Origin of the sequence: uncultured Merdimonas sp., assembly GCF_963929015.1 — a bacterium.
Taxonomy (GTDB): Bacteria; Bacillota; Clostridia; order Lachnospirales; family Lachnospiraceae; genus Merdimonas.
The window spans coordinates 57,672-112,954 of sequence record NZ_CAWVHE010000001.1 but is presented as its reverse complement, the minus strand read 5'-3'; the positions used below and the strand labels follow the sequence as shown (position 1 = coordinate 112,954).

The following is a 55,283-nucleotide window of genomic DNA, read 5'->3' as shown; positions in this document are numbered from 1 at the left end:
TCTCGACACAAGACGTCCAGACCTGCAGCGGCAATTTTTTTCTCTGTAAGTGCATCCGCCAGATCCTGTTCATTTACGATTGGTCCCCTGCCAAGATTCAAAAAGATGCAGGAAGGCTTCATCTGTTCCAGCGCTTTCTGGTCGATGAGCCCTTCTGTATACTGGTTCAGGGGCGCGTGGACAGAGATAATATCCGAATCGGCAAGCAGGGTCTCAAAGGATACCTGGCGGTATCCGGGCTGCGGCGCACTTCCCGAAGGGGAGGTATAGATTACCTGCGCGCCGAAAGCTTCCGCAACAGCGGCTACCCGGCGGCCGATATTCCCAAGGCCGATGATCCCCCAGGTTTTTCCCTTCAGTTCATAGAAATGTTCTGCAAAATGGGTAAAGACGGTGTCGTTGATATAACGGCCTTCTTTTACATAATCATCGTAATAGCGCAGCTTTTCCAGCAGATAAAACAGCATGGCAAAGGTGTGCTGGGCCACAGATTCGGTAGAATAATCCGCAACATTGCGCCAGGCAATGCCGCGGCGGTCCAGATATTCTTTGTCCAGGTTGTTGGTGCCGGTAGCGGTGACACACACAAGTTTCAGACGGGAAGCGCCGCCTACAGCCGCCTCGTCTACCCGGATCTTATTGACGATGATCACATCTGCGTCTTTGATCCGCTCCGGTACTTCTTCCGGCTGTGAAAACGAATACTTAACTACATTTCCCAGACGGTCAAAAGCAGAGAGGTCAATATCATCTCCGATTGTCTTTGCATCAAGAAATACAAGGTTCATAGTGGAAGTTCCTCCTGATGATGGATTTATGAATTCAGAATATAGAAAAAAGCGGGTGATGGGAATCGAACCCACGTATCCAGCTTGGAAGGCTGGTGTTCTACCATTGAACTACACCCGCATAAAGAAAAACTATGAAATTTCCCGTGAACGTGTTATATCATATCATCTTTGGTTTTAAAATGCAAGAGGTAATTTAGGAAAACTTCAGCAAAACTTAAGTTGTGTTTCCGGAACCAGGTATTATATAATGGCAATGCAAGAAACGAAGAGAAAAGCAAGCAAAGTACGAGGTGAATGGCAGATGAATTTTGGACAGGAGATACACCCGGGAAATAGATGGCAGAAGAGATATTCTTATTATTGGATCGCTGTCGCCGCCGTATTTGTCGTGGCGGCAGGCGGGATGATCGGATACGGTGTTTACCGGGCGGTCGGTCAGGACGCGGAAGAGAGCGGGCCGGCAACAAGAGCCCTGGAAGAATTGTGGGAGATGGCGGGGCCTCATATTGAGACACCAGAGCAGCGGCTGGAACGAGTGCGGATGGAGGCGTCTGTGGCCGGCTATCCCAAAAGCGTGATCGAGATGCTGGATAAAAATCCGGCTACTGTGACATATGTGGAACATTACGGGGAAAAGAAAGGACAGATCTATGCGGAAGATATTGGGGAGGATTATGTAGACGGACAGATTCCTCTTCTGATCCAGTGGGACGAGCGCTGGGGCTATGCCCCTTACGGGACCAGCGTGGTGGGAGCCAGCGGCTGTGGTCCTACCTGCATTGCCATGGTGGCGGCAGGTCTGAATCACGATCCGTCTATTACGCCGGCAAAGGTGGCTGCCTATGGAACACAGAATCAGTCGGTGGACAGCGAAAATAATACTTACTGGACTTTTATGCAGGAAGCGGCTTCGGCCTATGGCCTTTCCTGTTACAATGGACTGCTTACAGAAGAGGAACTTTCGGCAGAACTTTCGGCCGGGCATCCGGTCATCTGCAGTATGGGACCCGGGTACTTTACGCAGAACGGCCATTTTATTGTTATGACCGGATATGAAAATGGACAGATCACGATCAACGATCCGTTTAGCACAGAAAACAGCGGGAGAACCTGGACATATGGAGAGATTCACGACCAGATCAAGGCCATGTGGGTTTATCAGACCAGTCAGGGATAGAAGAAAAGCAGGAGGAGAAAATGGAAGAAGAAAAAGGATTTCGTTATGCAAAAGGGAAAGACGCCGGCCTTGTCCTGGAGTTCTTAAAACGTCTTTCTGAATATGAAAAGGCAGAGGAACATCTGGTTTCCACACCGGAGCTGTTACAAGAAGAACTGGAGCGGGAGAACGGGGCGAAGGCTTTGTTTGTCCTGGCAGATAGAAAAGAAGTGGGTATGGCGCTCTTTTTTAGAAACTTTTCCGGGTATCTCGGCCGGGCGGGGATTTTCATCGACGCCCTCCTGGTGCTGGAAGAATACCGGGGAAAAGGCTACGGCAGAGCATTGTTTGAGGAACTGAAAAAGGAAGCGGCCCGGATGGGCGGAGCAAGGATGGAGTGGCTGTGTCTTACCTGGAATACTCCTTCCATGGAATTTTATCGGAAAAATGGCGGACAGTTTATGGATACCTTTGCTACTTACCGGCTGCCGCTGGAGTAAGAGAGCAAGGATTGATACACTAGCGGTTGACGTTTCCGGCATATTTGCTATAATATACTTAACAAGACAGCCGATACGATAGAGCAAACCTATCCGTTTCCGGCAAAGTTATCAGTAACTAGAAATAGCACCTCAAAAGCTTGGCCAGAGCTGAGGTGCTTTTTTCTATGGGTATAATTCAGAATATAGAAGAAACAGATAAAAAGAAAGAGAAACATAAAAATATATAAAATTAGCACTCGAGGGTTGACTCTGCTAACAACAAGTGTTATATTACCACTAGAACAATGAAAACAACCGATCTCAAAAAGGAGGCGTATGGTTATGAATATTAATAAATTTACACAGAGTTCTATGGCGGCGGTCCAGGGCTGCGAGAAGGCGGCAATGGATTACGGCAATCAGGAGATTGAGCAGGAGCACCTGTTCTATGCGCTGCTGACGATTGATGACAGTCTGATCTTAAAATTATTTGAAAAAATGGGGATTACAAAGGAGACGGCTGTCAACCGGGCGGAGGAGGCCCTGCGGAAGCGCCCGAAGGTGCAGGGGGGGCAGATGTTTATCGGCAAGGATCTGAATAACGTGCTGGTCTACGCAGAAGATGAAGCTAAGCAGATGGGTGACGAGTACGTTTCCGTGGAGCATCTGTTCCTGTCTATGATCAAGCATGCGAACCGGGAAATGAAGCAGCTGTTCCGGGAGTTTGGCATTACAAGAGACAGTTTCCTTCAGGTTTTGTCAACCGTGAGAGGCAATCAGCGCGTGACCAGCGATAATCCGGAAGCCACTTACGATACGTTGAATAAATACGGTCAGGATCTGGTGGAGCGGGCAAGAGAGCAGAAGCTGGATCCTGTAATCGGAAGGGACGCGGAGATCCGCAATGTGATCCGGATCTTATCCCGTAAGACCAAGAATAATCCGGTGCTCATCGGCGAACCCGGAGTAGGAAAGACTGCGGCTGTGGAAGGACTGGCGCAGCGGATCGTCCGGGGCGACGTGCCGGAAGCATTGAAAGATAAAAAATTATTTGCCCTGGATATGGGCGCTCTGGTGGCCGGAGCCAAGTACCGGGGAGAATTCGAGGAACGTCTGAAAGCGGTCCTTGAGGAAGTAAAAAACAGCGACGGCAATATCATCCTCTTTATCGATGAGCTGCATACTATCGTAGGAGCGGGAAAGAGTGACGGCGCCATGGACGCCGGAAATATGCTCAAACCCATGCTGGCCAGAGGAGAGCTTCACTGTATCGGCGCCACAACGCTGGACGAATACCGGCAGTATATTGAAAAGGATGCGGCTCTGGAGCGGCGGTTCCAGCCGGTGATGGTAGATGAGCCGTCGGTGGAGGACGCCATTTCGATCCTCCGGGGATTGAAAGAACGCTACGAAGTGTTCCACGGCGTCAAGATTACCGACAGCGCCCTGGTGGCGGCAGTTACTTTAAGCAACCGGTACATTTCCGATCGGTTCCTGCCGGATAAGGCCATTGACCTGGTGGATGAAGCCTGCGCGCTGATCAAGACGGAACTGGACTCCATGCCCACCGAGCTGGACGCTTTGAACCGGAAGATCATGCAGCTGGAGATTGAAGAGGCGGCGCTGAAAAAGGAGGATGACCGCCTAAGCCAGGAGCGGCTGGCAAAACTGCAGCAGGAACTGGCGGAAGAGCGGGAAACATTTGCAAAACAGAAGGCGCAGTGGGATAATGAAAAGAGATCCGTAGAACATGTGCAGAAACTCCGTGAGCAGATCGAACAGCTGAACCGGGAGATCGAGACCGCCCAGCAGAACTACGACCTGAATAAGGCGGCGGAACTGCAGTACGGACGGCTTCCACAGCTGCAGAAACAGCTGGAGGAGGAAGAAGAAAAGGTAAAGGATGAAGATCTGTCGCTGGTACACGAAAGCGTCACAGAGGACGAGATCGCCAAGATCATTTCCCGCTGGACCGGCATTCCGGTAGCGAAGCTGAATGAAAGCGAGCGGAGCAAGACGCTGCATCTGGCGGACGAACTCCACAGGCGTGTTATCGGACAGGACGAAGGCGTGACCAAAGTAACAGAAGCTATCATCCGTTCCAAGGCAGGGATCAAGGATCCCAGCAAACCGATCGGATCCTTCCTGTTCCTTGGACCGACCGGCGTGGGCAAGACGGAGCTTGCCAAGGCACTGGCAGAGAGTCTGTTTGACGATGAAAATAATATGGTGCGGATCGATATGAGCGAGTATATGGAGAAGTATTCTGTGTCCCGGCTCATCGGAGCGCCTCCGGGATATGTGGGTTATGACGAGGGTGGCCAGCTGACAGAGGCGGTCCGGAGAAAACCCTATTCCGTGGTACTGTTTGATGAGATCGAAAAGGCACATCCGGACGTATTCAACGTGCTGCTGCAGGTGCTGGACGATGGCCGGATCACGGACTCCCAGGGACGTACCGTGGACTTTAAGAACACCATCCTGATCATGACCTCCAATATCGGTTCCGCCTATCTGCTGGACGGCATTGATGAAAATGGAAATATCAGGCCGGAGGCAGAGGAGCTGGTTATGAATGATCTTAGGAATCATTTCCGGCCCGAGTTTTTGAACCGTCTGGATGAGACGATTATGTTCCGTCCGCTGACCAGGGATAATATCCATGCGATCATCAAACTGCTGGTGGATGATGTGAACAAGCGGCTGGCAGATAAGGAAATCCGCATCGAACTGACGGAAAATGCCAAACAGATCGTGGTGGAGGGCGGCTATGATCCGACCTACGGCGCACGGCCTCTGAAACGGTATCTGCAGAAAAATGTGGAAACCCTGGCTGCGAAGCTGATCCTGGAAGGGAACGTAGGCACCGGAGATACCATTTTGATCGATGGCGTGGACGGACATCTGGACGCAAGGATCAAGCAGCATCTGCAGGAAGTCTGATCTGACTGCCAGGGAAAGGCAAATGGCCGGCCAGACACATGCAGACCAAAAGGCACAGGAGAAGAATGATGAACCGTGTCATATTTCATATTGATGTGAATTCCGCCTATCTTAGCTGGACGGCGGTGGAACAGTTAAAAAGCGGCAGCAGCCTGGATATCCGGAGCATCCCCGCCATCATCGGCGGGGACCGGGCGTCCAGGCATGGCGTCGTTCTGGCAAAATCTGTGCCTGCAAAGAAATATGGCATTGTTACCGGCGAGCCGGTGGCAAATGCGCTGAAAAAGTGTCCGTATCTTCATATGGAGCCGCCGGATCACAAGATGTACCACCGGTACAGCCAGGCGCTGATGGAGTTTTTGACAACGTATTCCAGGGAGATCGAGCAGGTCAGTGTGGATGAGTGTTACATGGACTTTACGGAGGCGGCAAAGCGGTACTCTTCCCCGGTGGAGGGGGCCCTGGAACTGAAAAATGAAGTGAAGCGCAGGTTTGGATTTACGGTAAACGTAGGAATCTCCAGCAACAAGCTGTTGGCAAAGATGGCCTCGGATTTTGAGAAGCCGGACAAGGTACATACCTTATTTCCGCAGGAGATCCAGGTGAAAATGTGGCCCCTGCCGGTGCGGGATCTCTATATGGCCGGGAAATCCAGTACTGAAACTTTAAAAAAACTGGAAATCTATACCATTGGAGAGCTGGCAAATACCGACCCGGCGATCCTGGAGCTGCATTTAAAAAGTCACGGCCGCAGGCTATGGGAATTTGCCAACGGCATTGGGGATGATCAGGTTGTCTCGGAACCGCCGGAGGCTAAGGGGATCGGGAATTCCGTGACACTTCCCAAAGACGCGGAGACAGAAGAAGAGGCAGAGGCGGTGCTGGAGCAGCTGGCGCAGAGCGTGTCCCGCAGGCTTAAGAAAGCGGGACAGAAGGCGGGGATGCTGAGTGTGGAGATTAAATATTATACCTTTGAGAGCGTATCTCATCAGCGGCAACTGGCAAAGCCCACCTATGACGCCCGGGACATTTACCAGGAGGCTGTGAGCCTGTTCCTGGAATTGTGGAACCATCAGCCGATCCGTCTTCTTGGCATCCGGAGTTCCAAGTTGTCAGAAGAAGGAGAGCCGGAGCAGTTAAGTATCTTTGACATTCAGGTGGAGCCAGAGGAGAAGCGCAGGAAAAAACAGCAGCTAAGAGAAGCCATGGAGCAGCTCAAAGGGAAATATGGAAAAGAAGTGGTCCGCAAAGGAACCGGTTCTCTGCCCAAACAGGGTGTTGACAAAGCTTGACGGAATCATTATACTTAACTGCATAAGAGCATCGGCGAATTATATTTTTATAGTTTGCGGGTGTTCTTTTTTTGCGGATATGAGGAGAAAAAATACAGACAATAAGAAAAGAAAGAGAGGAAGGATCCGATGAAAAATGTGGATTGGAAAGAATTTGGCCTGGATGTGCTGGTAGACATTGTGGCAGGTATGCTGATCGCGGTGGGTGTTTATAATTTTGCCCTGAATGCGAATTTCCCGGTGGCGGGATTTTCTGGTATTGCGATTATTTTGTATCACCTTCTGGGACTTCCGGTAGGTATCGGGACCATCGTGCTGAATATTCCCGTGGCAATTTTCTGTTATAAATTCCTGGGAAGGACATTTTTCTTAAAATCAGTGAAATCTATGGTGATTTCTTCTGTACTGATGGACTACGTTGCGCCCTTACTTCCTGTCTATGACGGCAGCCGGTTCCTGGCGGCTCTTTGCATGGGTGTGCTGTGCGGGATCGGTTATGCCATGATCTTTATGAGAGGATCTTCTACCGGCGGCCAGGACTTTATCAGCGTATCGATCAAGAAGGTGAAACCGCATATTACCCTGGGCATCATTACATTTGTGCTGGATATGGTGACCATCGTTCTTGGTACGGTGCTGGTATTCGGCGATGTGGACGGCCTGATCTATGGTATTATCGTTACTTACCTGATGGCGATCGTAATGGACCGGATCATGTACGGTATTGATGAAGGAAAGCTGACCCTGATCGTGACGGAGCGGGGCGAAGAAGTGGCGGAACGGATCGACGAGTATTCCGGCAGAGGCTCTACCATTCTGAAAGGAATGGGAAGCTACAGCAAGGCAAAAAAGGACGTGGTTATGTGCGCCTGCAACAATAAGCAGATGTATACCATCAAAAAAATGGTGCACAAGATCGACCCCAAAGCATTTACCATAATTATGGAATCCAATGAAGTGGTGGGAGAAGGATTTAAAGAAGAAATTTCAGAACTGTAAATATGGGAAAAGTGTGGTATAATTTTGTAATCACATGAATGCAGAAGAAAAGGAGCAGACCATGCCAGTTTTTGATTTTAATAATGCGCCGGCAAAGGATCAGGAGCCGGAGTGCACTTATGAAGTATTCTATTCTAACGAAAGGACCGCTTCCGCGGATCATCCGATGCTGGTCCTTGGCGACAAAGAGGCGGGACTTTCCCATCACGCCTGCGGAGTATTTACCAATCCGGTCCGGAAGACCGCTTTTGAATGGAAAGAGGACGGGGAGACCTGCAGTGTGGATATCGTAAAGATTGACGCCCGGTTTGTCAGCTTATTGAAGTGGCTGGGGGAAAATCATATCAATGTGCGTCTGTCCGGAGAAAAGAGGGAGGAAGGCTATTGTGTCTACCGGATCCGGGAGATGGCTTTTGGCGGAGGGTCCAAGCTGTCTGCAGAAGATGGATTTCTCCAGTTTATGATTGAACGGCTTCTTTCCAGTGATGCGCCTTCCATGGAGATCCCGGAGGAGGAAGAAGAGGAGGCCGGCGACAGTATGAAGTTGACCAGCATTCAGAGTATTACAGACTTTATGAACTGCGCGGGTCGGACCCTGCCGGACAATATCCGTCTCTGGGCCAGACGGAATCTTGCGGTGGCACGTTCCAGCGAGGTGTCAGCAGAAGAACGCCGTCATGCCCAGCGGGCGTTGTCGATCATGATGAATATTCAGTGGAAGGGAAATTATTTTCCGGCGGTGGATCCGAAAGAGGCCAGAAGGATCCTGGATGAAGAGCTGTACGGTATGGAACAGGTCAAACAGCGGATCATTGAGACCATTATCCAGATCAACCGGACCCATACCCTTCCGGCTTATGGCATCCTGCTGATCGGACCTGCGGGAACCGGGAAGTCGCAGATCGCCTATGCGGTAGCCAGGATCTTAAAGCTCCCGTGGACCACGCTGGACATGAGTTCCATCCATGATCCGGAGCAGCTGACCGGAAGCTCCAGGATCTATGCTAACGCCAAGCCCGGAATTATCATGGAAGCATTTTCCATGGCGGGCGAGTCCAACCTGGTCTTCATTATCAATGAGCTGGATAAGGCGGCGGCCGGGAAGGGAAATGGCAATCCGGCGGATGTGCTTCTGACTCTTTTGGATAATCTTGGATTTACAGATAATTATATGGAATGTATGATTCCCACCGGAGGCGTTTACCCGATTGCCACGGCCAATGACAAGGATCAGATCAGCGCGCCTCTGATGTCCCGGTTTGCAGTGATCGAGATCCCGGATTATACAGAAGAGGAAAAGAAGGTGATTTTTTCTGATTATGCGCTGCCGAAAGTCCTGAAGCGGATTGGTATGGAAAAAGAAGAGTGCGTTCTTACTCCGGAAGGGCTGGATGCAGTCATTGCATTACACAGAAACACCAGCGGGATCCGCGACCTGGAGCAGGCGGCCGAGCACCTGGCGGTAAACGCCCTGTATCAGATTGAAGTAGATCACTTAAGAACTGTCACCTTTGACGGGGAGATGGTACGGAACCTGTTGCGATAGTTCGGTATTGCAATTTTGGCATCCTGGCCTTAGGCTCTGCAGCTGGAGAAAAGAAGAACTAAAAAGACATAAAAAATCCACTGTAACGAAGTTGACATTTCGTACAGTGGATTTTAATTAATTATTTCATCCAATGGACTATACCTCTCTTTTCATTAGATTATGAATGTTAAGCTTTCGTTTTTGGTGGTCCGTCCTCCTTGTTATTTGATGGTTTTATAATAACTCACAAAATATAAAATGTCAACACAAAAACTGAAAAAAAATATAATAAAACCAAAATATACAGAATATTTAAGTTCGGATTATTCTGTTAGAGTTGAAGTGGGAAAAGACTTCATGATAAGATAAACATAATGAAAACTAAAAATGTATCTGAGGATGTGTAAAAAGATGATCTATTATTTATTCGTGATCAACGTGATAACCTTTGCAGCCTTCGGGCTGGATAAAAGAAAAGCAAAAAAAAGAAGGTTCCGGATCCGGGAGAGCACGCTGTTTGGCCTGGCGCTGATCGGAGGCTCTCTGGGGGCGATGGCAGGAATGTTCCTGTTTCATCATAAAACAAGAAAGCCGGCCTTTCGGATCGGGATTCCTGTCCTCTTCTTGCTGCAGGGAGTGATATGGATCCTGATCGCCGGAATCTGAGCAAATGGAAATGGGGACGTAGACCTTTGCAAAAGGTCTACGTCCCCATTTCCATTTGCTTACCATTTTATTTCCATTATTGAGCATTTATGGTATAGTCGTTTTCTTCTGTTGTTACAGGCACGTCTGCCTGAACAGAGCTGTTGTCGATTTCGATGGCGTAGGTTTTGTGGATCATGCAGTTTACTGGATCCTCGGTGGCGATGACGATGGCCAGGCTGTGACCGGGCTCTACCGTATACCGGGTTGCGTTCAGGTATACATGGTAGTCATGGTATTCGCCTTTCTTTAATTCGATGCTGTTTGCCGCGGTTTCGGGCTCATATCCGGCTTCCGGATTGCAGAGATCTGCGAATGCGCGGGTGATGACGCGGTATTTTTTATGTACGGTAGTGAATTCTGCCTCGTCAAATGCCGGAAGGTCTCCGCCGTTGATGATACCGCCTTCTTTTACGGTGGTTACCGGAATGATGTTTCTCTCCGGGTCTGTGGTCTGGATGCTGTCAAATTCGGTGTCGCAGACGTCGCAGAGAAGTACGGCGATTTCCACATCGTCCATTCTGCCGGAAATCCTGGAGGCGCCCAGCTTCATGGTCAGGGTGTCCACGTCGTTGCGGTTTTCGGGATGGAAATCTGCCTCTGCATCGCCGTCTTTTAATGCGGCCTTCAGATGCAGGCATACCGTACCCTGGATGGTGACGGCCTTCTCAAATGGACGGGTGACATAGCGTTGTCCCATATTGGTGGAAGTGGTGCCCATCACATCGTCGAAGTTTTTGGCGCTGATCCCGGCGGCTTCCCAGTCGGTGTCGATCACGGCAGTTCCGGTGGATCCGCTGGTCAGCTTCATGCAGTGTCCGGTGTCCCAGGAGGCGGAAGTTTCCCATTTTCTCTGGTCGTGGTTTGTCTGTACCAGGACGGCGGGCATGTCTTCTGCCTGATTCTCTACACCGTACAGATAATGGGAGATCCATTCATTTACGATGTCGTCATAAAACTTTCCGTCGATGAGGATGCCATAGCCTTTGTTTGGCATGGTTGGTGTAATATGGGGTCCCTGGTGCAGGATGGCCTTTACAGTCTGTCCTGCTTTCTGGAAGGACTTCAGCATCATTTCAAATTGTTTGGTAGAAACATTTTCGTCGTTGAGTCCCTGAACGATCAGCGCGGGGCATTTTATCCTGTCTGCATTTAAACGGTAGTTCCCGCTTCCCCAGAATTTTTCGTTGTAATCGAAACCGCATGCTAATTGCTGAAGGCTGAGTTCATGATGAAATGCGGCGATATCGTCCAGTTCTTTTTCGGATAAGGTTTCATCGTTGTAGCGGCTGGAGCAGTAGTAAGCCAGAAAACTATTTAACATTTCCTTTGGCCAGTAACGCTGTGCGCCCTGCATGTTCTGCTGGCTGTACCAGTCGGCGATTCCTGCTACAGGAACGATGGTTTTCAGGCCTTCCACACCGGTAGTTGCAACTGCGAAAGGCATGGTGCCTGCGTAAGAACGCCCGGTCATGGCTACATTTCCATTGGCCCAGTCGGCTTTCGTGGTGATGGTGCCTTCCCGGTCTGCATAGGCCACCCGGTCGCCGTGGATCCATTCTACTACGGATTTGAAGGCGTCTCTTTCATAGTCAGAACCTACATAGTTGAATCCGTCGGAACCAAGAGCGCCAAATCCGGCGCTGACCACAACTGCAAATCCGCGAACCAGATAATAATTGAAGTTGTCAATATTTTCATAGACCATGCTGTTGGTGCTGCCCTTATCTTTGTAGTACCAGTCCGACGGATCAGCTTTTAATGCAAGATCCATGGAACCGATAGATCCGGAAGGAACCCGGGGCGCAGCCTTATGATCCAGATCGGCGAGATCAAATTTGCGGTATTCTTTTTCCGCTACTTCTTTCATGTGGTCATAGCCGTCTTCCTGGACGCCGGCGCAGTAGGGGCGTGCCTCAAATAAAGTGGCGGCCTTGTAATTGCCTTCCACAGCGCTTCTTGGTACCTGGATGAATGTTTTGATCAGATCTCGCTTTCCGTCTCCATCCATGTCGTAGTCAGATTCCACATATACACAGTATCTGACAATATCTGATGTGGCGGGATCATATTTTTCTCCGGTCTTTCCGTCTGTAAAGGGGAATACCGGCTGTGCCAGGCCATTTTCAAAAACCGGCACTTTGCTGTAATGATTGTCTTTCATGATAGACCTCCCAAAAGTATGATATGTGTTCTGTTTGAACTCCTGATAAATAGTATAGTTTTTCTTTCTGTTCTAGTCAATCATTCTGAACATTTAAAAAGATGTCGAAAGGAAAGAAACCATTGTATTCAAAAAACTCTCCCTATGTGGTAGAATAAGCAGGAAATGATTTGGGAGGTTTTAGAGATGAAGGTAGCAGTAACTTATGATAACGGAAACATATTTCAGCATTTTGGAAGAACCGAGTCTTTTAAGGTATATGAAGTGGAAAACAATCAGATTATTTCCAGTGAAGTAATCGGTTCTAATGGCGTTGGACATGGCGCGCTGGCCGGACTTCTGGTGGAGCAGAAGGTAGATGTACTGATCTGCGGCGGTATCGGAGGAGGAGCTCAGGCGGCTCTTGCAGAGGCAGGTGTGGAACTGTGTTCCGGAGCCGAAGGAGATGCCGATCAGGCGGTAGAAGCTTATCTGAAGGGAGAACTAGTGTCCACAGGAGTCAACTGTGATCATCACCACGGAGAACGCCACAGCTGCGAGGATCATGAGGAAGGCCATAGCTGCGGAGACCATGGAGAGGGACACGCCTGTGGAGGCGGCTGCGGGAGCAGTTGCGGCGGGGGATGCGGCGCACAGCCGACACTGACCGGACGAAATGTGGGAAAGACCTGCCGTACTCACTATAAGGGCACGTTTAACGATGGAACCCAGTTTGACTCTTCTTATGACCGGGGAGAACCGCTGGAGTTTGTCTGCGGCGCCGGACAGATGATCCCTGGATTTGACGCTGCTGTTGCAGATATGGAAGTGGGACAGGTTGTGGATGTGCATCTGATGCCGGAGGAAGCCTATGGCATGCCGGATCCCAATGCAGTATTTACCGTGGAGATCGCGCAGCTTCCGGGATCCGAGGAAGCACAGGTGGGAGAGCAGGTTTATCTGACCAATCAGTATGGACAGCCATTCCCTGTGAAAGTGGCGGCAAAAGGAGAAACGACGATCACTTTTGATGCGAACCATGAGATGGCTGGAAAAGAATTGAACTTCCGGATCGAGCTGGTTGAAGTACTGGAAGGGTAATGAGGATTTTGTTTCCCGTAATTGATAAGAAGAAAACCGGGATCCATTTATAGGCCCCTCCCTTAAAATGATTCCTATAAAGATCAGGAGTTGTTTTAAGGGAGGAATTTTTATGAGCGAAAAGATGCTTGTCTTACGGAACTTTTACAGTGGCAGGCACCATTTCTTTGAGAGGCAGATACGCTGAATCTTGTTTTAGCCGGGAAACCGGCGGATCACCCTGCACGGATTCCCAACTGCAACACTATTTTCCGGGATAGAGCGCGTGACAACACTCCCGGCCCCGATGACACTGTTCCTGCCAATCGTCACGCCGGGAAGAAGGATCGGGCGATTATCAACAAATGTACAGTTTATGTTGATGATCACATCGTTTCCGATAAAAATGTTTTTCCCGTGATCGCAGTAAAACGGCGTGTCAATTTCCACATTTGTTCCAACAGCACCGAATAACTCATGCAGTAGCGCTGCCCGGGTCCTGGCATCACTGTGCTCAAGCTGGTTGTATTTTCGTGTCAACGCACGCGTTTTGGCAATCTGCTTCAATGTCTGCGGGCCTGCTGTTTCTAAAAAATCCTGCTCGTTATATTCCATTGCATCCATTCTCCTTAAAGACTGTTCTCTATCACGCCGGGAAGCAGATCGTAAATGGAGCCTTTCATTTTCTTCTCAAAGTCTGCCTTGATCTCCAGCACTTTTTTCCAGCGGTCAACGGTATGAGGATGGACGCCGTATCGGATCGTCACGTCGACAAAACGCTTTTCCAGGATACAGAAGCCGGTGGGCAGCGCCAGTGCGTCGCACAACTGTACAAGACGGTCATAATCATCATACACAGCCTCTTTTATGAAATGTTTCATGAACTGAAAGTCTTCTTCTGTAACGTCAAAAGTACCAATAGAAGTATGAATATCCTGGATCATAAATGCATGAGAAATACAGATCTGCGCTGCCTTTTCCCATCCCCGTTCCATGCAGAACCGGTAGCCGTCGATCAAGTGGCGTTCAGAGCTTACTCCGGCATATCTTCCGATATCGTGCAGCAATCCAAAGCAATATGCCTGATCTGCAGACATATCGTTACATTGTGCTGCTATGTTTTTGCAGGCAAGAGCTACAAAGCGGGAATGCTCGGTCCAATTTCCCGGATTCTGCTGTCCGGCCCATGTCAATGCGGATTCCGCTGTAGTGCAATTTAATCTTATCATTACCGATACCTCTTGATAGTACGCTTCCTTTATTGCCATTATTATGATCATTTTCAACCCCCAACTGATGAAGAAGGTGAAGTTATAGTAGTCGAGGGATATTAATATTGTGGTTTTAAGCATGGAAATTGTACTAGATGATATGCTATCTTTTCGATAGGCGATGAAGTATAATGAAGATGACAACAAAATTGGAATTCATCAGAAAAATGAGGAATAGTTGAAATGGAGGCGCTATAATAACATGAAGATTGAAGGGAACCAGAAAGAACTGGATGCAATGGTAGAATTTCATAAGGGAAATCGTGTCGAGGGGCTGAGACTGCAAGAAGAATTTGCAGCGGAATTTCGTAAGGAGTATAAAGACAAAGATCACTGTCCTTGCCTGAAAGCCTGTCGTTATCACGGAAACTGTAAGGAATGTGTAGCAATCCACAGAGCGCATCAGGAACATGTTCCTAATTGTATGCGACCATTGATTAATAAAAAATTGAAATTGATGTCAGAATTAACAGAGCATACCTTGGCAAATGAAATAGAAGCTCCACATGAGATTTTAAGAAAATAGGCAAGTCAAATTCAAGTTTGTTAAATTGGAAAACTAGAATTTTTGAGGAGATAGATATAAAATGACCTTCCAATTAGTTTGTATAGAACCAAAAGAATTAACGCAATACAAGGCGGATATGCAGGAAGCATTTCAGAAAGGTTTTGAAGATGCTTTTGGGAAAACAGATGCTGTTATTCTGCCTGAAAAGGACATTGACCAGTCGCTGAATGCGGAGGGTTCTGCTGTCTATAAAGCCGTTGTCGATGGAGAAATGGTGGGCGGTGCTGTTGTTATTATCAATGAGAGTACACAGCATAACCATCTTGACCTGCTTTTTGTAAAGAACGGAGTTCAGAGCAATGGTATCGGTAAGAAGATATGGTTTGAATTGGAACGAATATATCCGAACACGAAAGTATGGGAAACCTGTACGCCGTACTTTGATAAGCGCAACATTCATTTTTATGTGAATGTCTGCGGCTTTCATATTACAGAATTTTTTAATGAAAAACATCCTATGCCGGATACACCGGACGATTTTGTCGGTGATGGCAATGAGGGAATGTTTGCGTTTAAGAAGCAAATTCGTTTATGAAATTCCAGCTTGTCGAACTGAAAAACACTGTAATAACATGTGTAAAACAAAATGTAAAACACCCCACTGAGTAGGTAGGACTAAATACTCCTATGATTTCGATTTTGAAGTCATAGGGGTATTTTTTTGTGCAGAAAAATAAAAAATTTCCTTTTCCACCCTGTATTTTCCCCTCTGAGCCTTTCGTTATATGAGAGCAAAAAAATAAAATTCCTTTTTTATTTGTAAAAAGCCCTCTCTACGTTCTGATATATGAGGAACAAATTACATTTGCCTTAAAAGAATCGGGCCTGATTCAAGAACAAAGAAAAAACGAAAAGAGAAAGGAGAAACTACATGAACAAAACAATCTTAATGGGAAGACTGACAAAAGATCCGGAGGTGAAATATCTCCAGGATGAAAACAGTACTGCAATGGCAAGATACACGCTGGCAGTAGACAGGCGATATCGAAAGGATGGAAAGGCAGAAACAGATTTTATTTCTTGTGTTACCTTTGGGAAGAATGCTGAGTTTGTAGAAAAATATCTGCAAAAAGGGTTGAAGATTTTAGTAAGCGGACGGATCCAGACAGGAAGCTATTTGAATCAGGAGGGGAATAAAGTTTATACCATCAATGTGATCGTAGAAGAACATTATTTCGCAGAAGGGAAGAAACTGTCAGGATCAGAAAAGAAAGAAGATACCGATTCGGATGGATTTATGCATCTTCCAGACGGAGAAGAACTTCCGTTTGAGTAAGAATAACTCGGATGCTGAAAGCAGAAGAGCGCACTTATATACCTTAAAAGGTATGTGCGTCCTACGGAAGTAGCATCTTTCTGAAAGGATAAAATACCCAATCCCCATATGCACATCATGGTTCCCATCCGCCCTTTACAGGAAGATGGTACCTGGGGACAAAAACAAAAAAAGGTTCCAGTATTAACACCGGATGGACAGACGGTTTTGAATCAGAAAGGACAACCGGTATTTCGGGCGTACATACAACGGATTGGAGCAGGAAAGAAACCTTGGAAGAATTGAGAAGTGCCTGGGCGAAGATGTGTAACGAACTGTATGAAGAAAAAGGACTTATAGAAAGAGTCGATGCCAGGTCTTATGAGGAACGGGGGATTGATAAGATCCCGATGGTGCATGAAGGACCGAATGTACAGGCAATGGAAGCAAGAGGGATTTCAACCGCACTGGGAAGTTTAAACCGACTCATCCGAGCCTTAAATGATATGAAAGAACGGGCAAAGAATCTTCTTCAATGGTCCTTGTTTCGAGAAAGCCAACTGATGGAACGGATGGTGTTCTTACATCAGCCAACCTTAGCGGATTATTTGAGAAACTATTGTGATAAGAGAAATGCAGTTGCAGAATCCTACGCTTATGGAACACAAAAGGCGAAGAATACAAATCTGAAACAATTTGCAGAGACGATCCGCTTTCTGGAAGAGCAGGATGTGAGAACCCCAGAACAGCTGACAGAGAAAATCCAGGAATTAGATACTCAGCTAAAAGAGGTAAGTCAGCGGTTGAATCAACAACTGTCTGCTTTGCGAAGTGTCAACAGCAATCTTTATGCAATGAAAGAGTATTTTGAAACAAGACCTGTTTATCTGGAATTAAAGAACAAATATTTTGGCAGGGAAAAATTCAAAGAGGAACATAAGAAGGAACTTAGCGGATATTATCGTTCGGAAAGAATCTTAAAAGAAAATCTAGACCCAAGTGGGAAGATTCCGGAAGGACAATGGAAACGAGAAGCCGCTCGTTTATCAGAAGAGATAGCTGCTTTACGAAAAGAAGATAAACGGATCCATGCCATGTTACGAAAGTATGAGGGAATCAAAAATCATGTGGAAGCTTTGATGGCAGAGGAAGGAGAAGATGTCTCTCTTCCAGAAACAAACAAACGGGAGCAATCCACAGAAACAAAAGAAGCAGTGAGAACCATGAAACGAAAGAAGAAACATCATGGAATGGAGTTATAGGAGGAATTTTAGAAGATGGAAGAATATACAAGAGAACAGATTCAAAGAGCAGATGATACTGATTTATATGTTTTTCTTTCTGGGAGAGGAGAACAGTTCAAACGATGTGGGAAGGAATACCGATGGTTGCGACATGACAGTGTGATGATCAACAAGAACGAATGGTATCGTTTTAGTCAGAATAAAGGTGGTCATGCCATCGATTTTATGAAAGAATTTTACGGTCTTTCTTTTGCAGAGGCAGTCAAAGAATTATTAGGAGAAGAGGGAGTTGGAGAAACCAACAGAAGAACGGCCAAGGAAGATGCAGGCAGACAGAAGGTCTGCCCCATCCCCTTGCCTGGATTGGAATTGCCAGAAAGAAATGAAAGCTGTGAGATTGCAAGGAAGTATCTCATTGAGCAGAGGAAACTATCGGAATGGCTGATAGATCAGATGATTGCAAAGGGGGATATTTATGAAAGTAAAAACTATCACAATGTGGTATTCGTCGGAAGAGACAAAGAAGTGAATCCTAGATATGCAGCTATGCGGGGAACCGATGAGAACCGATATCGTGGGGAGGCAAAAGGTTCGGAAAAAGCCTATGGATTTGGCCATATAGGAACGGATGAAAAACTGTTTGTGTTTGAATCCCCCATTGATCTTTTGTCTTATATCACTGCAGTTCCGGAAGAATGGGAAAAGCATAGTTATATTTCCCTAGGAGGATTGAGTGAAAAAGCAATGAAACGGATGTATACAGAATATCCTCATATCCATTCCATCTACTTGTGTCTGGATAATGATGAGCCTGGAAATGAGAGATGCAGGCAGTTTGTTTCTCTTATTCCGGAGGAACTGAGTGTGTACCGATTAGAACCGGTGAAGAAAGACTGGAATGAATGTCTGGTAGCAGAAGTTCCGGTAGAAAATATGGCAAAGCAGATGTGTTGGAGAGATGCCAGGGAAAAACCAGTTCCGGTCATGAAGATGTCGGAGGTTGAGGAAACGGTGGTCCAGTGGTTATGGTATCCATTCATTCCCTTTGGAAAGGTTACTTTGATCCAGGGGAATCCGGGAAAAGGAAAAACGTGGCTTGCAATGGCAATCGCCGCATACTGTACGAATGGAAAAGAACTTCCCAATGCACTTCCCATAGAACCCTTTAATGTATTGTATCAAACAGCAGAGGATGGGATAGCAGATACCATTAAGCCTAGATTAGCAAAATGTGGTGCAGATATGACAAGGGTGCGATTCATCAATGAAGAAGAAAAACAGCTTTCTATGACGGACGATCGGATTGAAAAAGCCATCCGCCAGAACAATGTACGCCTCATGATCATGGATCCCATACAGGCCTATCTGGGAGCCAATGTGGATATGAACCGGGCCAATGAGATACGGCCATTATTCCGGCATCTCAGTACGATTGCAGAGAGAACTGGATGTGCCATTGTTCTCATTGGACATTTGAATAAGTCGTCGGGAAGTCAGAGCGATTACCGTTCCCTGGGATCCATTGATATCGCAGCGGCAGTACGAAGCATCTTATTTGTAGAAAAGGTGGAAAAAGAGAAGGAACAGGATATCCGAGTGGTATATCAGCAAAAGGATTCTCTTGCTAAGAAGGAAAATCCGGTAGCGTTTTCTTTAGGAGAAGAAGGCTTAAAATGGTTAGGAGAATACGATATATCCATTGAAGATCTGCTGATGGGGAAAGCAGGAACGAAAAAGGAAACGAAACTGGAAAAGGCACAGAAATTGATCCTGGAGTTATTAACCAAACGGAAAGTAATGTGTTTAGAAGAATTAGAGGCAGAACTACTAGCCTATGGGATTTCTTCCAGAACAGGAAGAGATGTAAGAAAGCAATTGGAAAGTAGATTAAGCTATGACTGGTGTCAGGGAAGAAAAACAGTTGCGTTAATCACAGAATAAAAGATGACATTGGCAAAAAAATACTTTGGCATTGGCAGTCTTTATAGATACCTTTGCCAGCCGCCAATGTCAAAAACAAAGATAATAGAAGGAGGCATACAAATGACAAGTTATGATATACCTTATTGGAAGAAGTATACATTATCCATTGAAGAGGCAGCATCCTATTTTCGTATTGGAGAAGGAAAGCTTCGTAAGTTAGTCAGTGACAATCCAAATGCAGAGTATTTGCTTTGGAATGGGAATCGTGTACAGATAAAACGAACAAGATTTGAAAAATTTATTGATACACTCAGTGCGATATAAAATGAAATTTAAAAGAAGGAGGTGTTCGAATTAGGGGTTACATGATATACTAACAATATCATGTTGCGTCCCCTTGGAGGTAGGATATGATTTCAAAGAGACGTGATGATAAAGGCAGAGTTCTCCAGCAAGGAGAATGGCAGGAACCAAGTGGACGTTACCGCTATAAATATACAGATTCACTTGGTAAGTGTAAAATATTATATAGTTGGAGATTGACAGAAGCAGATAAGATGCCGGAAGGTAAACGGGCAGATCTTTCTCTCAGGGAAAAAGAAAGAAAAGTTCAGTCCTTACAGATGCAAGGGATTACAGGAAGTAACATTACAGTGCTTGAACTTGTGGAACGATATCTTTCCCTGAAAACAGGAGTAAAGCATAATACTTTAGCGAATTACAAATTTGTGGTGAATGTATTGAAAAAGGAAGAATTCGCTTATAAGAAAGTGGATGATGTGAAACTTTCTGACGCAAAGATTTTTCTGATAAAACTACAAAGAGATGGTAGAGGATATAGTTCCATTCATTCCATCAGAGGTGTTTTAAGACCTGCTTTTCAAATGGCTGTGGATGATGACTTGATTCTAAAAAATCCATTTGGATTTGAATTAGGTACAGTACTTGTTAATGACAGTCAGAAAAGACAAGCTGTTTCTCCGGAAGATGAAACTAAATTTCTTGATTTTGTAAAGAATGATCCGCATTATAATCAGTATTATGATGCATTTTATATCTTATTCAAGACAGGTCTTAGAATATCTGAAATTTGTGGACTTACTGTAAAAGACTTGGACTTTAAAGAAGATATTATCAATGTGAATCATCAGTTGCAAAGAACTCGAGAAATGAAGTATATCATCGTATCTACAAAGACAACAAGTGGTACGCGGTTACTTCCAATGGAAGCGGATGTAAAAGAAGCATTTCTTCGAATCTTGAAGAATAGAAGGAAACCAAAACGTGAGCCGATGGTGGATGGATATGGAGGATTTCTGTTTCTGGACAAGAATGGAAGGCCAATGGTTGCACTTCATTGGGAAAAGTACATGCAGCATGCAAGAGAAAAATATAATCGTGAGAATTTGTTGCAATTGCCGCCAGTTACTCCACATATATGCAGGCATACTTATTGTACAAATATGGCCAATTCAGGGATGAACCCAAAGACACTGCAATATCTGATGGGGCATTCAGATGTATCTGTAACACTTAATATTTATACGCATACCGGCTATGATGATGCAAAGAAAGAACTTGCCAGATTAAAAGAAGCAAGGGATGAACTGGAAAAGAAAAAGTTTATAACCCAAAAACATGCACAAACAACTCATGTAAGCCTTATCTCATAAGGAATTTGGGACTTTAAAAATAACCCATTTGTACCACAAATGCCCGAAAAAACATGAGAAAATACAAGAATTTATAAGAAAAAGAACCTTTCAAGTAAAAAATGCACAAAGGCTGAAAAGCCAGTATTTATAAGGCTTTGAGAGGATATGAGGAGATAAAATGGAGAAAATAAAGGTACTATTTATTTGCCACGGCAATATTTGCCGCAGTACCATGGCACAATTTGTTTTTCAGGATATGGTAAATAAAGCCGGCCTTTCGGACCGGTTTCACATCGACTCCGCGGCCACCAGCCGGGAAGAGATCGGCAATCCGCCCCATCACGGGACAGTCCGCAAGATGCAGGAGGTTGGAGTGCCCGTCCTGCCCCACCGGGCGCGGCAGATGACAAAAAAAGATTATCAGACTTACGATTATCTGATCGGTATGGATGAATGGAACATCCGCAACATGCAGCGTATTGCCGGCGGAGATCCGGACGGCAGAATCTGCATGCTGCTGGATTTTACAGCCCGCGCGGGCGAAGAGATCGCAGACCCCTGGTACACCGGTAATTTTGATGTTACCTATCGGGATGTAAAAGAGGGCTGCGAAGGTCTTCTGGATAAGCTTACTGCACAGATTTATTGATGGTATCCTGGATCAGGCAGTAAGCGATAATGCTAAGGCTGAAGATGCCGAGGACCAGGAATAAAATACCGGAATTGCCATAGGGATTTCCTTTGATCCGGTCACAGCGCTCTCCCATTTTATACAGCCAGTACAGACCATAGATGCCGCAGGTGATCAGGCTGAAAAGAAAGACCATGCCGCCGGACGTAGCTTCCGGTTCACCGGCAAGCACATTTACTTCATCATTGATCATGATCATCCAGTAGATGCCATAGATGCCGCAGGTGATAATGGAAAAAAGGACGCACAGAGCAATGTTGCGGGATGTGATGCCGGTCTGTCCGCCGGCGGGCTGCCCGCTGTACTGTGGCTGCCCGTTGTATCCCTGATAGTTTTGCTGCTGGTAATTCTGCTGATAATGATACTCCTGTCTGTATTCCTGCTGCTGATTCTGGTTTGTCTGACTGCTGTCAGGAAGCGTTTTTTTGCATTCCCGGCAGACAGAAGCGGTATCTTCGTTTTGCGTTCCACAATATGGACAATATTTCATGGGGTACCTCCTTTGTAGTCATAAAAGAATTTTTCCTCATCATATCATAAAAGAGGGGAGAGTACAATATCCTCCCATAAACAGCAAAAACCCCGGTGGCTGGCCGGGGTTTTTACCGTTGTCGTTATAGTTATCTAAAGGAATGAGAGAGAAAGTGCAGCACCGGGGAATTTCCCCCGGTGCAGTTACTTTATGAGGGGGAGATAGTTGACGTCTTGTTCAACTATCTGACTCATATTATAAAAGACAATTATGTCTAAAGTATGTTAAATCCCTAAAAGAAAACGAAAATTTCTTAAATGGGTATTAAGAAATCATAAGGAAAAAGTGACGGCCGCTTGATTCTTGCAGAAAATCTGAGTATGATAGAGGCAAATGATCTGGTAGCATGAGAGGAAATGGTATGGAAGATTCATATGTTTTAGAACTGGTGGAACCTAAGTTTCGCGATTTCCACCTGCTGCATTGCGGCTATGCCCGGTGTAAGCCCTGTCACAGTTATGGCCCTGCCACGCGCCCAAACTATATCATTCACTATATTCTGGAAGGAAAGGGAACCTACCAGGTAGGAGAACGGAAATATCAGCTGTCTGCGGGGCAGGGGTTCCTGATCGAGCCGGAAACGCTGACTTTTTATCAGGCGGATGTACAAGAGCCCTGGAGTTATCTGTGGGTAGGCGTGGGCGGCTATGCTGCAACAGAGCATATCCGAAACATTGGTCTGAATGAAGACCAGCTGATCTTTCGGTATCGAGATGGGGAGCGACTGAAGAAGATTGTGCTGGAAATGCTGAAGCATACAAAAGTTTCGGTGGCAAATCTTTATTATCTGCAGGGAAAGCTCTATGAATTTTTCTCTGCGCTGACAGAGGATGAAGTGATAGATTCCTGTGTGGATATTTCCAAAGAAAATAATTACATTCAGGAAGCCGTGACCTATATCCGCAATCATTATTCCAAAGGCCTGAACGTGATGGATATTGCCAGACATATGAATGTAAACAGAAGCTATCTCTATACCATTTTTAAGGACAATCTGGGAATGTCACCAAAGGATTTTCTGACGAAATTTCAGATTTCCCAGGCAAGAGAACAGCTTGCTCTGACAGATCTGTCTATCGAAGAGGTGGCAGAATCCTGCGGCTACAGAAGCTGTCTTGTTTTTTCCAAGGCATTTAAAAAGGAAAACGGAATGACGCCTACCGAATATCGCAGGCGCAGGAGGCAGGAAGAAAAACGAACCGCTGTCGCCAGTGAGGAAGAGCTGGCCGGACTTGGGCGAAAGACCAGCCTGAAGCTGAACAATCAAAAGAGGTGATGATGATGTCAAAATACATTATGGCTTTGGATGCAGGGACGACCAGTAACCGCTGCATCCTGTTTAATAAAAAAGGAGAGATCCTCAGCGTAGCACAAAAAGAGTTTACGCAGTATTTTCCGCAGCCCGGATGGGTGGAGCATGATGCGGATGAAATCTGGTCCACACAGCTGGGGGTGGCAGTAGAAGCGATGAGCAAGATCGGAGCTACAGCCGCAGATATTGCAGCCATCGGGATCACTAATCAGAGAGAGACTGCCATTGTATGGGACAAAAATACCGGAGAACCGGTGTGCCCGGCTATTGTCTGGCAGTGCCGGCGGACAGCCGGATACTGCGACCGGTTGAAGGAGCAGGGCTATACGGACATGATCCGGGAAAAGACGGGGCTGATCATCGACGCATATTTTTCAGGGACAAAGATCCGGTGGATCCTGGATCATGTGGAAGGAGCCAGAGAAAAAGCGGAAAAAGGAGAACTTTTATTTGGCACCGTGGAAACCTGGCTGATCTGGAAGCTGACGAAGGGCAGAGTGCATGTGACGGATTACTCCAATGCTTCCAGGACCATGCTCTTTAATATCAATACTCTGGAGTGGGATCAGGAGATCCTGGATCTTTTGCAGATTCCGAAAGCCATGCTGCCAGAGGCCATGCCTTCCAGCTGTGTGTACGGCGAGACGGATCCGTCTTACTTTGGCGGGCCGATTCCCATCGGCGGCGCGGCAGGAGATCAGCAGTCCGCCCTGTTCGGACAGGTGTGTTTCCATCCGGGAACTGCCAAGAACACCTATGGTACGGGATGCTTCCTGCTGATGAATACGGGAGAACAGCCGGTATTTTCTAAAAACGGGCTGGTGACCACCATCGCCTGGGGACTGGACGGGAAAGTGGAGTATGCCCTGGAAGGTTCGATTTTTGTGGCCGGGGCAGCCATCCAGTGGCTCAGGGACGAGATGCGTCTCATTGATTCTGCAGCAGACTCGGAATATATGGCGGGCAAGGTGAAGGATACGAACGGCTGCTATGTGGTTCCCGCATTTACAGGCCTTGGAGCGCCCCACTGGGATCCTTATGCCAGAGGCACCATTGTTGGCATCACCCGCGGTGTGAACAAATATCATATCATCCGGGCAACGCTGGAGTCCCTGGCTTATCAGGTCAATGATGTGCTTGGAGCCATGGAGGCGGACTCTGGGATCTCTCTTACGTCCCTGCGGGTGGACGGAGGGGCCAGCGCCAATAACTTCCTGATGCAGACCCAGGCGGATATCATTGGCGCGCCGGTCAAGCGTCCCCGGTGCATTGAGACTACAGCCATGGGAGCCGCCTATCTGGCGGGCCTTGCAGTGGGGTACTGGAAGAACAGAGAAGAGGTAAAAGCAAACTGGGCCATAGATCAGGTGTTTGAACCGGCTATTGGAGAAGAAGAGAGAAAGCAAAAGATCAAAGGCTGGAATAAGGCAGTGCGCTGTTCTTATCACTGGGCAAAAGAAGAGGAGTAATCAGGATGGAAAAGATAAAAATGACCTGTACAGGCTGCCGGAATGGCTGTCTGATGACCGCCACGGTGGAAGACGGAGAAGTGGTAAATGTAGACGGAAACGGATGTATGCGCGGATATGCACGCGCGCAGGAGAATGTTTCCTTTTCGGAAAATGAAGGCAAATAATCTGTAAAACTGCATAAAAAAGAATTGTTTTGGTGGACTTTTTTGCCACAATATACTAATATAGTAATATCGACGCAATTTGAAAGAAGGAAGGGAAAGAAATACTATGAAAAGAAATGTTATCGTAGGACAGTCTGGAGGACCGACTGCCGCTATTAACTCAAGCCTTGCAGGCGTTTACCGTACAGCCAAGGATCGTGGAGCCAACAAGGTATACGGCATGCTTCACGGCATCCAGGGACTTCTGGAGGAAAAATATATTGACCTTGCAGACCATATCAAGACAGAGCTGGATGCAGAGCTCCTGAAGAGAACACCGGCTGCGTTCCTTGGATCCTGCCGTTATAAACTGCCGGAGATCCATGAGAACCGGGAAGTGTATGAGAAGATCTTTGAGATACTGGATAAGCTGGATATCGAGGCATTTATCTACATCGGCGGAAATGATTCCATGGATACGATCAAAAAATTATCCGATTATGCGATCATTACCGGACATCCTACCAGATTTATCGGATGCCCCAAGACGATCGACAACGATCTGGCGCTGACAGACCATACACCGGGCTACGGAAGTGCGGCCAAATATATCGGAACCTCTATGAAAGAGATCATCCGCGACGGATTCTGTCTGGAATATGAGAAAGGTATCGTGACCATCGTAGAGATCATGGGAAGAAATGCAGGATGGCTGACCGGAGCTTCCGCACTTGCAAGAGGTGAGGACTGCGAAGGACCGGACCTGATCTACCTGCCTGAGATCCCGTTTGACATTCATGAATTCAGCGACAGAGTGAAGAAACTGATCGCAGAGAAACCGTCTATTGTGATCGCCGTATCTGAAGGCATCCGCACACTCGATGGAACTTATGTGTGCGAGTTGGGCAACAGCATCGACTTTGTAGATGCTTTCGGCCACAAACAGTTATCCGGAACTGCATCCTATCTGGCAAGCTTTATCGCCGGAGAGCATGGATGCAAGACCCGGGCTATTGAGCTTAGCACCCTGCAGCGTTCCGCTTCACATACTGCATCCCGCGTAGATATCCTGGAAGCATACCAGGTAGGCGGCGCGGCAGTAAAAGCGGCTGACGAGGGAGATTCCGGCAAGATGGTAGTTCTTCAGAGGCTGTCCGATGATCCGTATCAGTGCGGAACAGAAGTGAAAGATGTACATAAGATCGCCAATGACGAGAAACTGGTTCCAAGAGAATGGGTGAACGCAGACGGCACCTATGTAACCAATGAGTTTATTTCCTATGTACGTCCGCTGATCCAGGGAGACGTGTCTCCGGTCATGGTAGACGGTATCCCGAGACATCTGTATGCGCCGAAGGAATTAAGCCACAGATAAAAATATGCAAAAATGTACAGGCGGAGGATTTTTCTTCCGCCTGTATTTTTTACTTGTTTTTTTCACGGAAATCCAGTAATATATAAATTACTCTAAAAGCAATTCTGATAAGTTTCAAAAACGGATCGATCTATATTTTTTCAAAAAATCTGTCTTTACAAAATTTCCCGCAAAATCAATCAATAGGAAAAAGAGGTGACGTAATTGGCAGGAAAAGAAGGTTATGACGTACTGCGTCTGATTGAGCACGGCCAGGGCTGTTATATCAGCTCAGAATATGTACGGGGAAGGCCTATGGCGCTGCAGCTGAAATATCAGCCATATCTTTCCCGGGAACAGATCCTGGAATGGATCAGCAGTATCCAGAGACAACTGGAGCAGCTGCATAAATGCAGGAATCATCCCTGCTATCAATATGTGAATCCCTACAGTATGATCATATCGGAGGAAGGGATTTTATACCTGGCAGATCTGGGGGCCGGATCCAATGAAGATCTGCTAAGGCTGATGCGAAGGAAAAGTATCAGGGAACATTTTCTGCCGCCTGGAGAACCGTATTACCGCAGAGCGTCGGTTGCGCTGGACGCCTACGGTATGGGAAAGACGGTGCAGTATCTTCTGGCCATGTCCGAGGCGGATCCGCCCCTTGGAAGACAGGACGTGGCGAAACTTCAAAAGTTTATTTCTCATTGTCTGAGAATAACATCTAAAAAACAGATTCAGAATCTTTCTGAGACGCGTAAATATATTCCCACCTGTAAGAAACAAAAAGAAATAAACGACCGGGAGCGGAAAAGGCCGGATCCGGGAAACACGGGGCGCAAGGCGCTGGCAGCGGCAGCTGTTCTGCTGTTGTTGTCTGCCGTTGTAAAAGAAGGGTTTTTCGCCTCTTCCGAAAAAGAGGTCTCTCAGGCCCAGACCAGGGAAGAGCCTGCAGCCGCGCCCGCGGATGCGTTTGCTGCGGGCAGGGAGAGGGTACGTCTGGCGCTTGCATATTTTCTGGAGCTAAAGGATTACGGGAAGGTTCTGGAAGTGCTGGAACCGGTCCGTAAAGAAGACAAAGAGGCAGAGCTTTTAAGTACGCTTGCGGAATATTTGACGACGCCGGAAGAGCCTGACGGAGAAGAAAAAGAAAATCTGGCAGGACAGATCAGGGAGCTGAAAGAGATTGTAGAAATAGATAAGACTCTGACAAAGGAAGACCGGCTTCAGTTTGACCTGTGTATGATCCGTGGCTGTCAGTTTGCAGATACCAGGGAATGTGACAGGGAAATCCTGCGGCTGGGGGAAGCCTGTCTGGAAAGCGGTCTTCTGGAGGAGGAGGCCAGAGTGCAGATCCAGAAAGATATGGCTGTCGCCTGCGAGGCGATCGGCGAGACGGAGAAAGCAGCAGAATTCTATGTGGGGATTCTGGAACAGGAAGAAGATCCGGGACAAAAGAAGGACTATTATGAAAAAGCAGCCGCTCTCTACGAACAGTGCGGCAGGATCGACAAGGCGGTGGAGACTGCCGCCAGTGCGGCAGCTGTACTGCCCCAGGAGCAAAGCTTTAAGATCCTGCATATCCGGCTTCTGTGTCAGGACCTTTCCATTGACCGGGGAGTTTGTGCACAGACGATCCGGGAATATCTGGCGGCTGATCCGGGCCTGGGAGAAAGCAGTGAGTTTCAGAATCTAAAAAACGAATATGGAATCCGGGTGGAAGGAGAAGAGGTATGGGTCGGAGAGTGAAGAGCATTGTGGAATTATTGATCCTGTTATTTTTACTGTACTTGCAGCAGGGATAAAACGGGCGCCGGATTTTTCCCGGCAGCCCGAAAACCCCATAAAAAGGGAGGATGCCGGGTGACTGAGTCTTCAGTCCCCGGCATGTATTATGAAAAAGTTTATTCAAAGCATTACTGCGTACCGTCTTGATTTCTTTTGATGGTTATAGTATACGCGGCAGCTGTGAAGAAATAGTGTTATATAGATGAAGGATTTTTGAAAGATACATGAACAAATTGTGAACAATAAACACGGATTTTACATTTAATACGTTGGAAAACCGGATAAAATGATATATACTATAAAAACACAGATGAAGAAAGGAATCAGAGAGATGAAGTATATATCGTTTGCGATCCCATGTTACAATTCACAGGAGTACATGTCCCACGCGATCGAGAGCATTCTGCCCGGCGGAGAAGATGTGGAGATTATCGTTGTCAACGATGGCTCCAAGGATGATACGCTAAAGATCGCACGGGAGTATGAGGCAAAATATCCGCAGATTGTCCGGGTGGTGGACAAGGAAAACGGCGGGCACGGAGACGCGGTAAATTCTGGTCTTGCATCTGCGTCCGGCAAATATTTTAAGGTTGTGGACAGCGACGACTGGGTAGACGAAGAGGCGCTGCAGAAGATTCTGGGTCTTTTGCGCCGGCTGGAGGACGAGGAAGAAGAGATCGATATGCTCGTTTCCAATTATGTGTATGAAAAGGTGGGCGTGGAGCATAAGAAATGTATCCATTACCGCAATGTGCTTCCCCAGGATGAGATCTTTCACTGGGATGACATCGGACATTTCCATCTGGGCCAGTATATTCTGATGCATTCCGTGATCTACCGGACAGACCTGCTGAAACTGATCCAGTTAAGGCTGCCGAAGCATACGTTTTATGTGGACAACATTTATGTATATTACCCCCTGCCCCACGTAAGAAAACTCTATTATCTGGATGTGGATTTCTATCGTTATTACATTGGACGGGAAGATCAGTCGGTAAATGAAAAGGTGATGATTAGCCGGGTGGACCAGCAGATTTTTGTGACGAAATCCATGATCGACATGTATGATCTTAGTAAGATTTCCTGCAAGAAACTGCGCGCGTACATGATCAATTATCTGGCGATCATGATGACGGTTTCCTCGATCCTTCTGATCCGCTCCAAGAAGAAAGAGAATCTGGATAAGAAAAAAGATCTCTGGGTTTATCTGAAGAAAAAAGACTTTAAAGTCTTCTTTAAGATCCGTTATGGCATATTAGGACAGACCATGAATATTCCGGGAAAGCCCGGAAGGAAAATTTCTTCTCTGGCCTACATTGTAGCCAGAAGACTGGTGGGATTTAATTAGGAACTTTGCAAAAAGCTGTGATGGGAGGCGATGGATATGGAATTGCGCGTGCTGAAATATTTTCTGACGGTAGCGGATGAAGGAAATATTACACGGGCTGCGGATATCCTTCATGTCACCCAGCCCACCTTAAGCCGCCAGCTGATAGAGTTGGAAGACGAACTGGGAACGGCGCTCCTGATCCGGGGGAAACGATCCGTGACTTTGACAGATGAGGGTTTCCTTTTTAAACAGCAGGCGGAAATGATCGTGGAACTCTCGGACAAGCTGGAACATACCTTTAAAGACAAAAAAGACGTGGTCTGCGGCACCATCCGGATCGGCGCTTCAGAAGCGGTGGGCTGCCGGGCGCTGGCCCTCTACATGAAAGAATTTCGTGAGAAATATCCGGATGTCCAGTTTGATCTTTATAATGGGATGGCGGACAACATCAAAGAGATGCTGGAACGAGGGTTGCTTGACCTGGGGCTCGTACTGGAGCCTGTCGATACTGCAAAATTTGAATATGTAAGGCTTCCCCAGAAAGAAACCTGGGGACTCCTTTTGAGAAAGGATCACGAACTTGCGGAAAAGGAAACCTTAACCGTGGAGGAGATCCGGCAGTATCCTCTGATCATGCCGGGGAGAGAGAATGCCAAAAATGAAGTTCTTCACTGGATGCAGTGCGAGGAAAGCCACCTGAATATTCCGGTTTATTACAACCTTCTTTCTAACGCCGCATTGCTGGTAGAGGCCGGGATGGGTTGTGCAGTCTGTCTGGACGGTGCATTATCCATACATGCGGATCCCGACCTTTGTTTTCGCCAGATCCTGCCGGAGCACACAACAAGGAGCGTGATCCTGTGGAAAAAGAATCATCTGTTTTCCCAGGCGGCGTCTCTTTTCGTACAGACAATCCAAGAATATTAAAAATGGTCATGGCATCAGCTAAAACGCTGGTGCCGTGGCTTTTTTTATTTCATAGATATACGAAAAACGTATGGTTTTTCATAGCAGACAGGTATTAGACAGGATATAGAAGACGGGGGATAATGAATAAAAAAGTAAGAGCTAAAGGATGAACACCTATATGAAAGAAAATATTTTGATCGTGTATTATTCTTATTCCGGAAAAACCCGCAGGATTGCAGAAGAGATCCAGAAACAGACAGGCGGCAGATTAAGCCAGATCTATCCAAGGCAGCCTTATCCGGCAGATTTTGATTGCCTTTTAAAGCAGGTGAGAGAGGAAAACAGATCGGAAAAGCTGCCTGCGCTGCTTCCCATAACAGAAAACGCCGCCAGATATGACATTGTTTTTGCCGGTTCGCCTAACTGGTGCGGAACGATTGCCCCGCCCCTGGCTGCCTGGCTTGGGAAAAATGATATGACAGGGAAGATGATCCTTCCTTTTTTCAGCCATTGCGGAGGAGAAGACAAGGGGATGGAACAGGCTGTGAGAGACAGATGCCCGGGAACGGACATAAAGAACAGCCTGTATGTATTGGAAAATGGCAGCGAAAACTTGTCCTATATGGTGCAGGCGTGGCTGGAGCAAAATTTTCCATCAGAGAGAAAGATAAATAATGAATAGTGGGAAGAAAAAAATAAAACTTGCGGTGGATATCCCGATGACGCTGACGCTTTTGTTTTTGATGGGGTATCAGATCTGGGGAGAATCCGCTCATGAGTGGGCGGGCGCTTTCATGCTTTTGCTTTTTATCGCCCATCATGCGCTGAACGGCGCCTGGTACAGAAATATATTCAAGGGGAAATATACCAGGATTCGTATTCTGATGTGTGCGGTGGATCTGGTGCTATTTGTGGTGATGATCTGTCTGATGGCAAGCGGGATTATCATGTCCAGGCATGTATTTGCCTTTCTTCCCATCAGAGGCGGGATGGGAACAGCCAGACTGGTCCATATGGCTGCCAGCTACTGGGGATTCGTGCTGATGGCTTTCCACCTGGGACTCCACTGGGCCATGATACTGGCACGGTTCCGGCAGATGTTCGGGGCGGGCAGGAATTCCAGAATCCGCCGTACAGTTCTCCGGATTGCCGGTGTTTTTATTGCGGGTTACGGCTTGTATGCATTTGTGGCAAGAGATCTGGCGACTTATATGTTCCTGCGGACACAGTTTGTGTTCCTGGATTACAACGAGTCCCCGCTTTCTTTTTACATAGATTATCTGGCCATGACAGGGCTGTTTATCTGGATCGCCCATTATCTGTCTACAAATTATCATTCCTGAAACGTATGAAAAACGATAAAAGACAGGTATTAGACTTAGAAAAAGATTACTTTTACAATGTAGATAAAGGCAGGAAAACCCCTGCCGGATTGGAGGAATAAATCATGAAGATCATAATTCTGGAAGGAAGTCCCAATACGCACGGCTCTTCCAACATGCTGGCGGATCATTTTATCCGGGGAGCCGAAGAAGCCAGACACACAGTCAAAGTAATTGATGCGGCACATGCGGATATCCATCCCTGTACCGGGTGTATCCATTGTGGTTATGAAGGCCCCTGCGTACAAAAGGATGACGTAGAGACATTCCGTAAGGATATTCTGGAGGCAGATATGATGGTATTTGTTACACCTCTGTATTATTACGGAATGTCAGCACAGCTGAAGACCCTGATCGACCGGTTCTGCGCTTTTAACAGCAGCATTCAGCGCAAACATATGAAGTCCGCTCTTCTGACAGCGGCATGGAACAGCGACGGCTGGACCTTTGATGCACTGGAAGCCCATTATAAGACGCTGGTACGGTATCTGAACCTGAAGGATATGGGAATGGTGCTGGGAAAGGGATGCGGCACACCATCCATGACACAGCATTCAAAATACCCGGAACAGGCATATGAACTCGGGAAAAAACTGAAATAAACAGAAACGAAAGGAAGTAAAGAACATGAAGAAAAATATCGGAAAGAGCCTTGCGCTTTATCCTACACCGCTGGTAGTAGTGGGAACCATGGTACATGGAAGACCAAATTACGTCCTGGTGGGACATGTGGGGATCATCGGCCATGACCGGATCATGGTCAGCCTTGCGAACCCCCATTACACCAATCAGGGAATTAAAGAGACAAAAGCGCTGACTGTGAATATTGTAGACGAAGCCATGCTGAAGAAAGCAGACCGGACTGGCTGCGTCAGCGGAAATAAAGTGGATAAGTCAGAGATGTTCCGGTTTCATACCGAAGGGACCGGGGCGCCTGTCATCGACGAGGCGCCGGTTGTGATGGACTGCACAGTGGACGACATCTATGAGACAGAAGGGTTTGAGAGCTTTATCTGCAAGATTGATGGCGTATACGCAGAAGAGAGCGTATTAAATGAAGCAGGAAAAATTGACTATCATACACTGAAGCCGGTTCTTTTCGAAATGCCCACCTACGAATATCTCCGTACAGGAGATGTCATCGGGAAATGTATGAACCTTGACCAATAACAGACGAAAAAAAGAATCAAAGTCAGGAGGACGCTTATGAAATCAAAATTATTAAAGAAATTGCTTTCCGCTATGCTTGTGGGAACTGTAGTATGCAGTCTTGCTGCATGTGGCGGCGGAACCGGTGAGGAAGAACAGCCAGAGACACAGGAGACGGCAGAAAATGCAGATACAGCGGCGGGAGAAGGCACCGCACTGATCGCTTATTTTTCCTGGTCAGGGAATACAGAGGCCGTAGCCCAGGAGATCCAGGCACAGACCGGTGCGGATCTGTTTGAGATTGTTCCGGCTGAGCCTTATACGGACGATTACAATGAACTTCTGGATATCGCACAGGAGGAGCAGAGCAGCGACGCCCGCCCGGCGATCGCAGAGACTGTGGATCTCTCGTCATATGACACCGTGTATCTCGGGTTCCCCAACTGGTGGGGAGATATGCCCATGATCCTGTATACATTTCTGGATGAGTATGATCTCTCAGGCAAGACGATCGCTCCGTTCAATACAAGAGGAGGCAGTGGATTTTCCGGTTCTTTGGATACCATCGCCCAGATGGAGCCGGAGGCAGAGATCACAGAAGGGATTTCTCTTGGAAGCGAAGAGGCAGAGGACTGTGCAGATGAGGTTGCAGAGTGGCTTGCCAACATGGGTATGACAGGGGAGGCGGATTCATAATGAGATATGCAAGATTAGGAAATTCCGAATTAAATGTATCCCGCATCTGCATGGGATGTATGGGTTTCGGGGATGCAAAGAACGGGCAGCATACGTGGACCATTGATGAGGAGCATACCCGGGAGATCATCCGTAAAGGCCTGGAATCCGGGATCAATTTTTACGACACTGCCATTGGATACCAGAGCGGCACAAGCGAGCAGTATCTGGGAAGGGCGCTGCGGGATTACGCAAAGCGGGATGAAGTGGTAGTTGCTACCAAATTTCTCCCCCGCACGCCGGAAGAGATCGAACAGGGCGTCCTGGCTCAGGAGCATATTGAACGGATGATCAACAAGAGCCTGGAAAATCTCGGGATGGACCATGTGGATCTGTATATTTATCATATGTGGGATTACGCAACGCCGCTGTATGACATCATGGAAGGCCTAAACAATGTGGTAAAAGAAGGAAAGGCAAGATATATCGGCATTTCCAACTGCTTTGCATATCAGCTGGCAAAAGCCAATGCACTGGCAGAGCGGGAAGGATTTGCGAAATTCATATCCATACAGGGGCATTACAATCTGATCTTCCGTGAAGAAGAGCGGGAGATGGAAAAGCTCTGCCGGGAAGACAATATCGCCATGACGCCGTACAGCGCCCTGGCAGGCGGGAGGCTCTCCAAGAAACCGGGAGAAACATCAAAAAGGCTCCGGGAGGACGACTATGCAAAGCTGAAATACAACGGCACAGCCGATGAAGACGGCGTGATCATCGCGCGGGTGGCGGAACTGGCCAAGAAGCGCGGCGTATCCATGACAGAGATCTCCCTTGCATGGCTGCTTACAAAGGTGACCGCTCCCATTGTGGGCGCCACGAAGCTTTCCCATGTGGAGGGAATGACAAAGGCGGCGGATCTGTGCCTGACAAAGGAAGAGATGGACTATCTGGAAGAACCGTATGTGCCCCACGCGCTGGTAGGCGTTATGGCGCAGAATACAGCAGAGCAGGCAAAGGAAAAGCATGTCTGGTCTACGGGAAATCAGAAACTGTAAAAAAGATTGATTTTGGAGGATACGAATATGGCAGAAATGAAAGCAATGCCCAGGATCGCTCTGGGAGCATGGGCATGGGGAAATGACGGAACATTTGGAGGAACTCTTACCCCGGAAGCACTGAAACCGGTATTTGACACTGCAATGAAAGAAGGGTTAAATCTCTGGGATACGGCCTATGCATATGGCATGGGTACCTCAGAAAAGGTACTGGGAGATTTCCTTCGAACGGTTCCGAGAGACAGCTATCTGATCTCAGATAAATTTACACCTCAGTGTGCGGATCCTGCGGCAGGGAACGCAGTGACAGCTCTGTATGAGAAGAGCGCGGAACTTCTGGGCACAGACTACATGGATTTCTACTGGATCCACAATCCGATGGATGCGCCAAAATGGGTGACAGAACTGATCCCTCTTGCAAAAAGCGGCAAGATCGGAAAGATCGGGCTTTCCAATCACAGCCTGGCAGAGATCAAAGAAGCGGCTGATATTCTGGCAAAGGAGGGATTGAAGATCTCTGCGATCCAGAACCATTACAGCCTGCTGAACCGGTCTTCCGAAACATCCGGCATCCTGGATTACTGTAAAGAAAATGATATCATTTTCTTCTCTTATATGGTACTGGAGCAGGGAGCCCTGACCGGGAAATATGACACAGAGCACCCCTTCCCGGAGGATTCTGACAGAGGCAAGACATATAATCCTATGCTGCCGGAGCTGGAGAAGCTGAATAAAGGGCTGGAAGAGATTGCTGACCGCCATCATGTGGCAACCGCACAGATCCCTGTTGCGTGGGCCATTGCAAAAGGAACGCTGCCGATCATCGGCGTGACCAAGGTTTATCAGGTGGAAGATGCTGCGAAAGCAGCGGCGATCCAACTGTCTGAGGAAGAGATTGCCATGATAGAGAAACTGGGCGATGAAGCACAGGTGAATGTGATCCGTTACTGGGAAAAGGAAATGAAGTAAGGAGAAATCAATCATGAAAACAGTGAGACTGAACAATGGCGTAGAAATGCCGATGGAGGGATTTGGAGTCTTTCAGATCCCGGAAGACAGCTGCGAACAGGTGGTGAAGGATGCTATTGATCTGGGTTACCGGCTGATTGACACTGCAAGTTCTTATCAAAACGAGAAGGCTGTGGGGCGGGCTGTCAAAAGCTGCGATGTGCCCCGGGAGAAACTGTTTATTACCACCAAGGCTTATATCCAGCAGATGGGATATGAGAAAACCAAGCAGGCTTTTCAGGAATCGTTGGATAATTTGGGACTGCAATATCTGGATCTCTATCTGATCCACATGCCCTTTGGAGATTACTATGGCTCCTGGAGAGCGCTGGAGGAATTATACAGAGAAGGGAAAGTCCGAGCCATCGGTGTGTGTAATTTTCTGCCGGATCGGTTGCTGGATCTGTATTATAACTCGGAAATCTCGCCGCAGATCAATCAGATAGAACGGCATCCCCATTATCAGCGAAAAGAAGACCTTGAGATCATGGACGAACTGAACGTACAGCCCCAGGCATGGGCTCCCTTTGCAGAAGGACTGAAAGGGATGTTTGATGAACCGATCTTAAAAGAAATCGCAGAAAAATATAAAAAAACCGTAGCGCAGGTTATTTTGCGCTGGAATGTCCAGCAGGGAGTGATCGTGATCCCGAAATCTGTTCACCGGGAGCGAATGAGAGAAAATCTTGATATCTGGAATTTTAAATTAGAAGATGCAGATATGGAACGAATCGGATCGCTGGATAAGAATTGTCCCTCTATGCTGGATACAAGGAAGGTCAGCGAAGTAAAGCGAGTATATGATTATCTCAATAATCCGGTGCTGACCAGTCTGTAAGAAAAAAGAGGAGGTGGCAGAAATGAAGAAAATTCTTTCCCTTTTGTTGGCCATAACATTGGTTTTTTCATTGGCGGCGTGCGGACAGAGTAGTGGGGACGGAACCGAGGCATCGACAGAGACTGAAACAACGGAAAGAAATGTAGAGGTGGGAGCCAGGAAGGTTCTGGTGGCTTATTTTTCCTGGGCGGATAATGCGATCCTGGAAGATGGCGTGGATGCAGTTACTTCGCCCAGCGTGATCCCGCCCGGGGATGTGCAGCAACTGGCAGGCTGGGTACAGGAGGAGACAGGCGGCGACCTGTTTTCCATCCGGGTCACGGATCCTTATCCCAGCGACTGGGACGCCTGCCTGGAGCAGGCGAATGAGGAGCGTGGCGATGACGCCCGGCCGCAGCTTCAGGAAAATGTAGAAAATATGGGGCAGTATGACACCGTGTTCCTGGGTTATCCCAACTGGTGGTATGGAGTACCCATGGCGCTTCTGACCTTCCTGGAGGGAAACGACCTTTCCGATAAGAATGTGTATCTTTTCTGTTCCCATGGCACCGGGGGACTGGCAGACAGCGTGGAACAGATCACGGAAGCTTCGCCGGAAGCTGTCATCTCCGATGATATCTTTGATTGTTATGAGGAAGATGCAGCTTCTTCAGAAGAGGAGATTAGGTCCTGGGTGGATGGACTGAGGTAATGGCTGGAACGATCACAATAGAAATCATAGAGCAATAGGAGGGAATCACTCATGAATCGAAAAGAAAGAACAGAACAGAAAATGCAGGAGCTGTTTCACAGTCATGCTGCCGGAGATGAAGGAACGGACGGCGAATTCATGCAGATCCTGCAGGGTTACATTTTTGGAGATGTCTGCTATACAGGCAGTCTGGACAACCGCATGAGAGAGTTGATCACGGTCACTGTGCTGACCACGATTAGTGCCCTGCCCCAGATCAAAGCCCATGTGCAGGCCAGCCTCAACGCCGGCTGCACACCGGTGGAGATCCGGGAGGCAGTTTACCAGTGTGCGCCCTTTATCGGTTTTCCCAAGACGCTCAATGCCATCAGCGCCATGAACGAAGTGTTTGCGGAGAACGGCATCGAACTGCCCCTGCCGTCCCAGAAGACTTTGACCGGCGAAAACTATGAGGAGCGCTATCAGAAAGGATTAAAGATCCAGGAGCCTCTCTATGGAACAGAGATCGCGGACCGTTATACCTGGCTGCCCGGCGAGTTTGACCAGGCAGTGCCCCGCTTCTTGACTGAGCTGAGCTTCGGGGACTTTCAGACCCGTGCCGGCCTCGACGGCAAGACCCGCGAGCTGCTCACGGTAGTGTTGCTGGCGGCTCTGGGCGGCGTAGAAGTGCAGTTGAAAAGCCATGTGGAAGGAGCGCTGAAGGCTGGTAATAGCCGGGAGGAAGTGGTCTGCGCTCTGGTCCATGCCAGCGGCTATATGGGGCTTCCCCGTCTGTTCAATGCGCTGAATGGGTGCAGGGAATTGTTGGAAGATTAAGTAGGATCTGAATTTGGAAAACGCCGAAAAGGAGAGAAAACTATGCGTATCAACGATAAAAATGAATTTAACAAAGAAAATGTATTTGGTCTTGGCAGCGCCAACACGGCCTATGCTCAGTATTTTGTGGGAAATTCCTATCTGAATCCCCTGACAGAGGCGGGAAAATGCCCGGTATTTCTGGCAAATGTCACCTTTGAGCCGGGGTGCCGCAACAACTGGCATATCCATCACGCTAAAAGCGGCGGCGGGCAGCTTCTCATCTGCACCGCCGGCGAGGGCTGGTATCAGGAGGAGGGGAAACCTGCCGTCAGTCTGACTCCCGGAATGGTCATCACCATTCCGGCGGAGGTGAAGCACTGGCACGGAGCCAAAAAGGACAGCTGGTTTTCCCACATTGCAGTAGAAGTGCCAGGTGAAGAGACCGGGAACGAGTGGTGCGAACCGGTGGACGATGAGGCCTATAACGGACTGGAGTAAGATAAGCCGGTATGTAAACGAACAAGGCAGGTATATTCCAGAAGCCATGCCACATACGATACATCAGATAGGATCTGGAAGGAGTCGTTGCATGGCTGTAGACGTTCGCGATATTTACGGAAGTCAGAAGATAGAAAATCTTTTGAATCTGGCGCTGGAGGCCACCGGTGAGGAGCGGGCAAAATCGCCGGAACTGGAAGTAGGATTTGATCCGGAAACGAAGACCTGGGAGCTGATCATCAAGTATTCGGGGGATCTTGGGAAGGTTTGGGAGCTGGCCGAAGAGGTCTATGAACTGCAAAATGAGTATGCGGTTCTGCTTGTCCGGGAGGACCGGATCCGGGAAATCGCTTCCCTGCCGGAAGTAGAATACATTGAAAAACCAAAGAGGCTGTTTTTTGAAGTGGAAAACGGAAGACGGGTTTCCTGTATCGATGCGGTACAGGGAGCCCGTTTTGCTTTATCCGGACAGGGCGTGCTGATCGGAATCCTGGATTCCGGACTGGATTATACCAACCCGGACTTCCTTACTGCAGAAGGCAAGACCAGGATCCGGGCTCTCTGGGATCAGGAGGAAGACCGGGAATATACAGAAGAGGAGATCAACAGGGCCCTGGAGGAGGAAGACCCGGACGCGAGAAGACAACTCGTCTCCAGTGAGGATACTTCTGGCCATGGAACAGCGGTCGCCGGGATTGCTGCTGGAAACGGCCGTGGGAGCGGCGGCCGATATGCGGGCGTGGCGCCGGAGAGTCCGCTGGTGATCGTCAAGCTGGCAAGAGCGAGGGCAGGCGGATTTCCCCGGACCACAGAACTGATGCGGGGACTGGATTATGTGATCCGCAAGGCACAGGAATACCAGAACCCCATCGCCGTGAATATCAGCTTTGGAAATACCTATGGATCCCATGACGGCACCTCTCTTCTGGAGCGGTTTATCGATGATCTGGCAAATATCTGGAAAAGCGTGATCTGCATCGGCACAGGCAATGAAGCTGCAGGCGCAGGGCATACCGCAGGAGTCTTAAAAGAAGGCGAGAATACCGTGATCCGCCTGGCCGTGCAGGAACGGCAGGCCGGGTTCGGCATCCAGATCTGGAAAGAATATACAGATGAGACGGAGATTGCGCTGGTCAGTCCAAGCGGCGTAAGAGTCGGGCCGGTACAGGCGATCCTGGGGCCTCAGCGGTTTACAGTGGAAGATACAGAAGTGCTTTTATACTATGGAGAACCAAGTCCGTACAGCACAGCTCAGGAAATATACATGGAACTGCTTCCCAAAAGCAGCTGGGTGGATGACGGCGTCTGGCAGATCGTCCTGACGCCCGGCCGTATCCTTTCAGGAGCCTACGAGCTCTGGCTGCCCGGCGAAGAGATCCTGAACCGGGAGACGGGATTTCTGTCTCCGGTAAGCCGCACCACGCTTACCATCCCTTCTACGTCATTTCGGGCTGTCAGCGTAGGGGCATATAATGCCCGGACCTTTGCATATGCGGATTTTTCGGGAAGAGGATATCCCAGAGGGAATCCACAGGTGAAACCGGATCTTGTAGCGCCTGGGGTAGATGTGGTCTCTGCCAAGGCGGGCGGCGGTTACGGACAGTTTACCGGTACATCCTTTGCCACGCCCTTTGTCACAGGGGGCGCGGCGCTTTTAATGGAATGGGGGATTGTAAAAGGAAATGATCCGTATCTGTACGGGGAGAAGGTGAAGGCATATCTCCGCAAAGGGGCGGCCAGACTGCCGGGATTTGACAGCTATCCCAATCCGCAGGTGGGATATGGGGCTTTGTGCCTGCGAAATAGCCTGCCAATATAAGGAAAATTATCCCTCAAGAACTTTCTGCATATCTTCCGGCAGGGGAGCGGTAAACTCCATCCATTGTCCAGTGATCGGATGGGAAAAACTTAAGCGGTAGGAGTGAAGCGCCTGCCGGGTGATCCATTCCATATCAGGATTATAAAGATAATCTCCGATCAAAGGATAACCAAGATATTTCATATGGATCCGTATCTGATGGGTGCGGCCGGTTTCCAGGCGTACGGAAACCAGGCTGTGCCCGTTTTTTTCGTCCAGAAGCCGGTAGTGGGTTATGGCCGGCTCTCCTTTTTCAAGATCCACAAACCGCTCAATGATCGAGCCCTCTTTTCGGCCGAGAGGAGCGCAGATCGTGCCGGATTCCGGGCTGATCTTCCCGCGGACAATGGCAAGATACTCCCGGCGGACTTCCTTTTTCTTTGTCATGGCTGATAAGATGCTGCCGCTGACCAGATGCTTGGCGACCACAGTGAGGCCGGAAGTGTCCCGGTCCAGCCGGTTGCAGCACCGGAAGATAAAAGGCTTGCCCTGCTCCTGATAATACCAAGTCAGCGCATTGGCAAGAGAACCGGTGTAATGGTTCAAAGATGGATGGATCGGCATGCCTGCCGGTTTATTTACGACAATCAGGTCTTCGTCCTCATAGACGATGGAAAGAGGAGCGTAGACGGGCGGGATTTTTTCGGAACATTTCTGTTCGCTGATATGAACCTGAAGCTGGTCGCCGGCTGCCAGCGGATGCTTCATATAACAGGGAACGCCGTTTACCAGGATGCTTTCGGGCATCCGTTTGATAGAAGCAAGATTCTGGGCAGAGTAGCCCATCCGGCGGAGAAACTGCTCCACCCGCAGTCCGTCCTGCCGGGTTGTGATAGGGTAAATGATCGTGCGGTCCATAGACATCCTCCTGACATTTTTCCAAGTATAACACAGAAAAGGAGAGGACGGGAACCGGAATTTTTAATAGATTTTTAAGTTGTGCCACACCGGGAAATGAAGTAGTATGGTAATGGAGACAGGAGAGGAAGGCGAGGCAAAATGACAGGACTAAGCACGCTGTGTTATATCGAAAAGGATGGAAAATATCTGATGCTTCACCGGACGGTGAAGAAGCAGGACGTCAATAAAGATAAATGGATCGGCGTCGGCGGACACTTTGAGGCGGACGAAAGCCCGGAGGAATGTGTCCTGCGGGAAGTGAAGGAGGAGACCGGTTATACGCTGACCTCTTACCGGTACCGGGGAATCGTCACCTTTGTTTCCGGAAACGGCGTGACGGAATATATGTCGCTCTTTACGGCGGACGGCTTTGAAGGAACGCCCATTCCCTGTGATGAAGGAGAACTGGAATGGGTGGATATTGACGAGGTCTGGAAGCTGAACATCTGGGAAGGGGACAAGATCTTTTTCCGTCTGCTGGACGAACGGGAGGATTTCTTCTCTTTGAAGCTGGTCTATGACGGACACGACCGTCTGGTGTCGGCGGCGCTTGACGGACAGCCTATGGAACTTTTTGATATCCTGAACCCGGATGGCAGCAAAAGCGGGATCGTAAGAGAACGGGGCGTGGCGCACCGGGAGGGAAGCCTTCACGGAACAGTGCATATGTGGATCGTCCGCCTGAATGAAGCAGGCGGGTACGATGTGCTGCTGCAGAAAAGAAGCGCCTGCAAGGATTCCAACCCCGGCTGTTATGACATCTCATCGGCAGGACATATAGAAGCTGGAGATGAGCCGTTGACTGCGGCGGTGCGGGAGATGGAAGAAGAACTGGGACTTCGGGTGCGCCCGGAGGAGCTGACATTTATCGGCGTTCACCGTGGTGCCTTTGAGGCGGAATTTTACGGGCGGATGTTCCGGGACAATGAATTAAGTTATGTATATCTTTACACCGGGCCGGTAGACGTCGCAGACCTGACGCTGCAGGAAGAAGAGGTGGAGTCTGTCCTGTGGATGGATTATGAGGAGTGCCGGCAGCAGGTGGAGGCAGGAACCCTTGCCAACTGCATTTATCTGGACGAGTTCCGGATGGTAGGGGAAGCCCTGGAGAAGCAGAGCAGCGGGCAGGAGAACGGACGAAAAAAGGAAGAATAGCAGGAGGCGGTCCTTATGTTGCGTCAGAATCGGTGGGAAAAAGAATGGACGATACTGGAGAAAAAAGAACTCCGTTATCTGGAGCGCCAGCGGGAAGAGAAAAAACCTTCGGCCCTTCGGCAGAAATTGGAAGAAAAGATTCCGGAAAAGCTGGAAGATACTTTAAATGCGGCTTTTGTCAAGGCTTTTGATCTGGTGTTTGAAAAGGGAACCGGGATCATTGAAAAGACCTATAACAAAGAGCAGCAGAAAATGGATTATCAGGTCCGTGAATATGCAGCCGGGTTAAAGGCAAACCGTAAGACTGTGAAGGCGTTCGGCAGGCAGTCACAGGCCGCCAGGGCGAAGAATCTGGCTATTTCCGGCGTGGAGGGAGTGGGACTTGGCCTGCTGGGCATTGGCATTCCGGATATCCCGCTTTTTACAGCCGTTATTTTAAAAAGTGTGTACGAGATTGCCCTGACATACGGCTTTACATATGAGAGCGAAGAAGAACAGTGGTTTATCCTGAAGATCATTGAGACCGCGCTGCGGAAAGGAGCGGAGCTGGAGCAGGGAAATACACTTTTGAACGGGTGGATAGACAGCCAGGCGAGGGGCGGGCATATGGGCGAGAAAGAAGCAGCCGGAAAGCAGCAGGAACAAAGGCGCCGGACCGCAGATGCATTGTCGGAAGCGCTCCTGTACATGAAATTTTTGCAGGGGATCCCGGTGGCTGGCGTTGCCGGAGGCATCTCCAACACGATTTACCTGAAGAAGATCACAGATTATGCAGAATTAAAATACAAACGACGGTTCTTAAGAACCAGGCTGCCGGAAGGCAGATAAAAATCACAGACAATCAAGTTACAAAGTCGCATATTGTGCAGAAAGGAGAAAAGAGCGATGGCAGTAGTACATTTAACCAAAGAAAACTTTCAAAAGGAGGTACTGGAATCGGATATTCCGGTATTTGTAGATTTCTGGGCAACCTGGTGCGGTCCCTGCCAGATGGTGGGCCCCATTGTGGAAGAACTTGCAGAAGAAGCAGAAGGTGTGAAGATCTGCAAAGTAGACGTAGATCAGCAGCCGGAACTGGCCAGACAGTACAAGGTAATGTCCATTCCCACCTTCCTGGTTTTCCGGGACGGAGAAGTGGTAAAGCGGGATATGGGATACAAACCCAAAGACGAGCTTTGGGATTTGTTAAAATAATTCTTTGATTTTCGCTCCGAATGTGCTATACTCCTTTCATGGGGTATTAGCGCAGTTGGGAGCGCGCCACACTGGCAGTGTGGAGGCCACGGGTTCAAGTCCCGTATACTCCACTTTATGATTTGCAAAGAAAAAGCCTGGAAGGATCTTCCTTCCAGGCCTTTTCATTACCTGACGATAAAGGGGACGGGGGATTTCTGAAAATCCCCCGTCCCCATTTGATTATGGGCATGAAAAAATCGGGGTAACAGGATTCGAACCTGCGACCTCACGGCCCCCAGCCGTGCGCTCTAACCAAACTGAGCCATACCCCGATAACAGAATTTATTATACTCGAAATGTGTCGTATAATGCAAGCTTTTTTTTAGAAATTTGCCAGAAATTTTGAGATGGCTATTTTCTTCTATTTTATCCTGTTTTCTGGTAAATTATGCTACAATGAGGAAAAGAGTCATAAAAATATACAGAGAAAGGAACAAAAAATATGAAAGTAATCGTTATGGGTCCGAGAGGCAAGATGGGAAAACTGATCACGCAGGTGGCCGCGCAGAGAGAAGATATGGAACTTGTGGCCGGCGTGGCTCCGAAGGGAAGAGACTATATCGGCGCGGATCTTGGAACGGCGGCTATGGTCGGCCGGGAACTGGGGGTTCCGGTGACAGACGACCTGGCGTCCGTAATCAACGACTGTGATGTGATCATTGATTTTTCCACAAAGGAAGCGGCCATGGAAGTTCTTGACCTGGCTGTGACACACGGCAAGGCGCTGGTGTGCGGCACGACCGGGTTTGGCCCTGAGGAAATGGCCCGGTTCCGGGAGGCGTCAGAGAAGATCCCTATGCTGTATGCGGCGAACACCTCGAAAATGGTAAATGTTATGAACAAACTGCTGGAAATGGTGGTGAATATCTTAAAGGATGATGTCGATGTAGAAATCCTGGAAATGCATGACCAGTGGAAAAAAGACGCGCCCAGCGGCACGTCAAAAGAAATGGGAGAGATCATGGCCCATGCGATGGGAAAGGAACTCTCCGATATTGCTGTTTATGGAAGAGAAGGCGCTTCACCCAGGGTTCCCGGCACGATCGGATACCACTCTTTGCGGGCGGGCAATATCCCCAGCAGTCACACCGTTTTCTTTGGCGGCATGGGAGAGCGGTTGGAGATCACCCATCATTCGTATAACTGGGAATGCTTTGCAAGAGGCGCCTGCGACTGCGCGGCCTATCTCGCGGGCAAACCGGCAGGATTCTATACGATCCAGGACGTGCTTGGCTTATAGAAGAGTGGCGTCCTTTTCTGCCATCCGCATCTGCTCCAGGCGTTTGATCTGCTCGTCCAGTTTATGAGAGGTCAGATAAGAGAAGACACTTTTAGGAACCAGGTGTGCCCACTCCTGATCCGTGGCGATGCAGCTTCGGATCCAGGAGGCGGTCACACCTTTTTCTGTCAGAGTTTTTCTCCAAAGGATTTCTACCGTCAGTCCAAGTCCGGTCAGGATCTTATATTTTTCCTCGTCCCATTCATCGCAGAGCCCCATAAAATAAGTGGCGTCCTTTGGGACATACTGGAGGATGTATTCCGGGCAGCTGATCGGAAATGGTAAAATGTCATATTCCGACTCCGGCACCCGGAATTCCGCCATGGCGCCCCGGAGAAGCTCGTAGCGTTCAAAATAGGTAAGCGGGTTGGCAGACCGCTCCGAACGCCGGATGTCGTGGATGGAATCCCTGGTGTGCAGGGCGTCCGGGTTGGTAATCCCGATATATAATTTCCGGCAGCGCATTTTGGCGGCCAGAATGTATTCCATATGTTTTAAATGCAGCGGCTGAAATCTTCCGTGTACAACACCGATATCAATCATGGTTTTCTCCTTTTTGTTCTTTCATAAGACCAGTATACCCCGGGTACTTCTGCCGGTGCAAGAGTCTCTCCTTTAAGAATGCGGTTTTTTCTGAAGAAAAATATGGCAGACTGTGAGTCTGATTGCCCGCTCCGGCCAACAGATGGAGCTGCCCCTTCTGGAGGCGTAAGAGAGCTGCCAGAGGGTTTTGCTTAAGCTCAACATACTGGATCTTCGGATAGGCTGCGATGGTAGTACGGATTTCCAGATAACCGCTGGCACATAGGAGGAAGTTTTCGTTCAGCGTACAGCCGGAGGACAGATACCTTAACAGCATAAGGAGGATCCCAAGGCCTGCGAACAGAGCAGGCAGCGCGGCGCACCAGAAGAAAGTCAGGATCTGAAACCAGTAAAGACACCAGGCTGAAAAACAAATAAGACTTTCTGTGATACAAAAAGGAATCAGCCACACAGCCCAGACTTTTGCAGGTTGTTTTTGCACTTCCGTTTCCAGCGCCTCGGAAAACTCCGGAAGAAGCAGACGGAGTTTTTCCTGCAGGGCTTCTTTTTTGCAGTACAGGATCAGATAAGAATTTCGGTCATTCTCGTCGTCTCCCATTCCCACATTGATAATTTCTGCCATATAGCGCCCGCCAAGTCTTGCCAGAAATGTCTGATTTAACTTCAGAGCCTGGATCTTGTCTACCGGTACGGTGTAGGCAACCTTGCGGAGCAGTCCGTACTGGATGTACAGCCGGTCTGCGTTTCGTTTCGCGCGGAAGCTGTAGTACTGGATAAATCCTCTGGCAATGCTGTAAAAGGATGAGGCAAAAAGTCCAAAGATTACCAAAAATGATCCGAGGAATCCGGCGACTCCCCCGGCTGTCTCACCAATGAGAAATTCCCGGACAGAGAAGATGGCGCCTGCGATACTAAGCGCCAGGATAAGGATCGAAAAAAGACTGATAGAAAAGAATCCATGAGTCATAATATCTGAAAAATCCGCCCGGGAATCATAAAGGGTAAGATCGTCTTCCGGGACATTTGCCGGAGCGTCAGACGCAGGTAGCGTATCCGGGGCGGCCTGCCGGATCCGCGCATTCAGATAATTGCGAAGCTCCTGTGCATCGCGGGTCTTAAGGAGGATCTGCACATCTGTTTTATTGGCGGTGGACAGACTGTTGGTGTCCAGCTTGATCTTACTGGTGCCAAGCAGCATTTCAAAGAGGTTCTGTTCAGTATTTACATTGGAAATACTGTCCAGCGCAAAGGTATTCTTTTTGCGGTTCATGGTGTTTTGCTCGATAACAAGTGTGTTCTCGGAAATGCTGATATAGGTTTTTGACCAGATCAGGAGCTGCCATCCAAGAAGGAGCAAAAACAATAGAAAAATTCCGGCAAGACCGCCAAGAAAGGCCGGGAGATTTTCTAAAATGTGGCCTGCGTCTTCCAGAAGATCCGGAAGGTTCTGGGAAAGATTCCCGATTAGAAGAGCGCCTAAAAAAACCAGGCCACGGACCATGCGCTCTGCTACAATGGAAATATGATTGCGAAATCTAATGGGTGTTTTCATAAATATCCCTCTGTTCTGCTGCGATCTGGTTAATGCGGTGGCGCAGGGTGTCTGCGATCTCTTCTGCTTTTGCCGTTTCCAGAAAACGAATGGTGACATCGCCGCCGGCGGTGGTTACGATTACTTTGGCAACGCCAAAAAACTGATCCAGCGGCCCTCTGGCCGTCTGGAGTTTATGAAGCCGTTCAATGGGGACAATCTCTCTTTTCTTAAACAGGTAGCCTTCCCGGATGTCGATGCATTCCGAATCAATCCCGTACCGGTAACGGTGATAGCGCAGCCAGGGGCCGAAAAGAAGATCCACAAAGATCACAAAGGCCAGGAACAGGGAGGCCAGCTTCCCGGGAACAATGTCCTGCGGCAGAAAGAGAAAATAATTCAGGGCGCCGAGGACTGCCAGACCCAGGAGACTGGAGATGGCAGTGGCGGCATACATACATTTGAGCGCCTGGCCGGAAAGTTTTTTATAGTTCATAAGAATCCGTTCTCCTTTGTGTAAAATGGTTAGTAAAAATATACCGCAGACGAAGCGGGATTGCAAGAAAAGAATCCCCGGCCGGGGGGATGGGAAAGAAGGGTTGAGGTTGCTTTTTTGCAGGATTCGGGCTATAATTTTGGATAACACAGATTTCGGAAATAAAACAAAGAAAATATGAGGTAACGAGTATGAAAAAACGAGTAGTTGTAGCTTTAGGACACCGGGCGCTTGGGACAACGCTGCCGCAGCAGCAGGAGGCGGTAAAAAGAACGGCAAAAGTAATTGCCGACATGATCGCGGCCGGGTATCAGGCGGCCATTACACACAGCAACGCGCCGCAGGTAGGCATGATCCACACGGCTATGAATGAATTTGGGAAAGCACATCAGGATTATACGGCTGCGCCCATGTCTGTCTGCTCTGCCATGAGCCAGGGCTATATCGGATACGACCTGCAGAACGCCATCCGGGAAGCACTGCTGGATCAGGGGATCTATCGTACCGTCAGCACGATATTGACTCAGGTAGTGGTGGATCCTTATGATGAAGCTTTTTATACTCCGACAAAGGTGCTTGGCAGATATATGAATGCAGAAGAAGCCAATCAGGAGCGTAAGAAAGGCAATTATGTGGTAGAAGAGCCGGGCAAAGGCTTTCGACGGATCGTATCAGCGCCGAATCCGGGGATGATCGTTGAGATTGACGCCATCCGCGCGCTTCTGGATGCGGATCAGGTGGTGATCGCCTGCGGAGGCGGAGGCATTCCGGTGCTTCAGCAGGACCATCATCTCAAAGGCGCCAGCGCAGTGATCGAGAAAGACCTGACGGCAGGGAAGCTGGCTGAAGAGGTAGAGGCAGATCTGCTGGTCATGCTCACCAGCGTAGAGAAGGTAAAACTGAACATGGGAAGGCCTGAAGAAGAAGAACTGGGCGAGATCACTCTGGCGCAGGCGAAACAATATATGGAAGAAGGACATTTCGGCGTCTACAATATGCTGCCGAAGTTCCGCGCCGCCGTAGAGTTTATTGAAAAGGGAGAAGGAAGAGAGGCGCTGATCACTTCATTTGACAAACTGAACGATGCGCTGCGGGGAAAGACCGGTACCTGGATCCGCAGATAAAGCAAAGATAAACAGGACAGACCAAAGCCGCATATACTGGAGCAAGAGTATATGCGGTTTTTTGTGGTGGTGGCAGAATGCGTCTATGCGAGATGGAAGAAAAAGAAGTGATCAATGCCTGTGACTGCAGGCGGCTTGGATTTGTGGCTGATCTTGTGATTGAAGAATGCAGCGGAAAAATAGAAGCGCTGATCGTCCCAAAGGGTGGGAAGATCAGTGGTTTTTTCGGCGACGGAGCGGAGTATGTGATCCCTTACGCCTGTGTAAGAAAAATCGGGCCTGACATTATCCTGGTAGAGATTCATGAGAAGAAATAAGATCTTTATGAAAAAGTAAGAATTGGCGACAAAAAGTAGTTTGACTTCTGTATGGCGGGCAGATATACTTATACTTATACAGATGCAAGCAGACAAAACAGCAAGTTTTTAAGGATGAATTTGCGTATCAGAAGAAAGGACGAAGACCAGAATGAAATGCCCCTATTGTAATCATCCGGATACCAGAGTGATAGATTCCAGACCTGCCGACGACGGCAGTTCGATCCGAAGACGCCGTTCCTGCGACGTGTGCGGCAAGCGGTTTACTACTTATGAAAAGGTGGAGACGATTCCGCTGATCGTGATTAAAAAGGACAGCACCAGAGAGCAGTACCGCAGGGACAAGATCGAAAACGGTGTGCTCCGCGCCTGCTATAAAAGGCCGGTTCCCACAGAGGAGATCCAGGCGGCAGTAGACCGGATCGAGACCCGGATCTTTAGTATGGAGGCAAAAGAGATTCCAAGCAGCAAGATCGGCGAGATTGTAATGGAGGAACTGAAAGGACTGGATGAAGTCGCCTATGTTCGGTTTGCATCGGTATACAGGGAATTTAAAGATGTAAATACCTTTATGGATGAATTGAAGAAAATCCTGAAGTAGAGGATTGAAGATTGGGTGAGATATAAAAAATGAGAACATATAAATTGACCATCTCCTATGATGGCAGCAGATATCAGGGATGGCAACGCCAGGCAACCACGGACAATACCATCCAGTTTGTGCTGGAGTGGAGCATCGGCAAACTGGTGGGGTACCGGGTGCATGTAGACGGCGCAGGGCGCACGGATGCCGGCGTACATGCCAGAGGGCAGGTGGCAAGCGTCAGGCTTTCCAGACTCTATGATACCAAAGAGCTTAAGGACTCTTTGAACCGCTATCTGCCGGAGGACATCCGCATTGTGAAGGCTGAACTTGTCAGGAACGGATTTCATGCAAGAAAAAGCGCGAAGGGAAAAAAGTACGAGTATTACATCGACTGTCGGGAAAAACCGGACGTTTTTTCCCGCAGGCACTGCTATCATTATCCCCAGGAACTGGATATCGAGGCAATGAGAAATGCGGCGGAGTATCTGATTGGGCCGAAGAATTTTACCAGTTTTACGGATGATAAAGACTGCAAAGATCCGGTACGGCGTGTAACAAATATTAAGATTGTGCGTAACGGAGATAAAGTCAGGATCACCTATTATGGAACCGGCTTTTTGTATCATATGGTGCGGATCATGACAGGGACGCTCCTGGAGGTGGGATCCGGGAAACGGGACGGTTCCATGCTGCCGGTGGTGATCGCTGCAGAGGACCGGAGCCTGGCGGGATTTCTTGCGCCGGCAAGAGGGCTTTTCCTGCGGAAGGTGTATTACTAAACGAGATGGAGGAACATGGATGAGGTTTGTTTCATGGAATGTAAATGGGATCCGGGCCTGTGTGCAAAAGGGGTTTCAGGATGTGTTCCGGGAGCTTGACGCAGATATTTTCTGCATTCAGGAGTCAAAGATGCAGGAGGGACAGCTTACCCTGGACACGCCCGGATATTACCAGTATTGGAACTATGCCCAGAGAAAAGGATATTCGGGCACCGCAGTTTTCACAAAGAGAGAACCGCTGAGCGTATCTTACGGGATTGGTGTGGAAGAACATGATAAAGAAGGCCGGGTGATCACACTGGAATATCCGGATTTTTATTTTGTGACGGTCTATACTCCAAACTCACAGAATGAGCTGGCAAGACTCTCCTACCGGATGGAATGGGAGGACGCGTTCCTTGCCTACCTGAAAAAGCTGGAGGAGAAAAAGCCGGTGGTGTTCTGCGGAGATCTGAATGTGGCACATCGGGAGATCGATCTGAAAAATCCAAAGACAAACCGGAAAAACGCTGGTTTTACCGATGAAGAAAGAGGAAAATTTACCCAGCTTCTGGAAGCCGGGTTTATTGATACGTTCCGCTATTTTTATCCGGATGCGGAAGGGATTTATTCCTGGTGGTCTTACCGGTTCCGGGCAAGAGAAAAGAATGCGGGATGGCGCATCGATTATTTCTGTGTGTCCCGGTGTCTGAAAGACAGGCTGGAGGACGCAAAAATCCTGACAGATATTTATGGGTCGGACCATTGTCCGGTCCTTTTGGAAATGAAGGAGGAGGCTTAAGGATAAGCCTCCTCTTTGTGTTGCATATGGTGTCGGAGCTTGTGTCGGATCTTTACAGAAAACCGCCGTCCATTCGGATGACCTGTCCGGTCAGGTACAAAGGCGCGCAGGCCACCTGATAAATGAGGCTGGCTGTTTCTTCCGGTGTTCCGAACCGTCCCATGGGGATCTCTTCTTTCAGATCCCGGCGTTCCTCTTCGGAAAAGATGGTATTCATGGATGTGTCGATGACGCCGGGAGATACCGCGTTGACCGGTATGGAGCTGGGAGCCAGTTCCTTTGCCAGAGCTCTTGTAAGCCCTTCCACACCTGCTTTGGAAGCAGAGTATGCGGCTTCGCAGGATGCGCCGGACGCGCCCCACATAGAGGAGACGTTGATGATCCTCCCGGACTGTCTGGATACCATATAGGGGATGGCTTCCCGGCAGCAGTAAAAGACAGAAGAAAGATTGGAGGAAAGGATTTCTTCCCAGCGGGCGTCTGTCAGGTCTCTTAGAAGTCCTACATGAGAGATCCCGGCATTGTTAATCAGTACGTCGACGCCGCCGCAGATTCCCCGGATTTTTTGAAAGATCTGCCGGACGGCATCCGGATTGCCTACATCGCCGGGAACCAGATAACATTCGACATGATAAAGATCCTCTATCTGGCGCCGGACCATGTCCAGGTCATCCAAAGAGGATCTGCAGTTTAAAAATACCCGGAAGCCGTGAGAAGCAAAGGCAAGAGCGGTGCTTTTGCCAATGCCTCTGGAAGCGCCGGTGATCAATACGGTTTGTACAGACATAAAAAAACTCCTGTTCTGATGAAATGATAGTAAGATTATACCCCGGAATCGTTGCGAAGAAAAGTCCCAGGTGTTAATATTTACTATAGAACGGTCTAGGTACAGGCACAGGAGAGAAAGAGGTGCAGTATGGTCAGCAAAGCGATCGAGTTTGCGAAGAAGGCACACGAAGGCCAGTTCCGAAAAGGGACAAAGCGGCCTTACATCGTCCATCCGATAGAGGTGGGGGAGATCGTTGCGTCGATGACGGAAGATGAGGAAGTCATAAGCGCAGCGGTTCTTCATGATACGATTGAAGATTGTCCCGGAGTGACACAAAGGATCCTGGCCCAGACGTTTTCGGAAAGAGTAGCGTCTATGGTGGCGCAGGAAAGCGAGGATAAATCCCGCACATGGATGGAGCGCAAGACAGCCACCATCGAACATCTCAGGACTGCGCCAAGAGAGGTGCAGATGATCGGGCTTGCGGACAAGTTGTCTAATATGCGGGACATTGACCGGGATTATCCTGTCGTGGGAGAGGACCTGTGGAAACGTTTCCGGATGAAAGATAAGGACACCATAGGATGGTATTACAAAGGGGTCAGAGACGCCCTGGAGGAAAAGTTCCGCGGAGTCGCCGCATATGAAGAGTACTGCAGACTGATCTGCAAAAATTTTGGATAAAAGGATAACGGCAATATGATTATCAGTGCAAGCAGGAGGACAGACATTCCGGCCAGGTATCCGGAGTGGTTTGTCAATCGGTTGAGAGAAGGGGAGGTGCTGGTGCAAAATCCCTACAATCGCAAAAAAATACAGCGGATCGCGCTGTCGCCGGAGACAGTGGACTGCATCGTGTTCTGGAGTAAGAATCCGGAGCCGGTGCGTCCTTTCCTGCCGGAGATCGACGCGATGGGATACCGGTATTATTTTCAGATGACCATTACCGATTATGGGGCGGATGTGGAGCCCGGGGTCCCGGACACAACAGACGCCATGGCAACGTTCCTGCTGATGAGCGAGCAGCTTGGCAAAGAGAGGATGGACTGGAGATTCGATCCGATCCTCCTGTCGGGCCGGTATACCCGGGATTATCATCTGGAAAAGTTTGAAATGATGTGCGAGTGGCTTCACGACGCGACTACACGCTGTATCATAAGCTTTGTGGATCCTTACCGGGGCAGCCCATTCCGGGAGCTGGAGCCGGAAGAGATCGAGGATCTGGCGGCGGGGCTTGGAAAGATTGCGGGGAAATATCACCTTCCACTTTACAGCTGTGCGGAAAAAGTGGACCTGACACGGTTCGGGATCCGCCCCGGCGCCTGTATTGATAAAGAAAAGATCCGTCAGCTGGCGGCGTATAAACTGGATGTAAAAAAAGATCCCGGACAGAGGAAAGAGTGCGGCTGCGTGGAGAGCATAGATATAGGCGTTTACGATACCTGTCCGGCCGGATGTCAATACTGTTATGCAGTACACAGCCCGGAGAGCGCCCGGAATAAGTACGATCAGCACGATCCTCTTTCACCGGTGCTGACAGGTTGTTTAAAAGGAGACGAAACTATCAGTGATAAAGAAGTGCATTCTTTCCGGGATGATCAGCTTTCTTTATTTGATCTGCCGGAGATGGAGATTGGATTTTAGCAGAAGCAGACTGGAAATCTCTGCCTGATATTCTGAAGAAAAAGGATGAGGTCATATGGGAGAGGTCAGGAAAAGAATGGTTTTTTACGGACATGTGCAGGGCGTTGGGTTCCGGTATACGGCAAAACATCTTGCCCGGTCTCTGGGGCTGTCCGGATGGGTGGAAAATGAATACAACGGAACGGTGGTTCTGGAAGTGCAGGGTAGAGAGGCCCGGATTTATAAACTGATGGAAGGGCTGAACCGCAATCCGTTCATTTCCATAGACTGGATTGACACCACGGATATCCCGGTGGAAGAAGAAACCGGTTTTTTTGTAAGATAAATTTTACTTATCAAAAGAAATGACAGATGAGACGTTAAAGGAGAAGTTATGGAAAAAAGTGAAGAAAATAAGGGAGTAAAAAACAGGATCGTGGCAGCGGCCTGGCAGTTGTTTCATGAAAGAGGATATAACGGGACCACGGTAGACGATATTATCGCGCTGTCGGGTACGTCCAAGGGATCTTTTTATTACTATTTCAGCACCAAGGACGAGCTTTTGAACACGCTGTCCCTGATCCTGGACGATTATTATGAGGAGCTGGACGCCACCATGGATCCGCAGATGAACCATTTTGATAAACTTTTGTATCTGAACTATAAGACACATTCCATGATGGAGGAAAGGATCAGTATCGATCTTCTGGCATCCCTTTATTCCACACAGCTGGTTTCCCAGGGGCAGAGACATCTTCTGGATCAGAACCGGAAATATTACAAACTGATCACAAAGATTGTAGAAGAAGGACAAAAAAGGGGAGAGATTAAAAAAGACCGGACTATAGGCGAGATCACCAACTATTATTCTATGTGCGAGAGAGCCCTTGTCACAGACTGGTGTCTGAATCGCGGCGCTTATTCGCTGGGGGAATACAGCAAGGCATGTATGCCGGTCATGCTGGAACATTTTCGGGTTGAAAAATAGAAAAGACGTTATTTCGTAGAGGAGGGATGGACATGATCATTCAGGGACTGCAAAAGCTTACCCTGCTGGATTTTCCGGGCAAGGTGGCCTGTACCGTGTTTACTGCCGGGTGCAATTTTCGGTGTCCCTTCTGCCACAATGCGTCTCTTGTCATAGATACCCATCAGAATCCTAAGATCCCTGTGGAGGATATTTTTTCTTTTCTCCAAAAAAGGAAGGGCGTTCTGGACGGAGTGTGCGTGACCGGAGGAGAACCGCTGATCCAGCACGGCATCGGGGATTTTTTAAGAAAGATCAGGGAAATGGGCTATCTGGTGAAACTGGATACCAATGGAAGCTTTCCGGATAAACTGCAAAGGATGGTAGAAGAAGGTCTTGTAGATTATGTGGCGATGGATCTGAAAAATAGCCGGGAGCATTATGGACGGACCATTGGGATCGAGGGATACGATACGGGAAAGGTAGAGCAGAGCGTGGCCTATCTGATGAAAGGACGCATCCCTTATGAATTTCGGACCACGGTGGTACAGGAGTTTCATCAGCGCTCTGATTTTGAGGCGATCGGACAGTGGATCCGGGGAGCAGATCGGTATTTCCTGCAGCAGTTTGAGGATTCCGGAGATCTGATCCGCCCGGGGCTCCATGCGTATAG

The 55,283-nt window shown here is 48.4% G+C and carries 60 protein-coding genes and 3 tRNA genes (2 of these 63 cut by a window edge); 51 read left to right on the top strand and 12 right to left on the bottom strand.

Annotation, left to right across the window (positions count from 1 at the left end; translation table 11 throughout):
• Both ABGT54_RS00550 and ABGT54_RS00545 read right to left on the bottom strand, forming a co-directional pair.
• Window positions 1–788, bottom strand: partial view of a D-2-hydroxyacid dehydrogenase gene (locus tag ABGT54_RS00550; RefSeq protein WP_346662369.1) — the 5' portion only. The gene continues 154 nt to the left of window position 1, outside the view; 788 of the gene's 942 nt are visible here — the first part of the coding sequence; its start codon is at window positions 786–788; its stop codon lies off the left edge, out of view.
• Between the two features lie 50 nt (window positions 789–838).
• A tRNA-Gly gene (locus ABGT54_RS00545) sits at window positions 839–909 on the bottom strand.
• Window positions 910–1,092: 183 nt separating this feature from the next.
• Between ABGT54_RS00545 and ABGT54_RS00540 the strand changes: the two genes are divergently transcribed.
• The 7 genes from ABGT54_RS00540 to ABGT54_RS00510 all read left to right on the top strand — a co-directional run bounded on the left by ABGT54_RS00540 (window position 1,093) and on the right by ABGT54_RS00510 (window position 9,857).
• Complete coding sequence (locus ABGT54_RS00540) at window positions 1,093–1,968, top strand: C39 family peptidase (RefSeq protein ID WP_346662368.1); 876 nt, start codon at window positions 1,093–1,095, stop codon at window positions 1,966–1,968.
• A 20-nt stretch (window positions 1,969–1,988) separates the two neighbouring features.
• Window positions 1,989–2,447, top strand: coding sequence for a GNAT family N-acetyltransferase (locus ABGT54_RS00535; RefSeq protein WP_346662367.1), 459 nt, complete (start codon window positions 1,989–1,991; stop codon window positions 2,445–2,447).
• 324 nt (window positions 2,448–2,771) lie between these two features.
• The gene (gene clpB / locus ABGT54_RS00530) at window positions 2,772–5,372 is read left to right on the top strand and encodes an ATP-dependent chaperone ClpB (RefSeq protein WP_346662366.1); all 2,601 of its coding nucleotides are present in this window, start codon (window positions 2,772–2,774) and stop codon (window positions 5,370–5,372) included.
• 68 nt (window positions 5,373–5,440) lie between these two features.
• Complete coding sequence (locus ABGT54_RS00525; protein ID WP_346662365.1) at window positions 5,441–6,664, top strand: DNA polymerase IV; 1,224 nt, start codon at window positions 5,441–5,443, stop codon at window positions 6,662–6,664.
• Between the two features lie 129 nt (window positions 6,665–6,793).
• Window positions 6,794–7,663, top strand: a complete 870-nt coding sequence (locus ABGT54_RS00520) for a YitT family protein (RefSeq protein WP_346662364.1) — start codon at window positions 6,794–6,796, stop codon at window positions 7,661–7,663.
• Window positions 7,664–7,724: 61 nt separating this feature from the next.
• Complete coding sequence (locus ABGT54_RS00515) at window positions 7,725–9,209, top strand: AAA family ATPase (RefSeq protein ID WP_346662363.1); 1,485 nt, start codon at window positions 7,725–7,727, stop codon at window positions 9,207–9,209.
• Between the two features lie 393 nt (window positions 9,210–9,602).
• Window positions 9,603–9,857, top strand: a complete 255-nt coding sequence (locus ABGT54_RS00510; protein ID WP_346662362.1) for a DUF1294 domain-containing protein — start codon at window positions 9,603–9,605, stop codon at window positions 9,855–9,857.
• Window positions 9,858–9,933: 76 nt separating this feature from the next.
• Here ABGT54_RS00510 and ABGT54_RS00505 read toward each other — a convergent pair whose 3' ends face one another.
• A complete protein-coding gene (locus tag ABGT54_RS00505) occupies window positions 9,934–12,060 on the bottom strand; it encodes a CocE/NonD family hydrolase (RefSeq protein WP_346662361.1) in 2,127 nt (708 codons plus the stop codon).
• A 186-nt stretch (window positions 12,061–12,246) separates the two neighbouring features.
• Between ABGT54_RS00505 and ABGT54_RS00500 the strand changes: the two genes are divergently transcribed.
• Window positions 12,247–13,140: an FKBP-type peptidyl-prolyl cis-trans isomerase gene (locus tag ABGT54_RS00500; protein WP_346662360.1), complete on the top strand. Its 894-nt coding sequence runs from the start codon at window positions 12,247–12,249 to the stop codon at window positions 13,138–13,140.
• A gap of 195 nt (window positions 13,141–13,335) precedes the next feature.
• On the opposite strand, the gene ABGT54_RS00495 is transcribed toward ABGT54_RS00500, so the two are convergent.
• Window positions 13,336–13,734: a maltose acetyltransferase domain-containing protein gene (locus ABGT54_RS00495; RefSeq protein WP_346662359.1), complete on the bottom strand. Its 399-nt coding sequence runs from the start codon at window positions 13,732–13,734 to the stop codon at window positions 13,336–13,338.
• 14 nt (window positions 13,735–13,748) lie between these two features.
• Window positions 13,749–14,348: an HDOD domain-containing protein gene (locus ABGT54_RS00490; RefSeq protein WP_346662358.1), complete on the bottom strand. Its 600-nt coding sequence runs from the start codon at window positions 14,346–14,348 to the stop codon at window positions 13,749–13,751.
• A gap of 244 nt (window positions 14,349–14,592) precedes the next feature.
• On the opposite strand from ABGT54_RS00490, the gene ABGT54_RS00485 reads away from it, so the two are divergent.
• The 9 genes from ABGT54_RS00485 (at window position 14,593) to ABGT54_RS00445 (ending at window position 21,684) form a co-directional block, all read left to right on the top strand.
• Window positions 14,593–14,916: a hypothetical protein gene (locus ABGT54_RS00485; protein WP_004613237.1), complete on the top strand. Its 324-nt coding sequence runs from the start codon at window positions 14,593–14,595 to the stop codon at window positions 14,914–14,916.
• 61 nt (window positions 14,917–14,977) lie between these two features.
• On the top strand, window positions 14,978–15,493 hold the full coding sequence (locus tag ABGT54_RS00480) for a GNAT family N-acetyltransferase (protein WP_346662357.1): 516 nt from the start codon (window positions 14,978–14,980) through the stop codon (window positions 15,491–15,493).
• Between the two features lie 336 nt (window positions 15,494–15,829).
• Window positions 15,830–16,234: a single-stranded DNA-binding protein gene (locus tag ABGT54_RS00475; RefSeq protein WP_346662356.1), complete on the top strand. Its 405-nt coding sequence runs from the start codon at window positions 15,830–15,832 to the stop codon at window positions 16,232–16,234.
• Between the two features lie 108 nt (window positions 16,235–16,342).
• On the top strand, window positions 16,343–16,519 hold the full coding sequence (locus ABGT54_RS00470; protein WP_346662355.1) for a hypothetical protein: 177 nt from the start codon (window positions 16,343–16,345) through the stop codon (window positions 16,517–16,519).
• Window positions 16,507–17,475, top strand: a complete 969-nt coding sequence (locus tag ABGT54_RS00465; RefSeq protein WP_346662354.1) for a MobA/MobL family protein — start codon at window positions 16,507–16,509, stop codon at window positions 17,473–17,475. The genes ABGT54_RS00470 and ABGT54_RS00465 overlap by 13 nt, the downstream gene beginning before the upstream one ends.
• Window positions 17,476–17,490: 15 nt before the next feature.
• Entirely contained in the window at window positions 17,491–19,398 is a 1,908-nt protein-coding gene (locus tag ABGT54_RS00460) for an AAA family ATPase (protein WP_346662353.1), read from the top strand.
• Between the two features lie 102 nt (window positions 19,399–19,500).
• Window positions 19,501–19,704, top strand: a complete 204-nt coding sequence (locus ABGT54_RS00455; protein WP_009243293.1) for an excisionase — start codon at window positions 19,501–19,503, stop codon at window positions 19,702–19,704.
• 86 nt (window positions 19,705–19,790) lie between these two features.
• Window positions 19,791–21,053 carry a tyrosine-type recombinase/integrase gene (locus ABGT54_RS00450; RefSeq protein ID WP_346662352.1) on the top strand — a complete coding sequence of 421 codons (1,263 nt, stop codon included), beginning with the start codon at window positions 19,791–19,793 and terminating at the stop codon, window positions 21,051–21,053.
• Window positions 21,054–21,213: 160 nt separating this feature from the next.
• Window positions 21,214–21,684 (top strand): low molecular weight protein-tyrosine-phosphatase, encoded by a 471-nt coding sequence (locus ABGT54_RS00445; protein ID WP_346662351.1) that lies wholly within the window; start codon window positions 21,214–21,216, stop codon window positions 21,682–21,684.
• Here ABGT54_RS00445 and ABGT54_RS00440 read toward each other — a convergent pair.
• Window positions 21,665–22,216 carry a DUF4234 domain-containing protein gene (locus ABGT54_RS00440; RefSeq protein WP_346662350.1) on the bottom strand — a complete coding sequence of 184 codons (552 nt, stop codon included), beginning with the start codon at window positions 22,214–22,216 and terminating at the stop codon, window positions 21,665–21,667. The two genes, ABGT54_RS00445 and ABGT54_RS00440, sit on opposite strands and share 20 nt — an antisense overlap.
• 403 nt (window positions 22,217–22,619) lie before the next feature.
• Here ABGT54_RS00440 and ABGT54_RS00435 point away from each other — a divergent pair, with 403 nt between their 5' ends.
• The 19 genes from ABGT54_RS00435 to ABGT54_RS00345 all read left to right on the top strand — a co-directional run bounded on the left by ABGT54_RS00435 (window position 22,620) and on the right by ABGT54_RS00345 (window position 40,485).
• Window positions 22,620–23,534: an AraC family transcriptional regulator gene (locus ABGT54_RS00435; RefSeq protein ID WP_346662349.1), complete on the top strand. Its 915-nt coding sequence runs from the start codon at window positions 22,620–22,622 to the stop codon at window positions 23,532–23,534.
• A 5-nt stretch (window positions 23,535–23,539) separates the two neighbouring features.
• A complete protein-coding gene (gene glpK, locus ABGT54_RS00430; RefSeq protein ID WP_346662348.1) occupies window positions 23,540–25,039 on the top strand; it encodes a glycerol kinase GlpK in 1,500 nt (499 codons plus the stop codon).
• Window positions 25,040–25,044: 5 nt separating this feature from the next.
• On the top strand, window positions 25,045–25,206 hold the full coding sequence (locus ABGT54_RS00425) for a hypothetical protein (protein WP_346662347.1): 162 nt from the start codon (window positions 25,045–25,047) through the stop codon (window positions 25,204–25,206).
• 106 nt (window positions 25,207–25,312) lie between these two features.
• Complete coding sequence (locus tag ABGT54_RS00420; protein ID WP_346662346.1) at window positions 25,313–26,560, top strand: 6-phosphofructokinase; 1,248 nt, start codon at window positions 25,313–25,315, stop codon at window positions 26,558–26,560.
• 204 nt (window positions 26,561–26,764) lie between these two features.
• Window positions 26,765–28,291, top strand: coding sequence for a hypothetical protein (locus ABGT54_RS00415; RefSeq protein WP_346662345.1), 1,527 nt, complete (start codon window positions 26,765–26,767; stop codon window positions 28,289–28,291).
• Window positions 28,292–28,661: 370 nt separating this feature from the next.
• A complete protein-coding gene (locus tag ABGT54_RS00410) occupies window positions 28,662–29,678 on the top strand; it encodes a glycosyltransferase family 2 protein (protein WP_346662344.1) in 1,017 nt (338 codons plus the stop codon).
• A 36-nt stretch (window positions 29,679–29,714) separates the two neighbouring features.
• Complete coding sequence (locus ABGT54_RS00405) at window positions 29,715–30,587, top strand: LysR family transcriptional regulator (protein ID WP_346662343.1); 873 nt, start codon at window positions 29,715–29,717, stop codon at window positions 30,585–30,587.
• A gap of 160 nt (window positions 30,588–30,747) precedes the next feature.
• On the top strand, window positions 30,748–31,251 hold the full coding sequence (locus tag ABGT54_RS00400; protein WP_346662342.1) for a flavodoxin: 504 nt from the start codon (window positions 30,748–30,750) through the stop codon (window positions 31,249–31,251).
• Window positions 31,244–31,912 (top strand): DUF4405 domain-containing protein, encoded by a 669-nt coding sequence (locus ABGT54_RS00395; RefSeq protein WP_346662341.1) that lies wholly within the window; start codon window positions 31,244–31,246, stop codon window positions 31,910–31,912. Before ABGT54_RS00400 ends, ABGT54_RS00395 begins: the two co-directional genes overlap by 8 nt.
• A 104-nt stretch (window positions 31,913–32,016) precedes the next feature.
• Window positions 32,017–32,553: a flavodoxin family protein gene (locus ABGT54_RS00390; protein WP_346662340.1), complete on the top strand. Its 537-nt coding sequence runs from the start codon at window positions 32,017–32,019 to the stop codon at window positions 32,551–32,553.
• A gap of 25 nt (window positions 32,554–32,578) precedes the next feature.
• On the top strand, window positions 32,579–33,121 hold the full coding sequence (locus tag ABGT54_RS00385; RefSeq protein WP_346662339.1) for a flavin reductase family protein: 543 nt from the start codon (window positions 32,579–32,581) through the stop codon (window positions 33,119–33,121).
• Between the two features lie 36 nt (window positions 33,122–33,157).
• Window positions 33,158–33,796, top strand: a complete 639-nt coding sequence (locus ABGT54_RS00380) for a flavodoxin (protein ID WP_346662338.1) — start codon at window positions 33,158–33,160, stop codon at window positions 33,794–33,796.
• Window positions 33,796–34,833 carry an aldo/keto reductase gene (locus ABGT54_RS00375; RefSeq protein ID WP_346662337.1) on the top strand — a complete coding sequence of 346 codons (1,038 nt, stop codon included), beginning with the start codon at window positions 33,796–33,798 and terminating at the stop codon, window positions 34,831–34,833. Before ABGT54_RS00380 ends, ABGT54_RS00375 begins: the two co-directional genes overlap by 1 nt.
• 27 nt (window positions 34,834–34,860) lie before the next feature.
• The gene (locus ABGT54_RS00370) at window positions 34,861–35,802 is read left to right on the top strand and encodes an aldo/keto reductase (RefSeq protein ID WP_346662336.1); all 942 of its coding nucleotides are present in this window, start codon (window positions 34,861–34,863) and stop codon (window positions 35,800–35,802) included.
• A gap of 13 nt (window positions 35,803–35,815) precedes the next feature.
• Window positions 35,816–36,679, top strand: coding sequence for an aldo/keto reductase (locus tag ABGT54_RS00365; protein ID WP_346662335.1), 864 nt, complete (start codon window positions 35,816–35,818; stop codon window positions 36,677–36,679).
• Window positions 36,680–36,701: 22 nt separating this feature from the next.
• Entirely contained in the window at window positions 36,702–37,370 is a 669-nt protein-coding gene (locus tag ABGT54_RS00360; protein ID WP_346662334.1) for a flavodoxin, read from the top strand.
• A 51-nt stretch (window positions 37,371–37,421) separates the two neighbouring features.
• Window positions 37,422–38,186: a carboxymuconolactone decarboxylase family protein gene (locus ABGT54_RS00355; RefSeq protein WP_346662333.1), complete on the top strand. Its 765-nt coding sequence runs from the start codon at window positions 37,422–37,424 to the stop codon at window positions 38,184–38,186.
• 42 nt (window positions 38,187–38,228) lie between these two features.
• Complete coding sequence (locus ABGT54_RS00350; protein WP_346662332.1) at window positions 38,229–38,666, top strand: cupin domain-containing protein; 438 nt, start codon at window positions 38,229–38,231, stop codon at window positions 38,664–38,666.
• Window positions 38,667–38,757: 91 nt separating this feature from the next.
• Window positions 38,758–40,485, top strand: coding sequence for a S8 family peptidase (locus ABGT54_RS00345; RefSeq protein ID WP_346662331.1), 1,728 nt, complete (start codon window positions 38,758–38,760; stop codon window positions 40,483–40,485).
• Window positions 40,486–40,491: 6 nt separating this feature from the next.
• Here the strand turns inward: ABGT54_RS00345 and ABGT54_RS00340 are convergent, their stop codons facing one another.
• Window positions 40,492–41,382, bottom strand: a complete 891-nt coding sequence (locus ABGT54_RS00340; protein ID WP_346662330.1) for an RluA family pseudouridine synthase — start codon at window positions 41,380–41,382, stop codon at window positions 40,492–40,494.
• A 141-nt stretch (window positions 41,383–41,523) separates the two neighbouring features.
• Here ABGT54_RS00340 and ABGT54_RS00335 point away from each other — a divergent pair, with 141 nt between their 5' ends.
• The 4 genes from ABGT54_RS00335 (at window position 41,524) to ABGT54_RS00320 (ending at window position 43,886) form a co-directional block, all read left to right on the top strand.
• Window positions 41,524–42,579 (top strand): NUDIX domain-containing protein, encoded by a 1,056-nt coding sequence (locus ABGT54_RS00335; RefSeq protein WP_346662329.1) that lies wholly within the window; start codon window positions 41,524–41,526, stop codon window positions 42,577–42,579.
• A 15-nt stretch (window positions 42,580–42,594) separates the two neighbouring features.
• Window positions 42,595–43,407 (top strand): EcsC family protein, encoded by an 813-nt coding sequence (locus ABGT54_RS00330; RefSeq protein ID WP_346662328.1) that lies wholly within the window; start codon window positions 42,595–42,597, stop codon window positions 43,405–43,407.
• A gap of 57 nt (window positions 43,408–43,464) precedes the next feature.
• Complete coding sequence (gene trxA / locus ABGT54_RS00325; protein ID WP_346662327.1) at window positions 43,465–43,773, top strand: thioredoxin; 309 nt, start codon at window positions 43,465–43,467, stop codon at window positions 43,771–43,773.
• 40 nt (window positions 43,774–43,813) lie between these two features.
• Window positions 43,814–43,886: transfer RNA gene (locus ABGT54_RS00320), tRNA-Ala, on the top strand.
• A gap of 126 nt (window positions 43,887–44,012) precedes the next feature.
• Here ABGT54_RS00320 and ABGT54_RS00315 read toward each other — a convergent pair.
• Window positions 44,013–44,087 (bottom strand) — tRNA-Pro (locus ABGT54_RS00315).
• 170 nt (window positions 44,088–44,257) lie between these two features.
• Here ABGT54_RS00315 and dapB point away from each other — a divergent pair.
• A complete protein-coding gene (dapB, locus tag ABGT54_RS00310; RefSeq protein WP_346662326.1) occupies window positions 44,258–45,055 on the top strand; it encodes a 4-hydroxy-tetrahydrodipicolinate reductase in 798 nt (265 codons plus the stop codon).
• Here the strand turns inward: dapB and ABGT54_RS00305 are convergent.
• The 3 genes from ABGT54_RS00305 to ABGT54_RS00295 are packed head-to-tail and all read right to left on the bottom strand — an operon-like array spanning window position 45,050 to window position 47,664.
• Window positions 45,050–45,637 (bottom strand): nicotinate-nucleotide adenylyltransferase, encoded by a 588-nt coding sequence (locus tag ABGT54_RS00305; protein WP_346662325.1) that lies wholly within the window; start codon window positions 45,635–45,637, stop codon window positions 45,050–45,052. The two genes, dapB and ABGT54_RS00305, sit on opposite strands and share 6 nt — an antisense overlap.
• A complete protein-coding gene (locus tag ABGT54_RS00300; RefSeq protein ID WP_346662324.1) occupies window positions 45,630–47,189 on the bottom strand; it encodes a PH domain-containing protein in 1,560 nt (519 codons plus the stop codon). The genes ABGT54_RS00305 and ABGT54_RS00300 overlap by 8 nt, the downstream gene beginning before the upstream one ends.
• Window positions 47,173–47,664 (bottom strand): PH domain-containing protein, encoded by a 492-nt coding sequence (locus ABGT54_RS00295; RefSeq protein ID WP_346662323.1) that lies wholly within the window; start codon window positions 47,662–47,664, stop codon window positions 47,173–47,175. Before ABGT54_RS00295 ends, ABGT54_RS00300 begins: the two co-directional genes overlap by 17 nt.
• Before the next feature lie 191 nt (window positions 47,665–47,855).
• On the opposite strand from ABGT54_RS00295, the gene arcC reads away from it, so the two are divergent.
• From arcC to ABGT54_RS00270, 5 genes are all read left to right on the top strand, one after another.
• Window positions 47,856–48,788: a carbamate kinase gene (gene arcC / locus ABGT54_RS00290; RefSeq protein WP_346662322.1), complete on the top strand. Its 933-nt coding sequence runs from the start codon at window positions 47,856–47,858 to the stop codon at window positions 48,786–48,788.
• A gap of 77 nt (window positions 48,789–48,865) precedes the next feature.
• Window positions 48,866–49,105: a YlmC/YmxH family sporulation protein gene (locus ABGT54_RS00285; protein WP_346662321.1), complete on the top strand. Its 240-nt coding sequence runs from the start codon at window positions 48,866–48,868 to the stop codon at window positions 49,103–49,105.
• 151 nt (window positions 49,106–49,256) lie between these two features.
• Window positions 49,257–49,706, top strand: coding sequence for a transcriptional regulator NrdR (gene nrdR, locus ABGT54_RS00280; RefSeq protein ID WP_346662320.1), 450 nt, complete (start codon window positions 49,257–49,259; stop codon window positions 49,704–49,706).
• A gap of 29 nt (window positions 49,707–49,735) precedes the next feature.
• Window positions 49,736–50,470, top strand: a complete 735-nt coding sequence (gene truA / locus ABGT54_RS00275) for a tRNA pseudouridine(38-40) synthase TruA (RefSeq protein WP_346662319.1) — start codon at window positions 49,736–49,738, stop codon at window positions 50,468–50,470.
• Between the two features lie 19 nt (window positions 50,471–50,489).
• Complete coding sequence (locus ABGT54_RS00270) at window positions 50,490–51,251, top strand: exodeoxyribonuclease III (protein WP_346662318.1); 762 nt, start codon at window positions 50,490–50,492, stop codon at window positions 51,249–51,251.
• 52 nt (window positions 51,252–51,303) lie between these two features.
• On the opposite strand, the gene ABGT54_RS00265 is transcribed toward ABGT54_RS00270, so the two are convergent.
• On the bottom strand, window positions 51,304–52,038 hold the full coding sequence (locus tag ABGT54_RS00265; protein ID WP_346662317.1) for an SDR family NAD(P)-dependent oxidoreductase: 735 nt from the start codon (window positions 52,036–52,038) through the stop codon (window positions 51,304–51,306).
• Between the two features lie 129 nt (window positions 52,039–52,167).
• Here ABGT54_RS00265 and ABGT54_RS00260 point away from each other — a divergent pair, with 129 nt between their 5' ends.
• The 5 genes in view from ABGT54_RS00260 to ABGT54_RS00240 are tightly spaced (at most 55 nt apart) and all read left to right on the top strand, a layout consistent with a single transcriptional unit that may run on beyond the window.
• On the top strand, window positions 52,168–52,704 hold the full coding sequence (locus tag ABGT54_RS00260; protein WP_346662316.1) for an HD domain-containing protein: 537 nt from the start codon (window positions 52,168–52,170) through the stop codon (window positions 52,702–52,704).
• 15 nt (window positions 52,705–52,719) lie between these two features.
• Window positions 52,720–53,664 (top strand): DUF1848 domain-containing protein, encoded by a 945-nt coding sequence (locus ABGT54_RS00255; protein WP_346662315.1) that lies wholly within the window; start codon window positions 52,720–52,722, stop codon window positions 53,662–53,664.
• A gap of 55 nt (window positions 53,665–53,719) precedes the next feature.
• The gene (locus ABGT54_RS00250; protein WP_346662314.1) at window positions 53,720–53,989 is read left to right on the top strand and encodes an acylphosphatase; all 270 of its coding nucleotides are present in this window, start codon (window positions 53,720–53,722) and stop codon (window positions 53,987–53,989) included.
• A 48-nt stretch (window positions 53,990–54,037) separates the two neighbouring features.
• Window positions 54,038–54,631, top strand: coding sequence for a TetR/AcrR family transcriptional regulator (locus tag ABGT54_RS00245; RefSeq protein ID WP_346662313.1), 594 nt, complete (start codon window positions 54,038–54,040; stop codon window positions 54,629–54,631).
• Between the two features lie 32 nt (window positions 54,632–54,663).
• Window positions 54,664–55,283 carry the 5' portion of an anaerobic ribonucleoside-triphosphate reductase activating protein gene (locus ABGT54_RS00240; RefSeq protein WP_346662312.1) on the top strand. The gene runs 73 nt beyond the window's last position, so only the first 620 of its 693 coding nucleotides appear in the window; the start codon lies at window positions 54,664–54,666; the stop codon falls past the right edge of the window.

Excerpts from the sequence above, each read along its gene's own strand:
- trxA (WP_346662327.1), top strand. The coding sequence starts at position 43,465 with ATGGCAGTAGTACATTTAACCAAAGAAAACTTTCAAAAGGAGGTACTG.
- ABGT54_RS00470 (WP_346662355.1), top strand. The coding sequence starts at position 16,343 with ATGCACATCATGGTTCCCATCCGCCCTTTACAGGAAGATGGTACCTGG.
- ABGT54_RS00425 (WP_346662347.1), top strand. The coding sequence starts at position 25,045 with ATGGAAAAGATAAAAATGACCTGTACAGGCTGCCGGAATGGCTGTCTG.
- ABGT54_RS00270 (WP_346662318.1), top strand. The coding sequence starts at position 50,490 with ATGAGGTTTGTTTCATGGAATGTAAATGGGATCCGGGCCTGTGTGCAA.
- ABGT54_RS00435 (WP_346662349.1), top strand. The coding sequence starts at position 22,620 with ATGGAAGATTCATATGTTTTAGAACTGGTGGAACCTAAGTTTCGCGAT.
- ABGT54_RS00525 (WP_346662365.1), top strand. The coding sequence starts at position 5,441 with ATGAACCGTGTCATATTTCATATTGATGTGAATTCCGCCTATCTTAGC.
- ABGT54_RS00345 (WP_346662331.1), top strand. The coding sequence starts at position 38,758 with ATGGCTGTAGACGTTCGCGATATTTACGGAAGTCAGAAGATAGAAAAT.
- ABGT54_RS00300 (WP_346662324.1), bottom strand. The coding sequence starts at position 47,189 with ATGAAAACACCCATTAGATTTCGCAATCATATTTCCATTGTAGCAGAG.
- glpK (WP_346662348.1), top strand. The coding sequence starts at position 23,540 with ATGTCAAAATACATTATGGCTTTGGATGCAGGGACGACCAGTAACCGC.
- ABGT54_RS00445 (WP_346662351.1), top strand. The coding sequence starts at position 21,214 with ATGGAGAAAATAAAGGTACTATTTATTTGCCACGGCAATATTTGCCGC.
- nrdR (WP_346662320.1), top strand. The coding sequence starts at position 49,257 with ATGAAATGCCCCTATTGTAATCATCCGGATACCAGAGTGATAGATTCC.
- ABGT54_RS00305 (WP_346662325.1), bottom strand. The coding sequence starts at position 45,637 with ATGATTGATATCGGTGTTGTACACGGAAGATTTCAGCCGCTGCATTTA.
- ABGT54_RS00535 (WP_346662367.1), top strand. The coding sequence starts at position 1,989 with ATGGAAGAAGAAAAAGGATTTCGTTATGCAAAAGGGAAAGACGCCGGC.
- ABGT54_RS00505 (WP_346662361.1), bottom strand. The coding sequence starts at position 12,060 with ATGAAAGACAATCATTACAGCAAAGTGCCGGTTTTTGAAAATGGCCTG.
- ABGT54_RS00485 (WP_004613237.1), top strand. The coding sequence starts at position 14,593 with ATGAAGATTGAAGGGAACCAGAAAGAACTGGATGCAATGGTAGAATTT.
- ABGT54_RS00250 (WP_346662314.1), top strand. The coding sequence starts at position 53,720 with ATGGGAGAGGTCAGGAAAAGAATGGTTTTTTACGGACATGTGCAGGGC.
- ABGT54_RS00510 (WP_346662362.1), top strand. The coding sequence starts at position 9,603 with ATGATCTATTATTTATTCGTGATCAACGTGATAACCTTTGCAGCCTTC.
- ABGT54_RS00330 (WP_346662328.1), top strand. The coding sequence starts at position 42,595 with ATGTTGCGTCAGAATCGGTGGGAAAAAGAATGGACGATACTGGAGAAA.
- ABGT54_RS00540 (WP_346662368.1), top strand. The coding sequence starts at position 1,093 with ATGAATTTTGGACAGGAGATACACCCGGGAAATAGATGGCAGAAGAGA.
- dapB (WP_346662326.1), top strand. The coding sequence starts at position 44,258 with ATGAAAGTAATCGTTATGGGTCCGAGAGGCAAGATGGGAAAACTGATC.
- ABGT54_RS00500 (WP_346662360.1), top strand. The coding sequence starts at position 12,247 with ATGAAGGTAGCAGTAACTTATGATAACGGAAACATATTTCAGCATTTT.
- ABGT54_RS00460 (WP_346662353.1), top strand. The coding sequence starts at position 17,491 with ATGGAAGAATATACAAGAGAACAGATTCAAAGAGCAGATGATACTGAT.
- ABGT54_RS00335 (WP_346662329.1), top strand. The coding sequence starts at position 41,524 with ATGACAGGACTAAGCACGCTGTGTTATATCGAAAAGGATGGAAAATAT.
- ABGT54_RS00400 (WP_346662342.1), top strand. The coding sequence starts at position 30,748 with ATGAAAGAAAATATTTTGATCGTGTATTATTCTTATTCCGGAAAAACC.
- ABGT54_RS00355 (WP_346662333.1), top strand. The coding sequence starts at position 37,422 with ATGAATCGAAAAGAAAGAACAGAACAGAAAATGCAGGAGCTGTTTCAC.
- ABGT54_RS00365 (WP_346662335.1), top strand. The coding sequence starts at position 35,816 with ATGAAAACAGTGAGACTGAACAATGGCGTAGAAATGCCGATGGAGGGA.
- ABGT54_RS00295 (WP_346662323.1), bottom strand. The coding sequence starts at position 47,664 with ATGAACTATAAAAAACTTTCCGGCCAGGCGCTCAAATGTATGTATGCC.
- ABGT54_RS00420 (WP_346662346.1), top strand. The coding sequence starts at position 25,313 with ATGAAAAGAAATGTTATCGTAGGACAGTCTGGAGGACCGACTGCCGCT.
- arcC (WP_346662322.1), top strand. The coding sequence starts at position 47,856 with ATGAAAAAACGAGTAGTTGTAGCTTTAGGACACCGGGCGCTTGGGACA.
- ABGT54_RS00475 (WP_346662356.1), top strand. The coding sequence starts at position 15,830 with ATGAACAAAACAATCTTAATGGGAAGACTGACAAAAGATCCGGAGGTG.
- ABGT54_RS00260 (WP_346662316.1), top strand. The coding sequence starts at position 52,168 with ATGGTCAGCAAAGCGATCGAGTTTGCGAAGAAGGCACACGAAGGCCAG.
- ABGT54_RS00340 (WP_346662330.1), bottom strand. The coding sequence starts at position 41,382 with ATGGACCGCACGATCATTTACCCTATCACAACCCGGCAGGACGGACTG.
- ABGT54_RS00360 (WP_346662334.1), top strand. The coding sequence starts at position 36,702 with ATGAAGAAAATTCTTTCCCTTTTGTTGGCCATAACATTGGTTTTTTCA.
- ABGT54_RS00480 (WP_346662357.1), top strand. The coding sequence starts at position 14,978 with ATGACCTTCCAATTAGTTTGTATAGAACCAAAAGAATTAACGCAATAC.
- ABGT54_RS00265 (WP_346662317.1), bottom strand. The coding sequence starts at position 52,038 with ATGTCTGTACAAACCGTATTGATCACCGGCGCTTCCAGAGGCATTGGC.
- ABGT54_RS00370 (WP_346662336.1), top strand. The coding sequence starts at position 34,861 with ATGGCAGAAATGAAAGCAATGCCCAGGATCGCTCTGGGAGCATGGGCA.
- ABGT54_RS00245 (WP_346662313.1), top strand. The coding sequence starts at position 54,038 with ATGGAAAAAAGTGAAGAAAATAAGGGAGTAAAAAACAGGATCGTGGCA.
- ABGT54_RS00450 (WP_346662352.1), top strand. The coding sequence starts at position 19,791 with ATGATTTCAAAGAGACGTGATGATAAAGGCAGAGTTCTCCAGCAAGGA.
- ABGT54_RS00385 (WP_346662339.1), top strand. The coding sequence starts at position 32,579 with ATGAAGAAAAATATCGGAAAGAGCCTTGCGCTTTATCCTACACCGCTG.
- ABGT54_RS00380 (WP_346662338.1), top strand. The coding sequence starts at position 33,158 with ATGAAATCAAAATTATTAAAGAAATTGCTTTCCGCTATGCTTGTGGGA.
- ABGT54_RS00350 (WP_346662332.1), top strand. The coding sequence starts at position 38,229 with ATGCGTATCAACGATAAAAATGAATTTAACAAAGAAAATGTATTTGGT.
- ABGT54_RS00395 (WP_346662341.1), top strand. The coding sequence starts at position 31,244 with ATGAATAGTGGGAAGAAAAAAATAAAACTTGCGGTGGATATCCCGATG.
- truA (WP_346662319.1), top strand. The coding sequence starts at position 49,736 with ATGAGAACATATAAATTGACCATCTCCTATGATGGCAGCAGATATCAG.
- ABGT54_RS00410 (WP_346662344.1), top strand. The coding sequence starts at position 28,662 with ATGAAGTATATATCGTTTGCGATCCCATGTTACAATTCACAGGAGTAC.
- ABGT54_RS00490 (WP_346662358.1), bottom strand. The coding sequence starts at position 14,348 with ATGATAAGATTAAATTGCACTACAGCGGAATCCGCATTGACATGGGCC.
- ABGT54_RS00390 (WP_346662340.1), top strand. The coding sequence starts at position 32,017 with ATGAAGATCATAATTCTGGAAGGAAGTCCCAATACGCACGGCTCTTCC.
- ABGT54_RS00495 (WP_346662359.1), bottom strand. The coding sequence starts at position 13,734 with ATGGAATATAACGAGCAGGATTTTTTAGAAACAGCAGGCCCGCAGACA.
- ABGT54_RS00375 (WP_346662337.1), top strand. The coding sequence starts at position 33,796 with ATGAGATATGCAAGATTAGGAAATTCCGAATTAAATGTATCCCGCATC.
- ABGT54_RS00405 (WP_346662343.1), top strand. The coding sequence starts at position 29,715 with ATGGAATTGCGCGTGCTGAAATATTTTCTGACGGTAGCGGATGAAGGA.
- ABGT54_RS00440 (WP_346662350.1), bottom strand. The coding sequence starts at position 22,216 with ATGAAATATTGTCCATATTGTGGAACGCAAAACGAAGATACCGCTTCT.
- ABGT54_RS00455 (WP_009243293.1), top strand. The coding sequence starts at position 19,501 with ATGACAAGTTATGATATACCTTATTGGAAGAAGTATACATTATCCATT.
- ABGT54_RS00255 (WP_346662315.1), top strand. The coding sequence starts at position 52,720 with ATGATTATCAGTGCAAGCAGGAGGACAGACATTCCGGCCAGGTATCCG.
- ABGT54_RS00515 (WP_346662363.1), top strand. The coding sequence starts at position 7,725 with ATGCCAGTTTTTGATTTTAATAATGCGCCGGCAAAGGATCAGGAGCCG.
- ABGT54_RS00520 (WP_346662364.1), top strand. The coding sequence starts at position 6,794 with ATGAAAAATGTGGATTGGAAAGAATTTGGCCTGGATGTGCTGGTAGAC.
- ABGT54_RS00285 (WP_346662321.1), top strand. The coding sequence starts at position 48,866 with ATGCGTCTATGCGAGATGGAAGAAAAAGAAGTGATCAATGCCTGTGAC.
- clpB (WP_346662366.1), top strand. The coding sequence starts at position 2,772 with ATGAATATTAATAAATTTACACAGAGTTCTATGGCGGCGGTCCAGGGC.